This window comes from Leucothrix pacifica (genome assembly GCF_003172875.1).
GTDB lineage: Bacteria > Pseudomonadota > Gammaproteobacteria > Thiotrichales > Thiotrichaceae > Leucothrix > Leucothrix pacifica.
Window position 1 is genome coordinate 1 of record NZ_QGKM01000046.1, and the last position, 56,705, is coordinate 56,705.

The window sequence follows — 56,705 nt, forward strand, 5'->3', positions numbered from 1 at the left end:
TTTACCACGACTTGGGCACTTTGATGCCGCAGGCCGGGAGTATTCACCTCTTTTCGGTCTGATTAACCACTCTGATTTAAGGTTGGGATGCGTTCATATCATTCTCCTAGAGGGTGTTATGTTCTATCAAATCATACCACAGGGATATCTGATATATTAGTTAAAGGCCGCTAGGGTATATCGCTTGTTGGTGTTAGGCAATGGTTAGCATTGGTTGTGGGGTGAAATTTGAATGTTATGCATCATCATAATCTTCGAATAATTGGCGAAAATACCTTTCCGGCGAGTCGAGGAATGATTTAGTCAGCTGGTAATGACTACTCTCTTTATAGTCGATTTGCTTAATTTCCCCATCATCGAAACTGATAACTTTCGCACCGGGATAGCTCAACAGAATAGGGGAATGTGTCGCTATCAAAAACTGTGCATGGCCTGGAGCTTCAAGCTGGTTAATAATACTCATAAACGCTAGTTGTCGTTGGGGTGATAATGCTGCCTCTGGCTCATCTAAGATATAGAAGCCGTGCTCAAACCTGTTTTCAAATAACGCCAGAAAGGACTCACCGTGTGATTGTTTGTGGAGTGATTTGCCTCCGTAAGCGCGAAGATTTGATACCTCCTCAATATACGTTGCGAAATTAAAAAAACTTTCCGCTCTCAGGAAAAAGCCTTCTGTAGTGCGCGGCAGCCATGACAAGCGTAGCGCTTTGGCCAACTCGGATCGATCTTCAAATGACTCTCGATAGTGATCACGGTTGCCCCCTTCGGGATCGAAACCACAACATTCTGCTACTGCTTCTAATAAGGTTGATTTACCACTGCCGTTTTCCCCGACTAGCATTGTGACTTTGGAGTCCAGAGCGATGTTTATTCCTTTGTCATAGGCAGGAATATTGAAAGGAAAGCGGGATCTGTCGAAGTTTTCTTCGAGACTGGTGATGCTGTGGAGGAAGGGAGCGCCTAATTTGGGCATGGTATTGGCTCTTTGGAGTTAGTTGGTTTCATCGGTGCTTTATTATTGTGGTATCACTATTCGATAAAGTATAGCTTCATATGTTATATTTGATACCAACGTGTTGATCTCAATTTTGGAGAGTTTAGTCATGGCTTTTACCTTACGCCTTAATGAAGAAGAGGAACATAATCTTCAGGCAATTATGAAACAGGAAGGATATAAAACGGCAAGTGAAGCTGTTCGTCGTTGTGTGAATGAGCACTTACCTCTCAAATCATACAAGGATGAGTATTTACGCATTAAAGAATCCTACACTAGCTTACTAAAAGCGTTGGAGCAGAAAAAACAAGCTGAGGATGAATTAGAGGCACAAATCACGCAAAGACTTGCACAGCTTGATAATGGTGAGATTGAAATATTAGATGGCCCGACAGCCTTGCAGAGTTTAAGAAAACGGTCATTGGATAGAGCGCAATAATGCGTTATGTCCTACACCCTGAAGCATACGAAGATATTGAAAATACCGTTGATTTTTATGATGGTAGGGTTGCCGGTCTAGGTGCTCAATTTATTGATCAGCTTGAATCTGATCTTCTGAAAGTTGCCGATGCGCCTGAGCAATTTTTCTGTGCTTATCCGAAAACTAAAGTATATCGTTATCCGATGAAGCGTTTTCCTTACTCGATTTTCTATCGGATAGATGCTAGTTATGTCACGGTAATTACTGTGGTGCATCAGGCGAGAGAGCCGTTGCAGTGGTTGGATAGATTGGACCCTTCACAAAAATAGGCTCTGTTACTGGTTTACTTGGGTGCTTCCTCTTACTATGAACAACAATAAATCCACCATAATCTTCGACGGCATCTGCAACTTCTGCAATAGCTCCGTCAACTTTATAATCGCCCGAGATCCCGAAGGCAAATTCAGCTTCGCACCTATGCAAGGTGAAACGGCCCAAGCCTTAATGAAACAACACGGAATCGATAACCCCAACCTAGATACATTCCTGCTAATCAAAGACGGCAAACTCTACCAACGTACAGATGCCGCGCTTGAAATCACCAAAGACCTGACAGGGTTCTGGAAGTTATTTCGAGTATTTGTAATTGTACCAGCTCCGATTCGAGATGTTTTTTATCGGGTATTTGCAAAGTATCGTTACCGGCTTTTTGGTAAAAAGGATGTGTGCATGGTTCCGACTCCGGAAGTGCGTGAGCGGTTTTTGGGTTGAGCTAATTTAAGCGCAAATCCCTCACAGCAAAGGGCTAAAGTGTCGTATTCAAAATAGCAGATGCACAGTTATTGAGACTGAAATGGAGACACGATGCAAAACACGAATTCTGGAAGAATTTTAATCAAACGATAGAAATTTATGACTACAAAACTAATCACTAATGCCAAAGTCCTCGTAACCATGGACGCTGACCGCCTAGAAATCCCCGACGGTGCAATCCTAATCCGCGACAATGTGATCGAAGCTGTAGACACCACCGCAGAATTAGAAAAATACTGCACAGAGCAGGGAATCACCCCAGATGAAACCATCGATGCAACCGGCACCGTCATCATCCCCGGTTTAATCAACTGCCATCACCACCTCTACCAAACTCTGACCCGTACTGTCGGTACAGCCCAAGGTTTATCCTTATTCGACTGGCTAAAAACACTCTACAAAATCTGGGGAAAAATGGACGGTGAAGCGGTGTATGTCAGCGCCAAAGTTGGTCTGTCGGAGCTATTATTATCCGGCGCCACCACGGTCGCTGATCACCTGTATTTATTCCCCAACGGTGCAAAGCTGGATGATGAAATCCGTGCTGCGCAAGAGCTGGGCGTGCGTTTCCATCCCACGCGTGGCAGCATGAGTTTGGGTGAGAGTCAAGGTGGTCTGCCACCAGATTCAGTATGTCAGGATGAAGAGAGTATTCTGGAAGATTGTATTCGCGTCATTGAGGAGTTTCACGATGCTGAGATGCACTCAATGTTACGCATAGGCTTGGCACCGTGTTCGCCGTTTAGCGTGACGGGTGAGTTGATGAAAAAGACGGCTGATCTGGCGCGTAAATACCCCAAAGTAAACCTGCATACGCACCTTGCTGAAACCATCGACGAAGATCGTTTTTGCATGGAGAAATTTGGCATGCGTCCGTTGGAATATATGGAGAGCGTGGGATGGCTGGGAGATGATGTATGGTTTGCGCACATGGTGCACCCGTCGAGTGATGAGATTGTGCAGATGGCAGAGACCCGCACCGGTATTTGTCATTGTCCGAGCAGTAATATGATACTGGCGTCAGGTATTGCACCGGTACGTGAGATGGTGGATGCGGGCATGAAGGTCGCTTTGGGTGTGGATGGTTCTGCCAGTAATGATGGTAATCACATGCTGGGTGAAGCACGTCAGGCGATGTTATTGCAGCGCGTTGGCTGGCCTGGATTTGAAGCGTGGGCGGATCGTTTTTCGGCGCGTGAGGCGTTGGAGCTGGCGACGTTGGGTGGTGCGCGAGTGCTGCGTCGTGAAGATGATATTGGTAGTCTGGAAGTTGGTAAGTCTGCGGACTTGGTGGCGTTCCGCATTGATGGATTAACTCATGCGGGCGGGCAGAGTGATCTGGTTGCGTCCTTAATGACTTGTGCACCGGGCACGGCTTGGTTGTCGATTATTAATGGGCAGGTGGTGGTGCGTGAGGGTGAATTACCGCACGTTGATTTACCGCCGCTCATTAAACGGCACAATGAGATTGCAGCAGGGATGTTGGCTTCTGATTCCGATAAACCGATGAATTAACCACTCTGAAGGCAAAATTACACCAATGACTGAGCTAATTTAGAATAAAAAAACGCCCCAAATAAGGGGCGCGAAGGGGAGAGATGTTGCTGTAGGAGTGAGTGTATTGTGCTTAGAAATCATGTAGGAAATAAGGAAGAAACATGGAGAAAGTATGGAGATGCGCTTAATTAGATAGAGTTGCGGATCAAGCATTGACTCATCTGTCCATTATCAAGACACTGGTGTTAAAACTAGGTAGGAGAATGGAGTATGTCAAAAGACCCGTTGTTACAGCCGTTCCAGCTCAAGCATTTGACGCTGAAAAACCGAATCATGACGACCAGTCATGAGCCAGCGTATCCCGAAGATGGCATGCCGAAAGAGCGTTATATTGCCTATCACGCTGAGCGCGCCAAAGCCGGTGTTGCACTGGCAATGACTGCAGGTTCTGCTGCGGTTAGTAAAGACAGTCCTCCTGTATTCAATAATATTCTGGCCTACACCGACGAAGTTGTGCCTTGGACGCAGCGCCTGACTGATAGTCTGCATGAGTATGATTGTGCCGCGATGATCCAACTCACGCATCTGGGACGCCGCACCACATGGGATAAGGGTGATTGGCTGCCGTCTGTCTCTTCTTCCAAACACCGCGAACCGGCGCACAAAGCCTTTCCAAAACTCATTGAAGATTGGGATATCGCGCGGATTATCAACGACTTTGCAGATGCTGCCGAGCGCATGAAAGCTGGTGGTATGGATGGGATTGAGCTGCAAGTTTATGGCCATTTGCTGGATCAATTCTGGTCGCCATTATCCAATGATCTGGTTGGACCTTACGGTGCGGATACACTGGAAAACCGTCTGCGTTTCCCGATGGATGTGCTCGAAGCTGTTCGCAAGCGCGTTGGGGATGAGTTCATCGTAGGAGTACGCTATACAGCAGATGAGGCGCAAAAAGGCGGCATTACCGAAGCCGAGGGTGTCGATATTTCCAAGCGTTTGGCAGCTTGTGGCATGGTCGATTTTCTCAACGTTGTAAAGGGGCGAATTCATACCGACCCTGCTATGACGGATCTGATTCCGATACAAGGCATGGCCAATGCGCCGCATCTGGACTTTGCCGGTAAGGTTAAACAAGCCACTGATTTACCCGTGTTTCATGCAGCCAAAATTCCGGACTTGGCAACCGCACGACATGCCATATCAAGCGGCCTGTTGGATATGGTCGGTATGACACGAGCACACATGGCTGACCCGCATATCGTGCGCAAGCTGGAAGCAGGGCAGGAACATGAAATCCGTCCTTGTGTGGGCGCAACGTATTGTTTGGATCGCATTTATCGTGGCGCGGAAGCACTGTGTATTCACAATGCAGCAACGGGGCGTGAATTAACCATGCCGCATGATATACCGGCGGCAGATACGAAGAAAAATATAGTGATTGTTGGGGCCGGGCCAGCAGGTTTGGAAGCGGCCAGAGTAGCGGCAGAGCGTGGGCATAAGGTCACCGTATTTGAAGCTGCACCGGATGCCGGTGGACAGGTTCGTTTAACCGCACAATCACCTCGTCGACGCGAAATGATCTCCATTATCGACTGGCGTTTGGAGCAGTGTGCCAAGCACAATGTAGAGATCAAATACAATCATTGGGCAGAGGTGGAGGATGTGACGGCATTAAACCCGGATGTAGTAATCATTGCCACTGGTGGTTTACCAAATACGGAGCTATTTGAAACCAAGCGCGGCGAGCAAGCGCATGTGATTACCGCCTGGGACTTGATTGGCCGAGATGTGAAGCCCGCCGAGCATATATTGATCTACGATGAGTCGGGTGACCATCCCGCATTACAGGCAGCAGAGATTGCGGCGAATGCTGGTGCTAAGGTGGAGGTTATGACGCCGGATCGCTCCTTATCACCGGATATTATGGCGATGAATCTGGTGCCATATATGCGCGCGCTGCAAGATAAAGATGTCACTTTTACAGTGACGCGTCGTTTGCTGGATGTTGCGCGTGATGGCAGTAAGTTGGTTGCCACCATCGGCACTGATTACAGTGATCACAGCTATCAGGCGGAATATGATCAGGTGGTGGTTAATTACGGTACGTTGCCGTTGGACGATCTGTATTTTGAGTTGAAACCGCTGTCATCAAATGAAGGCGCGGTAGATCAGGATGCTTTGGTTAAAGGTAAACCGCAGACAATGAGGCCAAACGAATCGGGTGGATTCCAACTGTTTCGAATTGGTGATGCAGTGTCTGCACGTAACACGCACGCAGCGATTTATGATGCCTTGCGGTTGGTGAAGGAGATTTAACCATGCGTAGTATAAATACAGCGTCGTAGTTCACTCCAGAACGTCGGAAATCTTAAACACAAGTTCAGGGTTAGGGGAGTATTTGATGTTTCCAATCTGAGTCAGTGATGTTTGTCATGGAGTGACCGCTCGTAGGTTTCTCGTTGACATTAGACTAGGAATGATAAACAGTTAATTAACTAATAAGTTAAATAGTTAATTATGAGCATAGATACTCCCCGCTTTATCACACCACCAGAACCTGATCCCGCACTTCACGGCTCAATCCATTTTTCTCCGCTCAAATCACTGTGGATGTCATCCATGTATCTGATTGCCATTATTGGTGGCGTACTTACATTTAGTGCGGATGCCTTGTTGGTTTTCCTCGTCACCTCAGCGATTATACTGTGCTTGGGTCACTCACTTGGCATGCACCGTCGACTCATCCATAACAGCTACGAATGTCCGAAGTGGTTGGAATATAGCTTTGTTTACCTCGGTGTGCTTGTCGGACTTGCTGGTCCAATCGGCATGATGAGAACGCATGATCTGCGTGATTGGGCGCAGCGTCAAAAGCATTGTCATGATTATTTTGCGCACCAACAGCCAATGATGACGGATTGGTTTTGGCAGGTGCACTGCGATATTAAACTTAAGTTTTCACCCGAGTTCACGTCAGAGGAGCATATCAGGGATGACAAAATGTACGCCTTTATGGAGAAGTACTGGATGTGGCAGCAGCTGCCTTTAGCGATTCTGTTAGGTTATTTTGGTGGTATCAGTTGGATTGTTTGGGGTGTCTGTATGCGGGTTGCAGTTAGCGTGACCGGACATTGGTTAGTGGGATATTTTGCGCATAATCAGGGTGAAAAACACTGGCATGTAGAAGGAGCCGCCGTGCAAGGCTATAACATCAAACATATTGGTCTACTGACCATGGGCGAATGCTGGCACAACAATCACCATGCTTTTCCGGGGTCTGCCAAACTTGGACTTCATGCGAATGAAGTGGATCCGGGATGGTGGGTATTGCGAGTCTTGGAAAAAGTGGGCTTGGTATGGAATATCAAACTACCAAAATACTTAGCTGAACGACCGGAGTTGAGAGTAGTACCAAAGCAAACCGATATTGCCGGTTCAGTGCCAAAGCACATCGGCTCCACTGACTCAGTACTGGCATCAAACTACAGGAGTAGCAACAATGGATAATATTAATCTGGTTTTCGAAGCTCTTTCCTCAACGCCGAGACGCAAAATTCTCAGTTATTTATCCGCAACACCACTGACTGCCGGAGAAATTTCTGAACGCTTTGAAATGAGTAAACCGGCCTTGTCGAAGCACCTGAAAATACTGCAAACCGCTAATCTCATTACGGGTGAAAAGAAAGGGCAGTATATGCATTACAGTCTCAATCGTGACAATTTGGTCAGTAACTTGCAGGATTTTGCAGCGAACTTCTGTCCGGTTGGTTCCGGGCTTAAGAAAGAAAGCAAACAGATTGCAGACAAGGATTAGGAGGCGGTATGTCAGATCAAGCATCAGTGCCAGATCAAAAACCGGCAAACCAAGAATCGATACCAGACCAAAAATCACCCAAAGCAATAAGGCCTTCCCTATTTATTTTGTTTTGCATCATTATCGTGGTATCGATTGCCATGCATTTGATACTACGCTCCGATATTTCGGGAGCGGCTATTTTGTATGTGGGAATTCCATCGGTGATTGCCGTTTTACTGCTGCCGTTTACCGCGACGATGTCGAAACAGGGTTGGAAATCTTCTTTCGCTCGACTATCCATGTATTCCCTGATTATTATGCTAGCCAGTTCGGCAATATTGTTTGAAGGGTTCCTATGTGTCGTGATGTTTATGCCGATTTATTTTGGCGTCATCTTTATCGTTTTTCTGATCAAGTTGGCCTACGAACACAATAAATCAAAAAGCCGCCTGCATCTTCATGTATTACCACTATTATTGTTTGTGGCTGCACTGGAAGGAATTTCACCAGAACTAAGTTTCAACCGCTACAACGCTGTCAGCGCAACCAAAGTAGTCAATGCTAGTATCCCTGAAGTTAAGCACAATCTGATTCAACCGGTGGAACTGAATCAGGAGCGCCATTGGTTTTTATCGTTGTTTCCGATGCCATATCAAATGGATGCAAAGGCGCTCGAAGAAGGCGATATCCATACCATTCACTACCGTTATCACCGCTGGTTTGTGACGAACACACACGAAGGTTATACCAAGCTCAAGGTGGCCGAGGTGTCTGACCGGAGCATTCGTTTAGAGGTGTTGGATGACACGAGTTACCTTGCAACTTATTTGAACGCCTTGGGTACTGAGATTTCTATGCATCCGCTTGATGGAGGCAGCACAGAGGTGACGCTTACTATCAAGTACGAGCGTTTACTTGATCCGGCGTGGTATTTTGATCCGATGCAGAAGTATGCGACGAAGTTGGTTGGGGAGTATTTGATTGGTGTGATGATGGAAGGTCATTAAGTGAGAACAATTAATATGCGGAGCTCAGCGCAAACTAGCGTACTGGTCAGCGAAACACCTGAAATGTATTTAATATATTGAACATCTTCTTGCTTACCAGAGGTTTTTATCCTTGTAATATTAACGGCAGGCGTTAAAATTGCAAGAATGATTAAAAGACCTCTCGCACACAATAAAATTGAAAAAGCGCTTAAGCGACAGCCTGCGGTTGCAATGATTGGGCCGCGTCAAGTTGGAAAAACAACACTGGCTAAGTCAATTGCTCAGGATAGACCTTCAATCTACCTAGACCTTGAACGGGCCGAAGACCGTGCAAAATTAAGTAGCCCAAGAACTTACTTAAAAAGCCATCAAGATAAGTTAGTTGTATTAGATGAAATACACCGAGTCCCTGAGTTATTCAACGAGCTGAGAGGGATCATTGATGAAGGAAGAGAAAGTGGGCATGGGAATGGTCGCTTTTTAATTCTTGGTTCAGCCTCTATGGATTTGATGCAACAATCAGAAACGCTGGCTGGTCGAATTGCTTATATTGATCTGCCGCCTTTACTGTATACCGATACACAAGATATTGGCCTCAATACCTTATGGCTTCGAGGGGGCTACCCAAGGAGTCTTCTAGCTGCAGATGACGAAGATAGTTTCGATAACCGGCTAGACTTCATTCGCTCATACCTAGACCGTGATGTCCCCATGTTTGCACCACGTATGTCTGCAACGTCCGTGGGTAATTTATGGACTATGCTAGCTCATGGGCAAGGGGGGCTGCTTAACTCATCAAAACTAGCTGGAAACCTCGGTGTTTCAAGTCCTGCCATCAGCCGTTACTTAGATCTTTTAACTGACCTATTGCTTGTTAGGCGCCTGCCTCCTTATTTTACCAATACCAAAAAAAGGTTAGTTAAAGCGCCTAAAACATATGTGCGGGATAGTGGTTTGGTTCATGCGCTCTTAGGTATCGAGTCGCGGGACGAACTGCTAGGACATCCCGTTGTAGGAAGTAGCTGGGAAGGTTTTGTTATTGAAAATATACTCAGTGCTGCCCCTCGTCGAACACAAGCCAGTTTTTATCGTTCCAGTGCAGGGGCTGAAATCGATCTGGTTTTAAACATGGGGGCCAAACATGGTGTTTGGGCAATTGAAATAAAGCTTTCAGAAGCTCCAAGCACTAGTAAAGGCTTACACTCTGCAATGATCGATATTCAACCTGACAAAACATTTATTGTTTATTCTGGTAATGATCGTTACCCAAAGACAGACAGTATTGAGGTCATTCCTTTGTCTGACTTGTTGGATGAATTACTCGCCTTACATTGATTATGGGCGAGAATCTGGGGTAGTTAATCGGAAATCTGTCAATAACGTAAATAGCTTCCCTTTAATCCTTGTAATTAATAGTAGTCAAGGCAAATCCTTCATCAATCCAGCCAGTAATACCACCAGCCATGATTTTCACCGGACGACCAAGTTTCGCTAATCTAACCGCTGCTTTAGCTGCACCATTACAGTGTGGCCCAGCGCAGTAAACCACAAACAGCATGTCTTCATCCCATGCCTTCAGCTTTGAGGCGACGATTTTCCCATGTGGCAGATGCACCGCGCCCGGCACGTGACCAGCGTTATAAAGCGCTTTGTTTCTCACATCCAGCAATACAAATCCTTTGTCCTCTTGCTGCAAAGCGTCGTGGGTATCCCAGCAGTCTGTTTCAAACTCGAATTGCTTCTCAAAATGGGTTAGGGCATCACTTGAATTAGCGGCAGGTACTGCGGTTACGTTATTAGTCATGTCGGATTACTTGTTTGTTTTCCTGAAGATGAGTCTATTGTGTTGCAAAGCGTCAGGCGCTAACATTGGCAGAAATGACAATATACGTTTAAATAATGACAAATGCTCAAGACTCCAAAACCGTTGTTGTATTGATTTACGAACAGCTCTGCATGTTTGAATTCTCCTGCGTTGCTGAAGTGTTTGGCTTGCCACGTCCGGAAATGGGGAGTAATTGGTATCAATTCAAAACTGTCTCGATAGATGGAAAACCGGTTAACACGCAATATCATGGACAAATTAGCCCTGATATTTCATTAAGTGCGCTTGAAAAGGCAGATCTGATTATTATCCCCGGTTGGTCAGGAATCGACGATGATGTACCGGCTGAGGTCATAGATAAGTTGTGCCAATTACATGCGGCGGGTACGCGATTGACGTCCATCTGTTCTGGGGTAAAAGTGTTGGCATCGACAGGTCTGCTTAATAAAAAATCAGCAACCACGCACTGGCGCTACATCGATACCCTTAAGAAAAAACATCCGGAAATCGATGTGAAAACGGATGTACTTTATATCGATCATGAGTCTTTGCTGACATCAGCGGGAAGTGCAGCAGGGCTCGATTTATGTCTGCATATTGTGCGAAAAGATTTTGGTAGTGATATCGCCAATCAGGTTGCCCGACGTTTGGTGATACCGCCACTGAGGGAAGGTAGTCAGGCACAATTTGTACAGCAGCCAGTGCCGTCGAATGATCGGGGAATGATTTCACCGGTGCTGGATTTAATGCACAGTCAGCTGGATCAGCCACACCCGACGGCTAAGCTGGCGGCGACGATGAATCTGAGTGAGCGTACGTTTTTGAGGCGCTTCAAAGAGGCAACCGGTACCACGCCTGGCGAATGGTTGAGTGAGGCGCGGGTGCAACGTGCTAAGACATTGCTGGAAAGTACTGATCTGAGTGTTGAACGGGTGGCGGCGCAGGTTGGCTTTGGTACGGCAATGACCTTGCGGCATCATTTTAGAAAGCGGCTACATATATCTCCGGTGTCTTATCGGAAACAGTTTTCTACCCAAGATATGGGGGTGACCCAAAGAAGGTTGTAATTTGAGTCAGTTCTTAATCCATAATCTGAGCGAGTTGGCTAAAGAGCTTAACGGCTCTGATCCTTATCAGGCATCACCTGGCGCAACCAATCACTCATTTCAGAATAGAGCGGCATCGAAGTCGCTAATACATTGCGATGTCCTGCGCCCGGTACCGTCAGCCATTTTCGGTTACGGCTCCCTAGCGCGTCATACAAATCTTGCCCTTGCTGAATCGATACAAAGTTGTCCTGATTACCATGCACCAGCAAGGTTGGTAGCTTGACGTGCTGGGCGACCTGCCGGGGACGAATTGAACGAATGGTTGGGCGTTGTTGCAAGTTGCGTTCGATATCCAGTAACGACAGCAGTGCCGGAAAGACCGGCTTCCATGGTTCAGGGATCTGAGACTCCAGCACGCCTTCTAAACTCGCAAAGCTACTCACTACCATCATGGCATCCCAATCAGATGAAGCTTCACCGGCAGCATTCACGGCAAATGCACCACCCATCGACATTCCCCATAGCGCAGCAGGCTCGTCGGGCAGGCCAAACTCATTGCGGATATCTTCCAGTACTTTAGCGGGTAGTTGACGCTCGAAATCGCTGCTGCCAAAACTCATGGATTGCAGTGGGCTATCGCCGTGGGCGGGTAAGTCAGGTAATACGCAACGAAAGCCAGCAGCAACGAAACGTTCGGCGACAGGAAGTAGGTCCTCCTTACGACCTTTACGGCCATGCAGCAGCACAATAATCCCCTGAGTGCGCCCATACGCAGGCAGCTTTGCGCCTTTTTCTGATAATTGTTGGCGAAGCTTTTTTCCACGTCTTGAAGCGCCCGCGAGTCCATCAGGTTCTACCAATAAACAAGGCACTTGGCCGTCAAGACAGTTATGGCTGATGATACTTAAGCCGTAGTCGGCAGGGTTGTTGATTCGTTTCATGTGGTACTCCTGAAGTGCCCGACGCGGTGGTGAGAAGATGGCAGCATTGATTTGATGTGCAATCAGCAGTAATGCAATGGAGCAAACTGTGAGCAGGGCAGCCAGTGTTCCAACGGTACGTCGGTTAGTGTTTTTCATTATTAGTCATTTTTTAATCATTACAGTGTAATCTGATTTTTAGTATAGGGAGAGGATTTGCAGATAATGTGCAGAAGGCGCGTTATTTTTGTGGATTAGTCTTTAATAAGTAATATTGAGATTATTTAAGATGCATGAAGTCATATAGAAACAACTAAATAGCTAATAATTGATTTATATTAATGTTTTGTTTCTTATTTTAACCTAATAAGTTGTTTACATTTTGCACATTTCAGGTATTCTCATGGCTTACTTACGTTTTCCAGAGACAGAGTTGTGGAATTTGTGTTGTTAGCGCGTACAAGGGAGCGTATCCATCAAGGATGATGAGATCAGCATGATTAGGTGCTGAATCCCCAAGCCGCATAAGCTGCCCTCTTATGCGGCTTTTTTTCTTGAAAGCTATCTCTTGCAAAATAGCTTGTTTATGGAGGTATTAAACGGCTTCAAAGGCCTGTGTGAGGTCAGCGATAATATCATCGATATGTTCAATACCAACACAAAGGCGCAACATCTCTGGCGATACACCTGCACTTTTTTGCTCCTCTTCAGACATCTGGCGATGAGTTGTTGAGGCAGGGTGGCAAGCCAATGTTTTGGTATCACCAATATTCACTAAACGCTTCACAAGTTTCAGGGAATCATAAAAACGTACGCCTGCTTCATAGCCACCTTTAATACCAAAAGTTAGTAATGACGAAGGCTTACCATCCAGATATTTCTGCGCGAGGTCATAATATTTATCACCTTCCAAACCTGCATAATTGACCCACTCCACCTCGTCGTGATTTTTCAGGAAAGTGGCCACAGCCAAAGCATTGTCACAGTGACGCTCCATACGAAGAGGCAGTGTCTCAATGCCCTGCAATAGCATAAATGCGCTCATTGGCGACAAGGCAGCACCGGTATTTCTGAGTGGCACGGTACGTGCGCGGGCAATAAAGGCAGCCGGGCCAAAGGCTTCGTTATACACAACGCCGTGATAAGCAGGTTCTGGCTCACTGAAAATCGGAAAGCGATCGGTGTGCTCAGTCCATGGGAATTTACCAGAATCAACGATGATGCCACCGAGTGTGGTACCGTGGCCGCCCATGTATTTGGTTAGTGAGTGAACCACGATGTCTGCGCCATGTTCGATTGGGCGTAATAACGCAGGCGTTGCCACCGTGTTATCGACAATTAATGGTACACCATGACGATGTGCCGCCTCAGCGATAGGCGCGATATCAACAATGTTACCGGCAGGGTTACCGATTGTTTCACAGTAAACCGCTTTGGTATTTTCATCGATGAGTTTTTCAATATCAGCCGCACTATCGCTATCAGCAAAGCGCACTTCGATGCCTTGCTTTGGCAACATATGCGCTAGTAATGTGTAGGAGCCACCGTACAGTTGAGGGGTACTGATAATGTTATCACCCGCCTCCGCAAGGGTGAGCAATGCATAGTTAATCGCTGCCGAGCCTGCTGATGTTGCCAGTGCCGCGATACCACCTTCCATGGCAGCAACACGCTTTTCAAGTACATCCCAGGTTGGATTCATAATGCGTGTATAAATATTTCCGGGAACGGCTAAATCAAACAGGTCAGCACCGTGCTGAGCATCGTCGAACTCATAAGCTACGGTTTGATAAATCGGTACCGCACAGGATTTTGTTACCGGATCTGTTTCATAACCTTCATGGGTACAGATAGTTTCAATTTTCATCGTTTCTCCTCGCTCTGAGTATTGAATTGGGTTGGGATTGGTTAGCATTAGTATAACGCCTGATAACAGTGGATTCAGCTTATCGGGGGGATGCTGACTGTTTAATTATTAAAACAAATGACTATCATCAAGATATTGTTCTGTCTCTGTTAGCTTGCCACTGGCGATGATTTTGCCAGAATCCATTACCACCAGATTATCCGCTAGCCGCCTGACTTCTGCAGGGGAGTGCGTGACATAGAGAACTGGTATGGCTAATTCCTGATGCAGTCGTTCCAGAAACGGCAAAATCTCACGTTTGCGTTTCATATCAAGTGCGGATAATGGCTCATCCATGAGCAGTAACTGTGGGCACACAGCCAAAGCACGTGCGATTGAGACACGCTGACGCTCGCCACCGGATAGTCGATCAGGCTTGCGATGAAGTAAGTTTTCGATACCTAACAGGTCGATCACTTGCTCCAATTGATCGTTGTTTTGACTTTGACCACAGCGCTTTTGACCGTACTGTAAGTTTTTTAAAGCCGACAAATGCGGAAATAAACTGGCTTCCTGAAACACATAGCCGATGGGGCGTTGATGAGTGGGCAGGCGAGTTGATTGACTGCTGTCTTCCCATACCGATTGATCCACTTGAAAAAAAGCGATTTGGGGTTTTTCCAGCCCGGCAATGCAGCGCAATAAGGTACTTTTTCCACAGCCGGAATGGCCAAAAATAGCCGTCACACCACGCCCTGAAAAACTGCCGTCTACATCCAGTGAAAACTCATCTCGTTGCAGCTGAAAGTGGAATTTTATACTGTCTTTTTCAGTGCTGGCAGTAGCTTCGGCTCGCTCAGACATGTTGCACTCGTAGCGGCGTTTTAATCACGGTATACATCACCAGGAGCACCAAAAATGAAAAGCCTAACAAGAGGGCGGCCAGCCAATGTGCCTGTGTGTATTCCAGCGCTTCAACATGATTATACAATTGCACGGAGACCAGTCGCGTCTTATCCGGGATGTTGCCACCAATCATCAAAACAACGCCGAATTCGCCTACGGTGTGCGCAAAGCCAAGAATGCCTGCAGTAAAAAAGCCGGGCTTTGCCAGTGGAATAGTGACCGAGAAAAAGCTGTCTATTGGACTAGCTCGCAAGGTGGCGGCAACCTCCAATGGGCGTGGGCCGATGGCTTCAAAAGCATTCTGCAACGGCTGTACCACAAAGGGCAGCGAGTAAATGCAGGAGGCGAACACTAGTCCGGTGAATGTAAATGGCAGCGTGCCAAGTCCGATAGCATCTGTAAAACGACCCAGTGCACCTTCCGGTCCCATCAGCACCAATAAATAAAAGCCCAGCACGGTAGGTGGTAAAACCAAGGGCACTGCGATCAATGCACTCAGTAAGGGCTTCCAGCGAGACTGTGTATTACTCAGCCACCAAGCGACCGGCGTACCCAATATCAGCAAAATAAGCGTCGTGAGTGAGGCGACTTTGAAGGTCAGCCAGAGTGCGGAGTAATCAGCGGAGGTAAGCATAATCACAAGACTGATCAGATTCAGCTAGCTGCACTGATGTTGGCAGATCATATCCAAATGAGCGGATCAGAGCGTGAGTGCTTTTACGCTGTAAAAACTGACTAAATTCGGTCGCTGCATCTTTATGCTTAGCTCGTTTGAGTATCACTGCGTATTGGTCGATAGGCTCATGATAATCACGGGGGATAAGCCATTGTGAACCTTTAAGGGATTCTGGATGATGCTGAACCTGCGACAGTGCCACAAAGCCTAAATCGGCATTGCCCGTTCGCACGAATTGATAAGTCTGAGAGATATTTTCACCTTTAACAACTCGCGGTTTAAGGTGTTGTTCAATGCCCAAAGCACTTATCACTTGCTCGGCAGCTTTGCCATACGGTGCTAACTTGGCATCTGCCAAAGCAATATAACGAAACTTATCAGACTTCAGTACATCACCAGAAGTATCGACAAGCTCCTGCTTTCCTGACCACAGCACCAGACGCCCCTGCGCATAAATGAATTCACTTCCGGAGACGGCAAGTTCTTTTTCTAATAAACGTGTCACCTTGTCTTGATCTGCCGACAAAAATAAATCGAAGGGTGCGCCATGTCTGATCTGCGCCATCAACTTGCCGGAAGAGCCGAATGACAGCGTGACTTTGTGACCGGTCGATTCAGTAAATTGCTGACTAATCGCCTGCATCGGTTTGATGAAATTTGACGCTACAGCGACCAACAGATCATCTGCAAATGCTGGAGTGCTGCTAATCCCCAGTAAGATGCTCAGCACGATTGATCTGAGCAATTTGCGTGGGCTTAGTGCAGCCATTGCCTGTGGAACAGGGTTATTCATTTCAAAACATAACGACTGGTAAATAGTTTTCATAAGGTAATCTGACCAGAACGTTTTTCCATAAAATCACGCATGTCTTGTTCGACCTCACGGAATAACTGAATCGCGCGTTCTCCGGTATCAGTCAGGCTTGCGCCACCTCCGCCTTTACCGCCCGTAGAGCTAGTCACTAGTGGTTGGGTGCTGTGAGTGTTCATTGAATTAACGAGCTGCCAAGCCTGCCGGTAAGACATTTTCATGGAGCGTGCTGCGCCACTGATGGAGCCGTGCTCTTGAATGCGTTCCAGCAAAATAACGCGACCTGTGCCAAGAAATGTGCCTTCTTCGTTGGCAATCCAGAAGCGACCACGTAGGTGGTATGGCTGAGTAGCTTGAGTGGTTGAGGTAGTTTGTGTGCTCATAGCGTTATTCATATCAAAACATAACGCTATGAGCAAGTTATCAAAGGAGGTAGGCCGTGATAATTTAAGCGATCTGCCTGAGTAATCTGCGCATCTTTTTCAGACTATCCTGACCGTCCGTAGTGCCGTTGGGTTCATAGCAAAGACGTTGGTAAAGCAGGGAGAATGACAATATATCATCAGCCTTATCCGGCACTTTTTGACTGGCCAGCAGCGCGAACTCCGTCGCGGTTTGTTTGGGCTCACGCTTGATGCCGCGTTTTTCTAACTGCTTACAAAACTTACGATACAAGCGATGTTCATAGGCTTCGTAACTACGCTTTTTCATTAACCCCAGCATGACAAACCACAAGAGGAAAATGCCTAAAAACAGCAAACCAACCAAGGCGGCTAAGGGGACTGATGAGAGTTTATCCAGAATCATTTTCAATAAGTTCGCCTGTGATGCTTTGTCATAACCTAAAATCCAGCGTTTCCAACCATACTGAATCGCATCCATCTTGGCGCGAATGCCATCCAGCCATTTGAACTGTCGCACTGAAAACAGCTGATCTTCCAGAAAACTACCTTCGTACTCGACGGCAGCCTCTAAGCCACCTTCTACCCGGCTTGGCGCGACTCTGGCTGTCGGATCAATTCGCACCCAGCCTTTGCCTGCCAACCAGACTTCGGTCCAGGCATGCGCATCGTATTGGCGTATCGACACAAAATCACCGGACTCACTCCATTCTCCGCCTAAGTAACCCACTACAATTCGGGCGGGTATACCGGCTGCCCGCATCAGAAATACAAAGCTGCCGGAGTAGTGAGAGCAAAAGCCACGCAATGATTCAAATAAGAATTTATCGATGGTGTCACTGTCGCCTAACAATGGCGGACGCAGTGTGTAGTAGTAATTTTCCTGATGGTAGTGATCCAGTACTTTGTCGATATAAGCCTGATCGCTACCTGCTTCAGCACGCCATTGTTTGGCTAGTTCGCGGCTTTTTGGATTGCCTGTTTCTGGTAGTTGTAAGGCGACTTTACGGCTGTAATCGGTCAGCTCGACATCGCGAATTGCATCGGGGTAACTGATGGCCTTCATCAATAATGAGCTTTGAATGTCTCCCCGCGACATCACGCGATAATCACCTAACTGCAGTATCTTCCCGGAAGCACGGGTGGTGGGTGTCAGGGTAAATAACCAGGGTTGTCCGGTCTTCTCATATATCGCTTCATATTCCATGGGATCACCGCGAAGTTCTATATTGTCAGACTCCCACGGCTGCTTGAAAGATAGCTCGGACTTGAGGTCTTCCGTGTCGTATTCATGCTCCAGTTGTGACCAGGTCACGCCATCAAAATGATTCAGCACCAAGCCGCGCCAGTACAGCTCGTCAGCAGCGGGTGTTTTGTCAGTAAAGCTAACACGAAACGCCAACTCATCAGATTTACTCAAGTTCGCAATATCACCCGGCGCCATAGTGTCACCGACGCCGGTTTTAGCATGGCTTTCAAAGCTGGGAATCACCCACAGAGGCGAAAAGCGAGGCATCAAGACAAACACCAGCGCCATTAAGGGCAGACATTGCAATAGCATTAGTGCTGCCGTGCTAAGGCTGGAGCGTGTGGCATATTGACTAAGTTGTTGTGCCGGGGATTGCTGATTGGCGATAAGTGCGCCGGTCAGGATAATCAGCGAGATCACGCCGTAAGCGCCTGCCAAGATCGACTGGCTAAATAAGAAACTAATCGCCACCAAAAAGTAGCCGATAAAGACCACGACCAAAGCATCTCGTTGCTTCACGACTTCAAGTGATTTAAAGGCAAAGCCCAGCAATAGAAGCGATACCATGGTATCTAGCGACAGCAAAGTCATATCGCTGGCTAATACACCCGCCACGCCTAACGTAATCACAAATAAGCGGACTAATAATTTCGGCTGGGCACTGTGCCCCTTGATCACTCTGATGCGCCAATAGGTCGCTGCCAGCATCACCGGGACTAACCAGACAGGCAGATTAAAGGCAAAGGGTAGCATCACGATTAACTGTGCTGCCAGCAACCATACCATGCCACGATAGGTCACTTGACGGGAGATCTGATAATCGTTATCAAGCATGTGCCGCACCTTCGGCAGGTAAGCCGTATAAGGCCAATGCCGTCAAACACCGCACTTTATGCCCTTCACCGCTGGAGGGTTCGATCACTTTACCGGGAATGCGCAGGCCAAATTGTCGTTGTTCATTATTAAATTGCAGCACCATTGCCGACAGGTGTGACAGGCGTGGTTCGATGCCTGCGATATTGAGTTTCTCCCAATCCAACCATGCTTCATGGCTTTCATAATCCACAAAAGATTTAGTGTAGAGATCACCTGTTTTCGCAAATTGTCCCCAATGAATATGGCGCGGTGAATCACCTGCCTGATATTGGCGAACGCCAGCAAAATCATTGGAGCCACCGGAAATTTCAACACCTTCATCGGTCTCGTCACCGGCCTCACGTTTATCAATCTGATTACTGTTTTCGATAGGTTCGGGATACACAATCGCATCCATATCCACCGCCGCATACGACCATGCCGTGGTTAAGCCGGTGGGGTAGCGCGTAAAGATATCGAGTCGTGGCGGGCTGAAGCGGCCACGGTCTTTGGTGCTGTGGGATAACTTGATGCGAGTGGATTGCTGTTCCTGCAAGTTCAGCTCAACGAGGTCTTCGTTTTTCCAACCAAAATAGATGGCACTTTTGCGCTGGTTTACTGGTCGCGAGACTTCCAGCTCCAGAACCATTTTTTCACCGGCAAAGCAGGGCTCGGCGCCCACGGCTTTAATCGTGAGTCCGGCGATATTTTTATAGGTGTATAAAATATTGATTACCAGTAAAGCGATGAGCCAGAAGCACACCACATACACCAGTGAATTTTGGAAATTAATGCCAAGCAAAAATAACAGAATGATGATCGCTATCAGGCCCACACTGATTTTGCTGGGCACGATAAAAATAGTTTTTTGTGAGAGTGTTTGTTCGCGAACTCTGGGGAACCGATTGGCGACAAAGTCCTTAACGCTAAACACGCACTCCCCCGATAACATCAACCGTATTGAGAATATGTCTGGCTAGCTGATCACCTTGTGTTTCACGACGCCCGACCAAACGGTGGCCGGCTACAGCAACAAAAACAGCCTGCACATCTTCCGGCAGAACATGATCGCGGCCCTGAATTAACGCCCAGCTTTGAGCGCTTCTTATGAGTGCTAGTGCTCCACGAGGCGATAGCCCCAATAAACACAGATCACGCTCACGTGTTTGCGCGATCAGGCGTTGCACATAGTCCAGCAAGGCGTCGGTCATTTTGATTTTGGGGACTTGGTGCTGCAATGCGATTAACTGTTCCTGAGTGATACAGGTTTGCATCGCGGCCAGTGAACCACGTCCGTGCTTGCCTTGTAATAATTTACGCTCAACCTCTGGAGTGGGGTAGCCGAGTGAGACCCGCAGCAAAAAACGATCCAGTTGTGACTCAGGCAGCGGGAATGTACCGGATTGGCTTTGCGGGTTTTGCGTGGCGATGACAAAGAACGGATCTGGCAGGTGATGTGATTCACCATCAATACTAACCTGTCGCTCTTCCATCGCTTCCAGCAGCGCGCTTTGCGCACGCGGTGTGGCACGGTTTAATTCATCCGCCAGAAAAATTTCACTAAAAATAGGACCGGGACGAAAATTAAACTCACTGGTTTTGCCATCAAATACCGTCGCGCCCACCACGTCCGCGGGTAATAAATCACTGGTGAATTGCACCCGTTTGTAATCAAGACCAAACACATTGGCCAAGCCGTGCGCCAAGGTGGTTTTACCCATGCCCGGTAAATCTTCCAGTAGTAAATGGCCACCAGCGAACAGTGCCGTTAAGGCGAGTCTGACCTGGTTGGGTTTACCTAAAATAACATGATTTAACTGCGCAGAAGCGTTGTGGATGAGCTGTTGGGCGGTTTGGGTCACTGTGTTGTCTCGGGGTAGTTGTTATTTTTATGATCAAGCTAACCTTAGAGCAGTTATTGAGCGAATTCAATTGTTACCCGCGCAGCGGTCTATTGCCGTTTTTTCCGGAAAAATATGCGCTGGAGCGTTGCTGATATCTCGTCGATCCATTGTGCGAATGGACGGTCTTATCGGAGGTGTACCAGTAATGAAATTACCGTAAACAGGTCTCAGGGGTCTTATTGTTATGCACTGCGCATTTTTACAATCCATTACAGATTTACCTTTTGACTTTGCCGGATTGGCGGTCTAATAATCCTTGCTGCCAACAAGAATATGGAAACCCACGCATGAGCCGTTCATCTTACTTACAACCCGATACCATCGCATTGCACACTGGCTATCAGCCGGAAAGTGATCATGGTTCCCGAGCCGTTCCAATTTATCAAACCACCTCTTATGTGTTTGATAATGTTGATGAAGCCTCTTCACTGTTTAACGTGGAGCAGGGTGGGCATATTTATAGCCGCATTACCAATCCAACTGTCGCCGTGCTGGAACAGCGAATTGCAGCCTTAGAAGGTGGTAGTGGTGCGATTTGTACGGCATCGGGCATGAGTGCCCTATACACCACCTTTATAACCTTGTGTTCGGCGGGTGATCACATCGTTTCCTCTGCGCAGATTTATGGTTCAACCGCGACCTTATTGCGTCACACACTCAAACGCCTTGGTATTGATTGCACCTTTGTGGCGATTAATGATCAGGATGCAGTGAAGGCAGCGATTCAGGACAACACTAAAATGGTGTTCTGCGAATCCATCGGTAATCCCGGCTTGGAAGTCGCTGACTTAGATGCTATCTGTGAAAGGGCTCATGCAAATGGCTTACCGGTTGTCATCGATGCAACCTTTGCTACCCCTAGCCTTTGCCGACCCATTGAGCACGGTGTGAATGTGGTAGTTCACTCTGCCACCAAATGGATGGGCGGACACGGTGTTGCTGTCGGTGGTGTGATTGTCGATGGTGGTAATTTTGACTGGAAGGAAAGTGGCCGTTTTCCTGAACTGACTGAGCCTTATGCACCGTTTCACGGTATGAAATTTTGGGAAGAGTTTGGCCCTTCAGCACTTGCCATGCGTATGCGCGCTGAGTCCATGCGTGACTTGGGTGCAGCGATGAGTCCGCACAATGCCTTCTTGTTGTTGCAAGGGATCGAAACCTTAGAGTTACGCATGAAGCAGCATGTGATCAATGCTCACGAACTGATGAATTGGTTGAATGAAAACGATGCGGTGTCGTGGGTGAATCACCCTGATCTTGAGACGAATGAAACGCACGAAGTGGCAAAACGTCTGTTCCCGAATGGAGCTGGTTCAATGCTGTGCTTTGGGGTGAAAGGTGGGCGCGCAGCCGGTGCGGCCTTTATTGATGCACTGCAATTGGGTTCTAATTTGGCCAATGTCGGTGATTCCCGCACACTGGTGTTGCACCCTGGTAGCACCACGCATTCACGACTGGACGCGGAGCAAATGAAAGCCGCTGGCATTAGTGAAGACATGATTCGTGTATCGGTGGGTATCGAGTCGATTAAAGATATTAAAGCTGACTTCGCCGCAGGCCTAAAAGCAGCGCAACGTGTGGCGGAGGCAAGCTAATGGAATTACAAGTAAATGGCGTTAAAAGCTACGCAGCCACTGGTGGAAAAGAATTTGATAGCAGTCTGCCGACGGTCTTATTTTTACACGGCAGCGGCATGGATCATCGGGCGTGGGCATTGCAAACGCGTTGGTTTGCCTTCCATGGTTTCTCCGTATTAGCACCTGATTTTCCGGGGCATAGTTTGTCAGCCGGTGAGCCACTGGAAAGCATCGAAGCGATGGGCGAATGGTTGGTTGATTTTTTAGCCGCTGCTGGCGTGAAAAAAGCACATGTGGTGGGCCACTCACAAGGCTTCCTATCTGCACTGGAGTTGGCAAAGAATGTGCCTGAAAAAGTGATGTCATTATCAGGAATTGGCACGGCTGCTGCGATTCCGGTGAATCCGGCTTTAATTGAAACCGCGCAAGCCTCGGCTGCCAAAGCCGCTGATCTTATGTTGCAGTGGGGCTTTGGGCCGGGTGCGCAATATGGTGTGAGTGCGGTTCCGGGGATGCAGCCTATCGCAATTGGTCGTCAGATTATGTCGGGGAATCCTTTAGCAACCGACTTAATAGCTTGCTCTAACTATGAGAGTGGTAGCGCGGTTGCTGAGGCGCTGGATATTCCAACGTGCTTGGTTCTGGCAGGAAAAGATCGCATGACACCATTAAAAGCGGGTAAAGCACTGGCTGGACTGATGAATGCGCAGGTGACTGTTTTGCCTATACATGGGCATATGTTGCCGGTGGAGGCACCGAAAGAGTGTTTGCAAGCCTTAAGAGACTTCATTAGTAGTCGGGGATAATTGAATTATGGAAATCAAAAAAGTAGCAGTGATCGGTGCTGGAACCATGGGTGCGGGTATCGCAGGACAAGTCGCCAATGCAGGTGTTGAGGTGTGGTTGTTAGACCTTCCCACTGACAACGGCACGGATGCAGAGGGCAATCCGCTGAGTGTGAACGCTGTTGCGGAGCGAGGACTTGAGCGCCTGCGTGACCCTGATTCACCGGGCCTGATGAGTGAGGAAGCTGAGTCACGGATTCACTTAGGCAACACCCGCGATGATTTCCATCAGCTAGCGGGTTGCGACTGGGTGGCTGAGGCCATCGTTGAGCGCTTAGATATTAAGAAAGACCTGTATAAGCGCTTGGATGAAACCTGTCATGATCAGGCGATTATCACCTCGAATACCTCAACCATTCCCATTAAATTATTGGTTGAGGATATGCCGGAGGCGTTCCAAAAGCGCTTTGCCATCACACACTTCTTTAACCCTGTGCGCTTTATGCGCCTGTTGGAATTAGTCAGGGGTGAGCATACTGATCCGGCAGTGATTGATGTGCTGGATGCGTTCTGTGAGGAGCGTTTGGGTAAAGGCGTGGTGAACTGCGCGGATACACCGGGATTCCTCGGTAATCGCGTTGGTGTTTACGCCATTCAATGTGCGCTGCATGCGGCGTTGGATTTGGGATTAAAACCGGCTGAGGCAGATGCTTTATTTGGTCGTCCGATGGGCATTCCGAAGACAGGTGTGTTTGGTTTGTACGACCTGATCGGTATCGACTTGATGTCTGATGTGGTTCAGAGTTTGGTGAATATCCTGCCTGATGGCGATTCGTTCCATGCAGAAGCGGGCGTTGTGCCATTAATGAGCGAGATGATCGCCAATGGTCAAACCGGAAACAAGCAGGGCAAAGGTTTTTATCGCACAGATGAAGCGACCAATACGCGTTATGTGCTGGATTTTGATAGCGGTGAATACATCGAATCTCCGCGCTTGAATCTACCATTGGCAGAGCGTGCAGAAGCCGAAGGTTTGCATGTCCTACTGGAAGATGATGGATTATACGGACAGTTCGCGTGGCGTGTGTTGTCGCGTACGCTGACCTATGCCGCCTCGTTGATTCCGGAAGTGGGCGATGATCCGGTACCGGTCGATGATGCCATGAAGCTCGGTTATAACTGGATTCAGGGGCCGTTTGAAATGATCGATGCCATTGGTGTGGATGCGTTTATTGCGCGTTTGGATGCCGATGGTATTGCGGTGCCTGACTTCCTGCGTCAGGCAGCGGGTTCAAGTTTCTATCGGGTGAGTAGCACAGCTTCGGATGAGGTGTCTGCTGGTGCATCTACTGATTCAGCTGATGTCGCTGCTTCCGCTGAGTTACAAGCCCTGCAAGCGGGCAAAATATGGAAGACGATTAGTCATCCGGAAGGCGTGGTTCGCTTTACTGAAAAACGCCAAACCATGAAGCCAGAAAACAGCAACGCGGTTGCCAGTTGGTACAATATTGATGACGTGGCCTTGGTTGAATTTCACAGTAAAGCCAATGCGCTGGATGCCGACTCAATGGCGTTACTGGAAGATGCCATTAGCAATGTGTCCTCACAAAATCTACGCGGTTTGATCATTCATAATGATGCACAGCATTTCTCTTGCGGTGTAAATCTCAATGGCGTACGCGAGTTTTTCCGTAATGAAGATATGGATGGTCTGGATCAGTTTTTGGATCATTTCCAGCGAACCGTTCACAGTATGGCAACGGCAGACTTCCCTGTCGTCGCAGCGCCATCTGGCATGTCTTTGGGTGGTGGTTTTGAAGTGGTGTTGCATGCCAAGCAAGTGATTTGTCATTCAAACTCTGTCATGGGCTTGGTGGAATCACTGGTCGGCGTAGTGCCGGGGGGCGGTGGTTGCAAAGAGACCTTATACCGCTGGGTTGATCAGCTTGGTTGCGGCGATGACATCACTAAGGCTTCGTGGAAAGCGTTTATGAGCTTGGGTTATGGCCGTACCGCCAGTTCGCCAATTCTTGCCAAGAAGTTAGCGATGCTACGGGATAATGACCGCTTTGAAATGAATCGTGATCGTTTGTACAACAAGGCGTTTGCGGCAATTGATCAGGCGACGGCAGGCGGTGATTCGTCAAATGGTGATTCAGCAAGTGGCAGTACTCACACAGCAGGTGATCAGCAAGCATTTAATCGTCCAGCCTTAGTCATGCCGGGTGAAACGGTATTCCATGACATGGTGCAATGGCTGAAGGATGGGCACGCGAAAGGCATGTTCACACCGCACGATATTGTGGTGGGTTCTGAAATGGCGCGGATTGTGACTGGTGGTGAAGTAGCCGCTGGCACGCTGTGTACCGAGCAGGATTTGTTTGATGCGGAGCGTAGTTCATTCCTGAGGTTGGTTGCTACGGCTGGGACGCGTGAGCGGATTAATACCATGTTGGATGCGGGGAAGCCGGTTCGTAACTAGGCTGCTACGGTCGATGCGCCAGATACTATGGGTGCTGTCCAAGATTACGTCATTAGTGCTCGTGAACCGCTCCATCACCAGAGTCACTATTGTTCCAAACATTGTTTCATTAATGGAACAAACTATGGAACAATAGAGGCATGCTAAGTACACGACAATCACAAATACTTGACTTATTTATCGATGAGCCGGACGAGGCGCTCAGCGCTGGCGACCTTCTTCCTCAGTTTGACATTGGAAGAACTAGCCTGTTCCGGGATCTTACAGCACTAACCGAGGCTGGCTTGATCGAGGCAAGTGAAGGCAGTACACGTTCACGTACATACCGCCTACATCCAAATTCAGATGAGTACATTCGATGGGATTTGTCTCGCCCACCGCAGCAACGCTATGAAGTCAATTACCGTCCTGAGCTATTGATCAACTACCAACCAAACAAGAGCTACTTTCTGACTGAAGAACAACGGGAAGTAATGGCCGAGGCAGGATCAATTTCGGAAGATCAAACACTTGAACAAGGCAGCAAAAACTATAACCGTCTCATTGCAAGCCTATTAATTGACTTGGCCCATGCATCCTCCAATCTGGAAAACGTTCCGATCTCATGGCTGGATACCAAAACGCTTATCGAGTTTGGAGAACGCCCTGATGGCTTGAACGAAACCGAACTCAGAATCGTGTTGAATCACAAAAAGGCGATTACTCATCTTACTGAAAATGCTCGTGAAATGAGTATTGATCCAAAGGATTTATTTGATCTGCATACTCTGATCGCAGATGGATTGATTCCTGAGAGCGCCGCTATTGGCCGCCTGAGACAGCGAGTTGTCCGGTTCTCAGACAGTCGTTATCTGCCACCTGATAATCCTCACTTATTGCGAGATGCGTTTGAGCTTTTTTGCGAAAAGGCAGACGCCATTAAAAATCCATATGAGCAAGCATTTTTTGCCATGTCTTTTTTACCGTACCTTCAGCCTTTTCAGGATGGTAACAAACGCACCTCCCGCTTGACGATGAACATCCCTCTGCTCAAGCATCAGCTGGCACCTTTTTCATTTTCAGACATCAAAAAACGAGATTATATGTTTGGTTTGCTGGCTTTTTATGAACGAGGTCAGCATCGATTTTTGGCGAATGCATTCGTTAAGTCTTACCAAAAAACAGCTCCTCGATATGCCGAGTTACTTGACTACGTTCAACAGGGCGGTGCTTTGGGGTCATTAACCTGAGCATATTGTTCCAAGGTTTGTTCCATCAGTGAAACAAACTTTGGAACAATTGCCAGGCTCACTCAATAACAGCTCAATTTGCTGGCTCAACGTGCATCGACTTCAATTGGTATCTAGCCATGATAAAACCCTTAATAGAGCCAATTTGTCGTGAGTTATTACGATGCTATGGTTGAATTCACTCGCTAGCGTTACTTACCCTTGTTCAAATCAGATAATTCTTCGCTATTCCAAATTTTTCGCTTAAAACGTGGATTTTTAGAAGACATATCAATTTTGTAAGGATTTTTTTCTGGTTGTGAAGGCAAGTCCAGAATGCTTGCTAGCTCTTGCCCGAGCCACTTTTCAACTTTAAGTACCACAAGCTTCTTACGCAAACGCCCCTGTTCATCACGGTTCAGGATCGTTGGTAAGGTGTTTAAAGTCAAAATCTCACCGATTGCAGGGTGCGCCATACGCTCACGACCTTCATCACTCGCATAGAAATGTGAAACTGCAAACACCATACGTTCAGGCTTTATTTTTTGTAAGAACTGACAAGATTTAACTACCGTACCACCCGTACGAACCATGTCGTCGAACAATACAATACTGCAACCATCCAGCCCTTCAAATGTATGCTCACTTTCACTATGCAGTGTGATATCCACTTTGCGTTCGTTGGTACGTTCTTTGTCTAGCATAATGAATTTAGCTTTAGACAAACCTAGCGTGTCGTACATCTCTTTTACAAAGTCACGTGCGCCTTTATCCGGTGCGCACAACACAAGACCTTCACCTTCTGGCCCGTAATTTAAAATATCGCTATTTAATAAGTAATGCGCGTAAATTTGATAAGGGATCAAATTATGGAAGTCACCTTCAAAAATATCTGAGAAAATACGCTGTACAGAGTAAGAGTGGTTATGAATCGTTAACACGGTATCAACGCCAGCAAGTTTTAATAATTCCGCATAGAGTTTTGCGGTAAATGCCTGGCCGTCAAACTTCTTAATGTCATTAATATCACGCTCAAAATGAGTCTCACCCAGGTCTGCATGTGGGCCACGATCCTGTGCGCTGTAAAACAGATCAGGCTCAACTAGTACAACACGCATCGCACCATTTTCTTTCGCTGTTCTTGCGATAAGCAAATTAGACATCGCGAGTTCTTGTCGGGTCTTAGTATGACTACTGGTACTGACAATAATGACGGTTTTACCATCTAGCGTTTGACCGATTGACTCCATATTCAACTCATCGGAAATGAAGCGAGGGCAAAACTCTGTGTTCATAAATGTTTTCATGCTGATTAAATCAGCAATATCTTCATGCTGCCCCATGGCATAGGCAATGTCGATGGCAAACGGGTTATCAGACGTGTTACTTACAACGACAGTATTACTAGCCGAGAAACTCATGGGAAATCCTTGTTTGAAGCAGTTTTTTGAAAAGAGGGGAGAATTCAGAGGTGCATTTTAATGTTTAAGCAACCTAAGCGCTACAAATCCTACCATGAAAAATCAACACAAGAAGCCAGTGACGCACTGACTCTGCTAAAGAACAAAAACTTCACCGCACACGCCACCATCATCAGTATGACGGGCGGTGATCGACGATATTCCGCCAAATTATTACGGTAGTTTTCTATAGATGGATGACTGTACTAACATAGTCACCATGACAGATCATTCAGACTCTTACACATATCGGGCGCGGTTGCAGCAGAAACTGAAGCAACAGGCGATTACACAGGATGACACCGGCTGTTGGATTTGGCAGGGGCAGCTAGCCAATAGTGGCCACGGCAAACTAAAAATTCAGGTGGAAGGCGTGGTGAAAGTGGTGAGTGCTGAACACGCCAGTCACATTGCCTTTTTAGGTGAGGTGCCCACGCGACATTTGGTGAAGCAGGGCTGCGGGAACCGGCTTTGTGTGAATCCGGAGCATTTGGAGTTGCTGGAGATTTGAGTGGCAAACCCGACCTCTGATACCCAAGACCCCAAATGAAATGATTGATATATTCATCAAAATAGTTATATTGGTCTAAAATGATTAATATATTCATCATATGCTAAACGACATCAGCCAACAACCTGCACCGCCCTCCAAGCGCGTGGCATTACGCAGCAGCTCACTTAGCTCATCCAATTGGATCGCACCACGATCGGTACACTGTTGTACCATATCGACCTCAGGATACGATGGCATTGAGGATTTAATCGTCAGCTGGCATATCACGCGCTACCCGAAACCCATAACTCTGACTGCGGTCTGTGAGGCCGGCACTACTTCGGTAAGACGGGCGAATATTGAGTCCAGACCCGTCCCATGCACCACCACGACGGGTAATGAGGCCATTAGAAGCGCAGCCTTCCCGCCACTCAGAGCTCTCATCCGGTGCTGAAATATAATTGTTGTGCCAACAATCAGCAACCCACTCCCAGGCATTTCCGGACATATCCTGCAGATTGAAGTCATTGGCCGGGAACTGACCCACTGCTGCAGTATGCTCAAATGTATCTAACCCTCCCTGACCTTTAAAGTTGGCACGATTGTGATCAGCCTGACTGCCCCAAGAGTATGCTGTGGCACTGCCACCACGTGCGGCATACTCCCACTCTGCTTCGGTAGGTAAGCGATAGTTACTGTCTTTAGTTTGATTTAGCCACTTAATGTAGGCGAGAGCATCCGGACGGTTGAGACACACAACTGGGTGGTTTTCATCTTGCTCAAAGCCGGGCGACCGCCAGTTGGCTGATTTATCCATAATCCAGCGAGGCGAAGGTGACTCAGGGTCCTGAATAACACAACCATGTGATTCGGCTTTGGTCTGATAACCAGTAGCGTCCACAAACCGGAGGAACTGGCCCACGGTGACCTCATGTTGAGCAAGTTCAAAGGGCTTCACTGTTACCGGGTGAGCGGGGTACTCATTGTCACGACAGCCACCCGCCGCATTATCCCAGCCATCACTGCAGCCCATCATAAACTGGCCGCCCGGTATTGGAAGCATATTGGGGTAGTCGCCCGGCCCTTGATCACCACTGATGATCTGATACTGCTTACCAAACTGAGACAGATCGATACGGGTTCCGGTGGGCGATAATGCAATACGCTCTGATTGCTGTTGTTGGCTTAAAAAGAAATGGGATGCAAAAAAAGCGAATAACCCGGTCATCAGGCCAAACAACCCCACTAAGCCAACACGCAACCAACGCGTCCAGCCGGTATTGGCTCGCCGGTGAATCTCTGCACTGGCACGACGGTATTCGACACGGGCCTCTTCTGGCGATATGGTATTGAGAGCACGCATCGGGGGTGTTGATCGCTCGACTGCTTCGATTTCTCTGCTGAGTAAGTATTCCTTGATTTCCCGAGCTTCCCGATGCGTTTTATTGTCAGGATCCATGGGGATTTCCCCGTGAAGTACTTTTTCCCACTGCTCATTGTCATCACGGGGTATCAGTGTTTGTTTAGTGTCTTTATTACTCATAAGCCAACGGTTGTTTTATGCCTAGCAAAGTTCATCACGCAATTGTTTAAGGCGGCTGCGCAGTATCGAGATTTGTTTTGTTACAGCGCTGACAGTTCTGCCTGTAATTTGGGCAATATCGGCACGACTTAGTCATTTGAAGATGAAAAGAGTGATGCAACGAGCGCCAACACGCCGGATACTCAGCAGGCAGATACCGCGAAAGCCGCTCAATCAAGCAAGCCGGAAGGTAAATTGACTTGGTCAAAGGTGTTGCAGGATCAGATTAAAGTGGTGCGGGAGCAATTGGCATTGTCGCCATTACCCGCCGATGCATTGACGGTGCAATTCAAGCGTAATCCGAAAGGGGTTCAGGATGTGCTGGATGCCTTGGTTGCACTGGGTATGGTGACTGAGGAAAGTGGCGAGTATCGCTTGGTGTGATGCAATAAATCTTTCTCTCGCAAGTGTGCCACTTTTGACTTACAATTGTGGCACGCCTATAAAAAAGGAGAGCACCATGGAAGCAATAGCACTTTCTGTCGGTAAGCAAGGAAGAATAGTTATCCCTGCTAATTTAAGACAACAGCTAGCGATTACAGCGGGATCTCATTTAATAGCTTGGGTCGAAAACGGCCGTTTGATATTAGAAACAAAAAATCAACTTTGGCAGACGATACATGCCGCCTCTAATCATATTCCGCAAGATACTGATTTAGCCCAAGAGTTAATTGATGAGCGAAGAATTGCAGCAGCCAAGGAAAATCAATGAGTGCTAAGTCGTATTTACTCGACGCCTCAGCATTGCTGGCAGCTATTCATAACGAACTTGGTGGTGAACTCGTTCAACAGATAATCGAAGAGTCAGCTGTCAGTAGTGTTAATTGGTCGGAAGTCTTACAAAAACTGAATAGGGCCGGTGCAGACACACAAGCAATAACTGCGGCGTTAAAGGCGTTAGGGTTAGAGATTATTGTTTTTAATGAGGATGATGCAACTATCGCAGCAAGCTTGTGGCCTGAGACTAAATCACTTGGTTTGTCACTGGCAGACAGAGCCTGTTTGGCGACGGGAAGGCGTCTTAAGCTAACGGTGGTTACGGCTGATAAAGTTTGGCAATCATTGGACGCTGAGCAAAAGATAAAACTCATTAGATAGCTTTACCTTTTTCAAGCGGTAGATATTCTTCAGGACTCCTACAGCAGCTCATAATCAAGCTTCACCGCAACACTAGATCCAACAAGCCCAACACGAGAAGCTAACACTAACCAATATTTACAGCGTGTTAGAAAAGCTCCGCCAACACGCCGGATACTCAGCAGGCAGATACCGCGAAAGCCGCTCAATCAAGCAAGCCGGAAGGTAAATTGACTTGGCCAAAGGTGTTGCAGGATCAGCTTATTCCTGCCAATCAGCTCTACCATTACGCGCAAAGTGCAGGGCGACTCAGCCGGCAGACATTTCTGCATGTACTAGACTAAATATCAGAACCCATGCAGTATAAGGTCTAAAGTCAAAAGAAGAGTTCTCCTATGCCTGCTCAACAAAATATTCACATCTCCACCGAAGAATACCTCCGAGCAGAAAGAGAATCTGACACCAAAAGTGAGTATTTGAACGGCGATATTTTCGCTATGGCAGGAGCCAGTCGGGCGCACAACCAAATCACTTCAAACCTTGTCGTTTCATTAGCCGGTAAATTGTTAGAACGTCCTTGCAGCGTATATGTCAGCGACATGAAAGTCCGAACGAAAACACGTGAGACAAATAAATACAGCTATCCCGATGTTGTTGTCACTTGTGGCGATGAATCATTTGAAGATGACAAGAGTGATGTATTGCTTAATCCACTGATTATCATCGAAGTGTTGTCAGAATCTACTGAAGCTTACGATCGTGGTTTGAAGTTTTTTCACTACCAGTTAATACCTTCTTTGCGCGACTATTTGCTGGTTACTCAGGACTATTGTCGTGTGGAGCACTATCAGCGTCGCGATGATAATCAGTGGGTTTATTCTGAGTATCACAACCTTGACGATGAAGTGAAGATTGCTACTTTAGATTGTAGTGTGAGCACTGCTGAGATTTATCGTCGGGTTGGACTATAGCCTTCGTCTTTTCATGCACATTACATATGATGCAATTAGGTTTGTTATTCGCGTCAAAATACCGCAATAAATGACGCGAATAATTGATATAATCGCGTCATGAACTCTATTTGGCAACATGCCGACTGGCCCAACTTCCGATATGCTGATCAGCTTATTCCTGCTAATCAGCTCTACCATTACGCGCAAAGTGCAGGGCGACTTAGCAACCAGTTACAGGGGATTCCTGACGATCAGCGTTTGGATGCGTGTGTTGACCTTAACTCACCTTTGGTTTGTCACCATTCACCCATTTGATGATGGTAACGGACGCATCGCTCGCGCATTAGCCGACCACGCGCTGGCACAAGACACACGTCAACCCGTTCTGCATAGCTTATCGACTGCCATTGAGCAGAATAAACAGGCCTATTACGACCAGTTGGAGCAAACACCAAGCGGTGATGAATGAACGACAGCGGATGGTGGTGTCGGATTTGTTTAGTAATGGTGTCGATGGCGACCCGCGTTCGGTGAATCGAAATAAGTACGTGAAAAGGGCGAAGTGTTCACCGAGTACGGCACTGAGGGATTTGCAGGATCTGGTGGGTAAATCAGTGCTGGTGCAGTTGCCGGGGGAAGGGCGGAATACGCGATATGGTTTGAATTTGGGCGGTTACTAGTGCAAGAATGATTGCTATATCCATCAAAATCGCTATATTGGCGTAAAAAGACAGATATATTCATCATATGCTAAACGACATCAGCCAAACAATCCGCTCGGCCCGCAAAGCGCGAGGCATGACACAGCAGCAGTTAGCGGAACTCACCCAACTGGATCGCACCACGATCGGCGCGCTTGAGCGCAATGACTATAATGACTTAGGCATCCGTAAGGTTGAGCGCGTTTTGATGGTGCTTGGCAAAACGCTGAATTGTGAAGATGTGGGTATGCCAACACTCGATGATCTGGTGAAACAGAATGGCTAATGCGGATGTTTATGTTGGAAAGCCGCAGGCAAAACAGGTTGGCTTGCTGGAGTCTCAACAAGGCCGCCATGTGTTTAGTTATCGGCATGACGCGTCGGAAGCGTTATCTGTAACCATGCCGTTGCGGGCAGAAAGCTATCAATACGATGGCCTTCATCCAGTGTTCCAAATGAACCTGCCGGAAGGTGCCTTGCGTGAAGCATTGGAGCGAATGACGGCTAAGCAATATGGTAGTGATGACTTAACCTTGCTGACGTTACTGGGGCAGAATCAAATTGGCCGTATCAGTTATGCGCGTTCAGGTGAGAGCTTGCCCAATCAGCAAGGCGAGTCTCTGACGTTGGATGCATTGCTGGGTAATAACGATGCGGATCTGTTTCGGTCTTTATTGCATCGATACGCGATGACCTCGGGCGTGGCTGGCGTACAACCGAAAGTGCTGCTGGATGTTCAGAAGCGTCTGACATTGCCTGTTGAGCACTACATCGTAAAAGGTTGGGGCGATGAGTATCCACATTTGGCGTGTAATGAATACATTTGCATGAGCATCGCCAAGAACGCAGGTTTGACGGTGCCAGAGTTTTATTTGAGTGATAACGCGCAGCTTTTTGTCACGAAACGATTTGACCTTGATGAGAATGACCAACCGCTTGGATTTGAGGACTTTTGCGTACTTCAGGGAAAAACCACCAAGCAAAAATATGACAGCTCTTTAGAGGCTTGCACCAACAGCTTGCGGCAGTTTGTTTCTCCTGAATATCAAGCAGAAGCATTGCGCGATTTTTACAAGCTACTCTATCTGAATGTCCGCATTCGAAACGGTGACGCACATCTTAAAAACCACGGCATTATCTACAAAGACCTGAAGGGGTATCGTGCCGGTGGCTTTCCTGAACAAACGAGAATTGCTGCACCAGTTTTTGATTTGGTCAGTACTGTGCCGTATTTGCCGCAGGACTCGATGGCATTAACACTGACGGGCAGTAAACGCTGGCCGAAGATGAAGGTGCTGGAGCGTTTTGGGATGCAGCATTGTGGGTTGAAGGCTGAGGCCTGTGAAGCGATTTATGATGACGTGGAGCAGGCGATTGTAGCCGTCAAATCAGAGCTAGAGGCGTTGGCGGATAAGTTTTCCGGGTTTGCGCCAATTGCTGAGAAAATGGCTGGGTTGTTTGAGGGTTAATGTTCGATAGAGTAACTGGCTGGGTTGTGTTGGAAACTATTTTCCTTGAACAAACCAATCCAAATAATCTTCCAGCTGACCAGCTAGAAAGTAAGGAAGGTTCAGTAATTGATACTCTTTCCCAGCCAGTGTTTTCACTGTTTCTACATTGAGCGGCCCAGCATACAAACGCACTGCCCAGTGGTGCTCGGCGTGATCTATAAAAGAATGCAATGAGCGCAGTCGTCCCGTAGCCCCAGACTTCACTTCGATAGGAATAGCGTTATTTCTATGTGCCAATATAAAGTCTACCTCAGCGTTGGACTGACGCTTTTCACGCACCCAGAAGTAGGGCGAAAACAGCATTGAGTCATGACTGGCTAGTAGTTCTTGGCCAACTAAATGCTCGATAATTCTGCCACCATACAACGAGTTCAAATCGTTGCTGCCAAAAACTTCTGTCTGAATACCAGAGAAAAAATTCACTAAACCAGTATCCAGCAGTTGTAACTTGGGTGATTTTTTTAAGTTCGGCGTCAATGGTAGTTGAGTACTGGTGACAGGATAAATACGGCGCAGCAGTAATGCCTTTTCAAGCACAAGCATAGCCTCTGAAATATCTTTAGAGCTGTATTTAGATTGTCCAAAACCTGCCATTTTGATGCGATTACCTGCTTCATGGAATGCGCTTTGAATGACATGGCGAATGACCGCAGCTTTAGAATCTTTGCTAGCGTACTTTTCAACATCATCAAGGTAGGCTGTGATCAGGCTTTCATAGATGCTTTTGAGTGGTGCTAAATTTTTTGATTCGGCGTAGCGTTGAACCACCTCAGGCATACCGCCTATGAGTGTGTAGCGATGGAATAATTTGAGTAATTTATCGTGAGCAAATGCAGGTAAAGGGATGCGATGAAGCATTTCCACTGCTTGAGTTTCTTCGGTTGCCACCAGAAATTCTTCAAAGCTTAGTGGGTGCATTCGTAAGTATTCGACTCGACCCACTGGAAAGCTAATATGCCGATCGAGCAGGCTTTCCAATAGTGATCCTGCGGCAATGACGTGTAGGTGGTTTAACGTTTCGTAAAAGTAACGCAGTACCGCGACGGCTTCGGGTGAGCTTTGAATCTCGTCGATAAACAACAAGGTTTGGCTTTTTTGCGGGTCTTTATCTTTTAGGAAACAGATGGCTTCGAATAGCTCTTGTGCTGTATATCCTTGCTCGAATAAGTGGCGGTCTTCCTCAAGTTCGAGGTTTAAGTAAATGTATTGCTCGAAGCTTTCAGCCAATATTGAGACGGCTGTGGTTTTGCCGACTTGTCGTGCACCACGCAGGATTAAAGGCTTGCGGTGGGGCTTTTCAGACCACTTCGTGAGTGAGTGTAGTATGCTTCGGTTAAACATATTTTCCTAAAGTAAGGGTTATTTATAGTTTAAAATAGCACAAAGTAATTGATAAATTCTTATTAAATTTGACTAGAGTAAGAGATATTTTTTTGGTTAGTGATTGAGGCTTGGGCAGCCAATGTAATGCGGGTTATTGTTGTTAATATTTCTGTATGGCCCTTCGCATGCTATTCTTTCTTTAAGTCCGATTACGTGAGGCCAACATGCAACAAGCACCACTTCTACCAATCAGCCCAGAAGACTACCTCCGTGGAGAGCGCGACGGTGATGTGCGCCACGAGTATGTGGATGGCCAAGTTTATGCGATGGCTGGAGCGGGTGAAAATCACAATATTATCGCCCTAAACATCGCTACCGAGCTTCGTAGAGCCGCACGTGGCACCGATTGTCGTGCTTTTATCTCGGATATGAAATTACGCCTTGCAGAACTGAACCGGTTTTATTATCCCGATATTTTGTTGGCTTGTGATCCCGACGATAATAACGCTTATTTCAAAGAACATCCTTGCCTCATCGTTGAAGTGCTTTCACCTTCTACTGAAGCCACTGACCGGCGCGAAAAACTGCATGCCTATCAGCAGATTGCATCGTTAAAAGAGTATGTTTTAGTCTCTCAGGAAGCGCAGCGAATTGAGTTGTACCGGCGCAGTGAGGATCACTGGCAGTATTATTTACTGGATGATCCGGCGGATATTCTACAACTTGAGTGTTTGGATTTGGCGCTTGGTATGGGAGTGGTGTATGAGGATGTGTTTGAACTGCAGGAGCAGTGAGTAAACTAAATTGAAGTGAAGTGACTTTGTGAAGGAGTGGTAACAATGGAAAAGATATTATTTGAAGACCTAAAACAGAGTCTAAAAGAAGCCAAAGCAATCAGAGCAGGGGAGATGAATGCCTCTCGCCGGTTTACAGTTAACTCTATTGATATAAAAGCAGTACCGGCTAAACTGGCTTGTCCCAGAATGAATTTGCTTAGATGATTCAGATCAGTACCCGCTCACTGCAGAACTGGGAGCAAAGCGATGTAACCCAACTGGGCCAGTAGCAAGGTTCCTATTTACTCAAAGATAGTTCTACCATTCTTATCGCTTTGAGCCGGCAATCAAAGCGCTCCTAGATAATATTCCAGTAATCTACTTTCAGCCAATCCTCTCATTGGTTTATAATATGATGCTATTATGATGAAAATATAGGTAAAAGGTTTTATTTTGTATTTGAGAATTGATGCGTTTTTTGTATTCGCAATTGCTCTCGGAGTGGTTGCCTGCGGTGGAGGGTCTGATGGGGGAGGCTCTGACTCTGAAACAACAGAGATTACTCCGCCAACAATAGTTCCACCAGAGGGGGATAACTCTCTGAGTAATGAGCTCACTTTGAGTTTATTGGAGGGTGTATGGCAAGGCTCGCTAACTTCCTTTTTGGAAGGCACAGATACCAAACAGTGTGAATGGGATCTCACATTAAACTTAACATCTAGACAAGTTCAAGGTAGTGGCGAAGTCCTAAATGGTGTTTTTTATGGTGATGTATCCGCAGAGCTGCTTTACGCCTTCGGTGAGGAAAGTGAGCACTGCATTTCGGATAGCTTTGAGCTTGATTGGAGCGCTTTTTGTTACAGTGCTTGGTATAAAAGCTATGTTCCCTCAGCTTTTATAGCTGCTGACTATACTTGTTTGAATGATATGGATCGTTTGGGTGGAGAGAATGTCGATCTGTATAGATCAAGCAAACTCAGCTATTTCCTAAATAAGTCGCGCCTAACATATGATGAAACAACTATCACAATTGGTAGGCGTAATCGTGATGATACGAAAATGATTTTAGAAAGGCAGTGACATAGATTATTCAAACTATCGAAGTGGATACACACATTCACAAAAGTGAGAAGTTGGCGAGATTATGTTCATGGGTTTACCTGAAATGGTTTCAAGCCTTAATGTACGAGAGTAAGTGATCGGGCTTCCATATCATCAAAGAAACTCTGTGAGCTCTGAAAACTAGCATGTAAGATAAATTGTGAAATGTCAGCTCAGGATTAGAATTAATGAAGAAATCGTACCCTAGTATTTTGATGCTACTTATTTCAATAGTCCCGTCTATTTGTGTGAGTGAGCAAACGATTCCTATCGAGGCATCCAAAGTAGAATCGACAGATGAATTAGGTAGTGCCTCGGCTCAGTATTCAATTGGTAAGCAGTATTTTAATGGGGCCGGAGTTGAGCAAAGCTATAAAACAGCCTTAGATTGGTTCATAAAAGCAGCTGCACAAGATCATGCAAACGCTCAAGCCTTTTTGGGTTATATGTACCGGAATGGTTTCGGAGTTGAGCAAAGCTATAAAACTGCCTTAGATTGGTATACAAAAGCGGCTCGGCAAGACAATGCAAACGCTCAATCCTCTTTAGGCTATATGTACAGGAAAGGTCTCGGAGTTGAGCGAAGTTACAAAACTGCTTTAGATTGGTATATGAAAGCGGCTGAGCAAAACTATGCTAAGGCTCAATCCTCTTTAGGTGATATGTATTATAAAGGACTCGGAGTTGAGCAAAGCTACAAAACAGCCTTAGATTGGTATACAAAAGCGGCCGAGCAAAATTATGCAAAAGCTCAATCCTCTTTAGGCTATTTGTACTATGAAGGGCTTGGAGTTGAGCAAAGCTACAAAACTGCCTTAGCTTGGTATACAAAGGCGGCTGAGCAAAATCATGCAAACGCTCAATACTATTTGGGCTTCATGTACAGGGATGGTCTCGGAGTTGAGCAAAGCTACAAGATCGCCTTAGATTGGTATACAAAAGCCGCTGAGCAAAACTATGCATACGCTCAATCCTCTTTAGGCTATTTGTACTATAAAGGACTTGGAGTTGAGCAAAGCTACAAAACTGCCTTAGACTGGTATAAAAAAGCGGCTGAGCAAAACTATGCAAAAACTCAACACTATTTGGGTTTCATGTACCAGGATGGTCTCGGAGTTGAGCAAAATTACAAAACTGCCCTAGATTGGTATACAAAAGCCGCTGAGCAAAACTATGCAAACGCTCAATCCTCTTTAGGCTATATGTACTTTAAAGGACTCGAAGTTGAGCAAAGCTACAAGGTTGCCCTAGGTTGGTATACAAAAGCGGCCGAGCAAAACTATGCAAAAGCTCAGTTCGGTCTAGGCTATATGTATTATAAAGGACTCGGAGTTGGGCAAAGCTACAAAACTGCCCTGGATTGGTACACGAAAGCGGCCGAGCAAAACTATGTAAAAGCTCAGTTAGGCCTAGGCTATATGTACTATAAAGGACTCGGAGTAGGGCAAAGCTACAAAACTGCCCTAGATTGGTATAAGAAAGCGGCTGAGCAAGACAATGCAGATGCTCAATCCCGTTTAGGCGCTATGTACTATAAAGGATTCGGAGTTGAGCAAAGCTACAAAACTGCCATAGATTGGTATGAGAAATCAGCCAAACAAGGTAATAACGAAGCTCAGTTTAGCTTGGGTAATGCATATGAAAGTGGAGAAGGCAGGCCCCCTGACCTTGCGAGAGCATTTGAGTGGTATGAAAAATCTGCCAAACAAGGAAATGCTAGATCTCAGTTGCAGCTTGGCTTTTTTTATAGAAATGGTTACGGTGTATTGAAAAATTTGAAGAAGTCTTTCTATTGGTTTGAAAAATCAGCCGCACAGGGCAATGCAGATGCTGAAACACAAATTGGCATTTCGTACTTAAGCGGTGAAGGCGTTCTCAAAGATTACAAATTAGCCTTGAAGTGGTTTTATAAGGCTGCAAATAAGAATGAAGTGTATGCTCAATTTCTCATCGGAACCATGTACTGTGAAGGGCAAGGCGTCAGAAAAGACCTTCACGAATGTGCCTTATGGGTCAAAAAGTCCTATGAAAATGGTTTATCTGTAGCTGCTGAAACTTGGAATGAATATGAGTTGTGGAATCATATTTGAGAAACTAGGGAATCTCTAAATACTCCTCTATTTGGTAAATTGATCTGGGCCATCAACAGAATGAGCAGGAATTGCCTAATTTTTTGAGGTGTAGCTATTCACCATAAAGCGAGATACGTGACCATTTAAAGTATGTGAAATATCGGTAATGGCTTAGCAATATAGTGTTAGCTCCAAAAAAGATTTTCTATTAAGTTTGTTCGAAGCTCTTAGATGAGTTCCATGGTTTAGTCATTTTGAGTGAATCGGTCTACTGGTAGCTTAGCAAATATTTGTCTGACATTTTAATATAGAATAATAGTTAGCACATAAATAAAACGATACAAATTGAAATATTTCAAGATTATGTAATTAAAAACTTACTACATAAAAATTCTAAGTTGGTACTTAGTTTTCGTTTTTTTAATTCCTGATACATTTTTTGATGAGCAATATTTTTTGGCGTTATAGAACTGAAGAAGATACGGATGATGCTATTTTTGTGAAAACATACAAGCCTAGTGTTTATGGGTTGGGAGATACAATAAAACTCGAAGTAAGCTCAATTTATTTCTACGAAGAATATATTGAAAATAGGATGGTTTGTAAGATTCCGCATCAGACCTTTATTCTTAATAACCTATAATTATGATTTTCCCCAGAAAAAACAATTTCTGGCTCTACATATCTCGTCTGATACTTTCCAAAGAAATAACTCTCGAAAATAGAATTTTTAAGTCTGCACTTGGATAATGGTCTAATTGGTTTTGCATAAAGTTAATAATATTAGGAATATCGCTATCTTTAGGAACAAACACATAGGAGACATCTGATGGCACAAATTTAAGTGACGAAAACTCTCGTGTCTTAGCATGTTTTTCCTCCAGTATGTTTTTTTCCTCAAACTGATCGCGACGAAGGTAGTTGGTTACTTCATCATGAGAGGGAACGAATCTCCACTCGGACTCCTGATAAAAATCTTTCTCTACAGGTACCCCCTCTTGAATCATTTTTCCTACAGTTGGTTTTGAATGAGCTATTAGGTATCTAGAGTCATCAGCAGGAGTATTTTCTTCGGCTTTAGTATTTTTAGTGTGTTTAAAAATTCGTTTCACACAACTGGACAAAGCACTGCCACTAGAAATATAAATAAGAGGATTAAGATTGTTTTTTTCAGCCCATGCTTTGGATAGACCAATACCATATGAACCATAAGAATCAACATGGTCATTAATACGAGCTAATGGGATATCGCAAAAACACACCATTGGAAAAGCCACAAAATCCTTACCTCCTTGCCATTGAATATCTTCAAGGCAATACCTTGGCCAAAATCCATTTTTCATAATATCGAAGAGTATTTCTTCATTTTTTGTGAAGTGAAATAAACTGTTTGAGCGAGGTCGCATAATTCCCCTGTAGAGTTAATTGTATGTTCGGCGGGCGATTATATGGGTTTTCAGGAATAAGTAAGTACATCTAAACTATTGATTCAACATTAATTAAAAATTTCAGTGACTTTAGGTTAAAGTCGAAAAGATTGTTTAAATTAACTTAATGGTTGTTTGGCAGGCATCATAGCACAAATATTGAGTGGTATGTCCGTTTTTAATCGAAAAGCTCAGCCACTAACCCCGACAAGTCAGTTCATTAAGCCCGCCAAAACCAACCCCACCCAAACCAAAGACAAATCCCCCAATCATGCGCTATCATCACCCCTAATAAAACTCAAATAACGGGGAACAAAAATGGTAGAGATATACGAAAAACTTGGCTTGTTTTACTTAGGTAAAGACGTTGATAAAACAACGCAAGAAGCCAGTGACGCCCTGACTCTGCTAAAAAACAAAAACTTCACCACGCACGCCACCATTATCGGTATGACGGGCAGTGGTAAAACCGGTCTGGGGATCGGCATTATCGAGGAGGCGGTGATCGACAATATCCCCTCGATCGTGATCGATCCAAAAGGCGATATGGGTAACTTATTGCTCGCAGACCCTGAGTTTTCTCCGAAGTCATTCGAGCCTTGGATTGCAGACGAAGCCAAAAACAAAGAACAAGATGTGGCGGAGTACGCGGAAAAAACCGCAGCGATGTGGCAAAAAGGCATCGAAAGCCACCATCAAGACAGCGCTCGCGTGGCGAAATTTGCCGCGATGGAAAAGACGATTTACACACCCGGCAGCAGCGCCGGTGTCAGCGTCAATATCCTAAGCTCACTCGATACGCCTCCTGCTGAAGTGCTGGAAGACAGCGACTCCTTTTCCTCGTACATCAACTCCACCGTCAGCAGCTTGCTATCGCTGATCGGCGTTGACGCAGACCCTGTTGAATCAAAAGAATACATCTTGTTGGCGCAGATCATTACCAATGCGTGGATCGCGGGTGATGACATCACCTTGGAAGACTTAATCGGGCGCATTATTGCACCGCCATTTAAGAAAATCGGTGTGTTACCGCTGGACTTGTTCTACACGCAAGCGGATCGCTTTAAATTCGCTACCAAATTCAATTCAATTATCGCCTCGCCAACATTCAAATCTTGGCTGGAAGGTGACAATTTAGATATCCAAAAGCTGCTTTACGATGACAACGGTAAAGCCAAGGTCGCGATCTTCTCAATCTCACATTTAAGTGATGACGAGCGTATGTTCTTCGTTACTTTGCTACTGAATAAGTTTGTGGCTTGGATGCGCAGACAAAGTGGTACCTCGGCGCTCAAGACTTTGCTGTATATGGACGAGATTTACGGCTTCTTCCCACCGACTAAAAACCCACCCAGCAAAGAGCCGATGATGCTGCTGCTTAAACAGGCGCGTGCTTATGGTGTGGGCGTGATTTTGAGTACGCAAAACCCGGTCGATCTGGACTATAAAGGCCTGTCGAATATGGGGACGTGGTTTATCGGTCGCTTGCAAACCACTCAGGACGTGGATCGCGTAATTGATGGTTTAGGTGGTCAAGTTGGCTCTAGCTACGATAAAAGTGAAATTCGTAGCCTGCTGTCGAATATGAAAAAACGCACCTTCTTCCTGAAAAGTGCGCATTTGGATGATATCCGTTTATTCAGCACGCGCTGGGTGATGAGTTATCTGAAAGGCCCATTAAGGCGCGATGAAATATCGGTGCTAATGGACGCCGCGAAAGCGAAAAAAGTGCAGACGGCTGAGGGATTGGAAGCGGCAGCGCCAGTGCAAAAAGTGGCTAAGGCGGAGGGTTTTGAAACCTTTACCGATCTTCATGACAGCATCCCGCAGTTCTATCTGCCGAACCTATCACCATCAAAACAATATGTGCCGATGATTGTGGCGGACTGTTCCGTGGGCTTTTTCAACCAAAGTCGCGGCATTAATGAGGAAGAAAACTACCACTTAAGCTTGGAGCTGGATGCCTCTGATCGCAGTGTTGATTGGGACGCTGCCAGCACGGATGATGAAACTGTCAAAGGCTTTGATCGCTTGCCGAGACGTGCGCCGGAAGGGGCGTTATATGCGGAAACGCCAGAGTTCTTAAATGAAGACAAATCTCTGAAGTCGACCACCAAGTCACTGTCGGACTGGCTATATCACGAGCATGAACTTGAGCTATTCCGCTGTAAAAAGCCTAAATTGGAGTCTCAGCCTTATGAGTCCAGAGGAGATTTTGAGGTGAGGGTGGCGGATGCCTTAAATGATGAAAAAGAGAAGGCGATTGAGAAGCTGCAAGAAAGCTACCGCAAAAAAGAGAAGGTGCTCATCGACCGATTGATGCGTTATCAAATTGCGGTTGAGCGGGAAAAAGCGGATACCACCAGCTCAATGATGAATGCGGGTGTGACATTGCTGGGTGCCTTGTTTGGGACTTCCCGTGCTTCTGTTGGTCGTGCTGGTGCGCGAGTGCTTAAGGCGCGTGGTGATATTGGGCGTGCGGAACAGCGTGTGCAAAAGGTGGAAAACGATATTATTGAGCTGGAAGATGAGCTAGAAGATAAGATCACTAATCTGATGGATGATTTTGATGTGAGTAATGTCGAGATCGAGAAATTTCAGATTGAACCCAGACGTTCTGACGTTCGAATCCATGATGTTGCGGTGGTGTGGAAGCCCGTCTAGCGTGAGGTGAGTCAGCTGGAGATATATGACTAAATCCCTGTTTCAGATACTCTTGGGCATTGCTTAAGATAATTCAGGAGAGGGATTTATGTTTAGGATAATGGCGTTTGTACTGTGCTCGTTACTGGCGAGTGTGTCGATGGCCTACGAGCTGAAGATTCACAAGGTTGATGACAATGTCTACGCGCTGGTTGGTGATTTAAGCCAACGCTCCACAGACAATCTTGGCAATAACTCAACCCATGGCGTCATTGTTACTGACGAAGGCGTGATTCTGATTGACTCAGGTGCGAGTTATCTTGGCGCAAAGCAGATCCATGAAGCCATTCAAACATTCACTCAGCAGTCCATTAAAATCGTCATTAATAGTGGCGGGCAAGATCATCGTTGGTTGGGGAATGACTACTTCCAGCAGCTCGGCGCTACCATTATTTCCTCGCTTGAAGCCAAAGCAGATCACCAAAACAGAGCGGATGAGCAGCTAGCTTTTCTGGAGTCCTTGTTGGGTGATAGTTTAAAAGGCACTAAGCCGTTCTTCGCCACGCAAACGTTTGATACTGAGCTGAAGCTGTCACTGGGCGGTGTCGATTTGGAGTTGTACCACTTTGGCCCCGCGCATACTGCGGGTGATAGTATTATTTGGATGCCATCAACGCGTATTATGTTCACGGGTGATGTCGTTTATAACAACCGCATGTTGGGCATTGGCCCTGCCAGAAATTTTCAGAGCTGGATCGATGTGTTTGAAAAGATGGCGAGCTTTAAACCAGATTATATTATCCCCGGTCATGGTAACCCTTCGGTGTTGGAGACTGCCACGATCAATACCTATCAATACCTCCTGTTTTTGAGAGCCAAAGTTGCTGAGATTTTGGATAACGATGGTGGGATGGTTGATGCGACTAAGATCGATCAGTCGGAGTATGAATATTTAGAAAACTTTGAAACCATTGCCGGGAGAAATGCTCAGGCGGTTTTCGAGCAGATGGAGTTCGACTATTGAGTTTTCATACGCCTGCATAGCTCTATGGCCAAGAGTCGATTAATATGGGGAGGGTCATGAAAATTGATCCTCCTTTTTCGTTATTAGCAGACAGGTAATATGGCTAAGCTCTACTTCTACTACTCCACCATGAACGCAGGAAAATCCACCACCCTACTGCAATCTAGCTTCAACTATCGCGAGCGAGGCATGGATACGTTCCTGCTTACCGCAGCGCTAGATGATCGCTACGGCAAAGGCAAAGTCACCTCCAGAATCGGCCTGTCACAAGAGGCTGAGCTGTTTCACCAAGAAGATAATTTGTTTGAGGTGGTGGCGGATCATCATTTTAATTCATCGGTTAATTGTGTGTTGGTGGATGAGGCGCAGTTTTTAACTAAAGAGCAGGTTTGGCAGCTGTCTGATGTCTGTGATCAGTTGAGTATTCCGGTGTTGTGCTATGGCATTCGCACGGATTTTCAGGGGCAGTTATTTCCTGGTAGCCAGTGGTTGCTGGCGTGGGCGGATATGTTGGAAGAGCTGAAAACGATCTGTCATTGTGGCACTAAGGCGACCATGGTGGTGCGGGTTGATGAAAATGGTGATGCGATTCAGGAAGGCTCGCAGGTTGAGATTGGTGGAAATGATCGATATGTGTCGCTTTGTCGGAGGCATTTTAAAGAGGCTTATTTGCGCTAACTAGCTTTGCCAAAAGTATGATCAGTTTGCTATAGATTTTGGAGTGGCGCGATTAGATGGTTTATTCGCGTCATTTTGTTAATGATTATGGCGCGAATAACTGCCATAATCGAGCCATGAACTATTTATGGCAACAGCCCAAATGGCCCGACTTTGTATACAGTATCAGTAATATTCCGAACGATGCTCTGTATCAATACTCCCAGTCAGTGGGTCGTTTATCGTTAAATCTGGAAAGAACAGCTGAAGATTTACGAGTAGATGCTGTGCTGGATTTGATGGTGAAAGAGGCAGTGACGACTTCAGCGATTGAAGGCGAAACACTAAATCCTGATGACGTTCGTTCGTCTTTGAAAAATCACCTTGGCTTAACCCATCCAACTATTCACATTCGGGATCCTCGGGCGCAGGGTATTTCTGCATTAATGGTGACGAACTATCGTGATTATGAGTCTGATCTTACCGAAGCGGTTTTATTCCAGTGGCATCGGATGGTGCTCCCAAAAGCTTATGATACCTGGGGTAGGCCTCTTAAAGTAGGTGAGTGGCGCACGGAGGGAATTGAGGTTGTTAGTGGCCCGCCACACAAACAAAAAGTCCATTTTGAAGGGCCACCAGCGGAGCGAGTTTCTGAAGAAATGGTGCGCTTTTTCAGTTGGTATAACCGAACTAATCCCATCAATTTATCGGCAGATCAAATACCCATGATTGGCCCGGTACGTGCGGCGATTGCTCATCTTTGGTTCGTCACCATTCACCCATTCGATGACGGGAATGGTCGAATAGCGCGCGCTTTGTGTGACCATGCTTTATCTCAGGATGCACGGTATCCAATGTTGCATAGTTTGTCGGCAGCGATTGATGGCAGACGTAACGAATATTATGAGCAACTTGAGCTCGTACAGTCAGCGGAAATGGATATTAATAGTTGGCTTTTATGGTTTGTCGAAGTTACCTGTGAGTCAGTAAAAATCACAGAGAGGATCATTGATTTTACGCTGAAAAAAGCGAGTTTTATGAAGCGGCACCAAGCCGTCCTCAATGAGCGTCAAACGCAAGTGGTGTTGGGGTTGTTCGATAATGGCGCTGACGGTGATCAGAAGTCAGTTAATAGAAATAAATACGTGAATCAAACGAACTGTGCGCCGCGAACTGCTCTGCGGGATCTTACGGATTTGGTTGATAAAGGTGTGCTGGTTAAATTGCCGGGCTTAGGACGAAATACTCGCTATGGATTAAACCACTAAATTGTCCAACAGCTTATTGGACAATTTAGTCAACTGGTTCTGCCTGAGGCAGGAGAAGATTAAAGCTTCTTACTATATCCACGCGGCGTATAAACCCACTCCTTAGACCCATTCACAATATGCCGTGATTCGCTATTCCCCACCGACACTAGCGTGAACATATCCACATCCTTAGCATCCAGTTGATCCAGTGTGATAATGGTAATTTCCTCATCCTCACGCGTCAGCTGGCGGCCAATCAAAACTGGCGTCGAAGTAGGGCGATACTCCAATAAAATATCCCGTGCCGTATTCAACTGCCAATCGCGCTTGCGTGAGACTGGGTTGTAGAACGACACCACAAAATCACCTTGTCCGGCGCTTTGAATACGCTTTTCAATGGTTTCCCAAGGCGTTAGCAAATTCGATAATGAGATGGTGCAGAAGTCATGGCCCAGCAAGGCTCCGACGCGACTGGCTCCGGCCTGCATCGCGCTAATGCCGGGAACCACTTCAATCTCTACATCTAACCACTCCGGATGCTGTTCTTTACCGCTAAGTTGTTGATCCAGTAGTTCGAATACCAAGGTCGCCATGGCGTAAATACCGATGTCTCCACTTGAAATAAGCGCCGTCGTTTTGCCGCTGGCTGCGAGGTCTAATGCCAAACGCGCGCGGCCGATTTCTTCACCTAATGGCAGGTCGTGGTGGGTTTTTCCCTCACAGATTTGCCCGAGTAAGTCGAGGTATAGGCCATAGGCTACCAAGTCGGAGCTGACCTGAATGGCGCTGGCTGCTTTTGGGGCTAATAACTGAAGGTCGCCGGGGCCGGTGCCCACTACAAATAATTTGCTCATAAGGTGTGTCTGTCTGGGTTCAATGTGGGTGCGATTGTACGGGAAGTCAGAGTGTCGCCCAAGAATCGTTTGCGGATAGGGTAACGATAAAGTTTATGTTTTGTGTATATGAAGTATACAGGGTACAATTTATAGTGGTTTGGTGTTGACGCTTTGTGGTTGAAAATCTACTATAATTCCGATTTTAACGTTATAATTGAAATATCATTTCCGTTTTTAGCGTTATAAGTGTAACTCATAAAAACTTTTCTTGGAGCAGAGCATGTTTATTCAGCGATTGTTAGCCGATGAAATTATCGAAAAGTTATCATATGAGCGCTCAAAAATAGTTGTTATTTATGGCGCTCGGCAAGTCGGTAAAACGACCCTCGTTGAGCATATACTGGACAAGACAGACTACAAAACGCTGCGCGTTGATGGGGATGAGGCGATTTACAATGATGTTTTATCCAGCCAAGACAGTACCAAATTAGGTTATCTCGTTCAGGGTTATGACCTGATATTTATAGATGAAGCTCAACGTATCAAGAATATTGGTATCAATTTAAAAATTCTGCATGAGAAATTCAAACATCTGAAAATTATTGTGACTGGTTCGTCTTCGCTCGATTTAGCCAATCAGATCAAAGAGCCGCTGACAGGAAGAACCCATACGTACCGGTTGTATCCGATATCGTGGATGGAGTTAGCAGAAAGGCACAACCCATTTGAATTACAAACGAAGCTGGAAGAACGCCTCATTTATGGTCATTATCCCGAGGTTTTCCAGCTGGAAGGGCAAGTGGATAAGGTTGAGTATCTGAGACATCTTAGCAGTGATTATTTATATCGGGATGTACTGGAGCTTGAGAATATTCGCCATAGTCACAAGCTCCGTGATCTTCTAAAGCTGTTGGCATTTCAGGTGGGATCGGAGGTTTCCTATAGTGAGATAGGCACGCAGTTAGGCTTGTCTCGTCATACGGTTGCGGATTATATCGACCTACTAGAAAAGTCGTTTGTGCTGATTACGTTGCGAGGGTTTAGTCGTAACTTGCGCAAAGAAATTTCAAAAAAACCAAAGATTTACTTTTATGATTTGGGTATTCGCAACAGCCTGATTGACAATTTTGCTTGGTTAAATAGTCGAAATGATATTGGCGCATTATGGGAAAATTTTCTGATCATGGAGCGCCTGAAACGAAACGAGTACAGCAAGCACTATTGCTCCAGCTATTTTTGGCGGACCTATACCGGGGCTGAGCTGGACTATATTGAGGAGTTCAACGGCGAACTTTGGGGTTACGAATTCAAATGGTCTAAGAATAAGCCGAATGCTCCTAAGGCGTGGGTTGATAATTATGACGGGCAGTATGAGTGTGTGAATAAGAATAATTTCTTGCCGTTTGTCTTACAACACATGGCTCATACCACAGGAAGCACCGACCATGACCACTAGCAACGAACGCTTGCAACAGCAATTAGCCTTTCTCACCGAAGCCGATAAACTAAAGTCCGTACTACGCGCGACAACATTGTGTGATGGCTCACGTCGCGAGAACTCAGGTGAACACTCCTGGCACATCGCCTTGTACGCCATGACGTTAGCAGAGCACAGTAACCGCCCGATTAATATCTCGCGCGTGATCAAGATGCTGCTGATTCATGACATTGTGGAAATCGATGCGGGCGATGTGCCGGTACATGCAAAACATGATGTTGCCGAGCAGGAAGCCAAAGAGCAAGTAGCGGCAGATCGTTTGTTTGGTCTACTGCCGGATGATCAACGTGATGAATTCCGTGCGATTTGGGATGAGTTTGAAGCGGCTGAATCGGATGATGCGATTTTTGCCAAATCTATTGATCGCGTGCAGCCGGTAATTTCTAATCTGGAAACCAATGGTGGTACATGGCCAGAGTTCAATGTTACGCCGGAGCAGTTGGAATCGCGGGTTGGGGTTAAAGTGACGCGTGGTGCGCCGGCGGTTTGGGAGGTTTTGCAGTCTCGGATTCGGGCTTGGTTTGGGCCTCATAAAGTTTGAGTACTAACAACACTCCTTTTTCACGGGTTATCTCATGGTTGGTCACGTCTGGTCACGTCTGGTTTTTAGTGTTTGCTATGAAAGGTAGATAGTATATCGACATGTTTTTGGTTACCTGTTGCTGGTGAGATATGAGCGTACAATTCTTTAGATGGCTTCTAAGTATGGTTTTATTGGTTTCTGCTGCTTGCCAAGCTGAGCCAAATGACGACTTATCTGTGCTTCTGGAAAAAATTTCCTCTGAAATGTCGATTAAAAACCAGAAAAGGGATGATCTCGATTTACAGACCAACGCGGCTTACATGGCCAAGTTTGGTCATGAAATAGAGCCATTTTTTGATAGTGATGCTATTAATATTGTTGTTCATCTTAAATCAAGAATTGGCAATTTAGATTGTTCCGATGTCGCTTTAAATGATCTGGAAACATTGCATATCATTTTCAAGAATTTCAAATACTTGGATGACATGTGTTTATCTGAGTTTGATTTGGAACGAGATATAGATTTTTTGTCATTGTATTCTAGTGATGCCTCACTCGTTGCACTACTTGAAAAGTATGATTCCATGAAAGGAATCTTGCCAATCTCAGAGAGGGAGCTATACGATATGGCTTTTATTTACTGTGGCAAACAAGTTTTGAATTTTCTCGAGCAAAGAGATGTGACAGAAGGAGTTGTATTTGATCAAGCTGACTTTGAGCTTAGGGAGTCGTCTGAATTACATTCTTGCATTTAGTGATCCGGAAGTAGGTATGCCTTTGCCCTTTGTATGTCACCTTACTCTGATACGGTGATGCTTGTGTTCCTAAAAAAGCCTGCTACCGAAAAAATCAATCAGAAAAATCTAACGAACCCCTCACATTTTTGATAGATTGCCCACCTCTAACCAAACCGCCTAACGTACGACACCATCTATGCACTCAAACAACTTTCAGCCCGAGCAATATGAATCCCTGTGGCAGCAAAAAACTGTCGAAACACGTTCGTTGTTTGGTGACTTAGCCATTCCAGAGCCAGAAATTCACGCATCACCCAACAGTGGTTTTCGCATGCGTGCTGAATTTAAAGTCTGGCATGAGGGCGACGAGTGGAACTACGGCATGTTTGAAAAAGGCACCAGCCATACGCCTTACAAAGTCACAGAATTCCCGATTGCCAGTGCTGCGATCCAAGCCCTAATGCCACGTTTGAGAGAGGCGATGCATGGTTCTGACCAACTCAGTCGCCGACTCTTTCAAATAGACTTTTTAAACACGCTACATGGCGACATGTTAGTCACCTTGCTGTATCACAAAAAGTTTACCGATGAATGGCTAGAGAAAGCACAACAACTTGCTTCACAGCTCGATATCAAAATTATCGGACGTGCCCGCAAGCAAAAGATTTGTACCCATGATGACTGGGTGTTGGAGGCTTTGGAAGTGCAAAACGAAACCTTCTACTACCAGCAAAAAGAAGGCAGCTTCACTCAACCCAATGCCTACATCAATCAGGGAATGCTCAACTGGGCCTGTGAACAAGCCGGCCAAAACAACGATGATTTACTGGAGCTTTACTGCGGCAACGGGAATTTCACATTACCGCTGTCCCGTCGGTTTAATAAAGTACTCGCTACAGAAATTAGTAAAACTTCAATCAATAGCGCGCTGTTTAACTGCGATAAAAATGACATTAACAATATCGAATTTGTGCGCATGTCGAGTGAGGACTTTACGGATGCACTTAATGGTGTACGGGCATTTCGCCGCTTGAAAGGTGTGGAGCTGGATGACTATGACATCAATACAGTATTGGTTGATCCGCCACGTTCAGGGCTTGATGATGGCACGCTTGAACTAATCAGCCGGTACTCACGAATTGTGTATATTTCGTGTAACCCTGAGACGCTGGTAAACAACTTAAAGGCACTTGAGGCTGAGTTTAAAATAGAGAAATTGGCTTTCTTCGACCAGTTTCCTTATACGCACCATGTTGAGACTGGCGTGGTGCTGACGAAGCGGTGATTTTTTAGAGCAGGACGACAAAGCACTGACTCACTTAAGGACAAGATAGTATCGTCTGAAGTTTAGCGTGCTTCAAAGCGCAAATGCTGCATGCAAATTGACAGGTAATGATTGAGCGAGTTAAGGCTTAGCTCATCAAGCATGAGGCGATGCCGGATAACTCCGTGCAATCGCACAAGTCGCCCGCGCTGTTTTCTGCTTAACCAGCACTAATTCGGCTGTCTCACCCGTGATCTGCTGTGCAGCATATAGCGCTGCAGATTCCGCCACACCATTCACCCCAACCACGCTAAACACATAATCCGAGCGTGTACTCAGAAGCTCATCAACTGTATTCAGCGCTGCAGCATCGTAAGTATTAAACGGCTTATCAAGGTGTTGTGACAGTGTAATCAAGCCCGCTTCATCAGCCTTAATATCGATACTGTTGATGTCCTGAATCTGCGCCATTTCCAAACCTGCTTGCGCCAGACAATTGGATAATAATTCTGCGAGATGATCTGCCGGACAACCTCTCTCACAGCCCATACCCACGCTATAAACCGGTTTTAAATAAGGCTTGGCTGTGGTCATTACCAACCGCGCTCCCAGAATATCAGCCACCTCAGCCGCCCAGTCATTAGCACCACCTTCATGTCCGGAGAGTAGAGGAATCACAAATTGCCCCAATTCATCCAACACCAACACGGCGGGGTCGCTGTGTTTGTCTTGCAGCACTGGCGCGAGTGTGCGCACGGCGATACCGGTAGCGCAGATCAAAATGAGGCGTTCACCCAAGCAAAAAGCATCCTGCACACTGGCGGAAAAAGGCTTTGGTTTGTGCCAGTGTTCGCTGTCGTCGATTGCTGCGTGAAGGCGCTCGCCTAAGATTTTACCTGCGTCAGTCAGGGAAATAATCCGAACCATATTAGCCACGATCCCGCTGTTCACGAATCACCACAAATACTGAAAAATATGGCCCTTTAGTGTGTTCCAGTGTCGTCACATCACGCACAATTTTTTCCTGCTCACGACTAATATATTCCAGATAATGTGCATCGGCAGTGCGCTTGGTTTCTTCCAGAATATCCAATAAACGCGGGCGGGAACTGCCAGCTTTCATAATTACCACGGTGTCGTGATTCAATAGCGTGTCGCGAATATGCGCATCACTATGGCGGCCACTAATCACGGCAAATGATTCTTTGAGCAGCGTTAATGGCTTTAATAATGCCGCTGATGAGGAGTGTACAGAGGAAATTCCCGGCACGACCTGACAGGTGTAATCGTCTTCGAGCCGATCCAGTAAGTACGCAAACGAGCCAAAAAATAACGGATCACCTTCACAGAGAAACACCACATTTTGCCCCTTATCCAAAGCATCGCGAATCTCTACGGCAGCAGCGTCATACGCTTCATTGGCCAAGGTGCGGTCTTTTGACATCGGCATCGGCACAGCAATTTCAGCCGGTGCTTTAGGTGCTGACTCAATGCTTTGCGACGCGATTTGTCGCGCTTGTGAGCGGCCACCGTCGATACCGATATAGCTAATCACATCTGCTTCATGGATCAGGCGGTGCGCCTTGAGCGTCATTAACTCCGGATCACCGGGGCCGACACCGACGCCGTAAAATATGCCACGGGATTGTTGTGTCATGATGTGTTTACCACTGTTTTGGTGAATTTGAATAGCGTGACTGTCAGGCTAGGGCGGTAGAGTAATTGCCCCGCAAGCTGACCGCCTTTACTGATGGCGACTTGCAGTGTTTCTACATCGCACCGATTGGGCGTGCGGTCAGACATGCTCTGTGCAAATTGGATGAGCTGCACTCGGCTAGTTTCCATGACTGCACTGGCGACGATCACGCCATTTAGCGGCAAGTCCTCCCATAGCGATTCCAGCAGATTTGGCAATTCACCATCACTACCGCCAATGAATATTTTATTTGCTGCGGGCAAGTCCGAGAGCACTTCTGGCGCACGTCCATTGACCGGCTTGAGATTATCGACCACACCAAATCGTTGTTGATTCTGCTGCAAACAATCGAAGCGTATAGCGTGGTGTTCGATGGCATGAACCGTTCCTAATGGATTCCACAGTGCCCATTCCACGGCAACGCCACCACAGCCTGCACCAATGTCCCAGCCGATATCGCCGGGTGCTGGTTGCAGTAATGAGAGGATTGCCAGCCGCACTTCGCGCTTGGTGATTAGGCCGCGACCGGCTTCGCTATCGGTAATGAAATGTTGGTCGGGGATGCCGGGGAAACTAGGTAAATATTTTGATTGGCCGATAACTTTGATAATGGTGACTTGGAGCGGGTCAAAGCTCAAAGTTTGCTTGGCTTGGCGTGTTAATTCTGATTTCATTTCAGCGGATTCAGCGGATTCAGCGGATTCAGCGGAGTCGCCATCGCCACTCTCATCGCTTGAGTGGTTTGATGCTTGAAATTTGGAGTCGACACATGATGCGTTGCATGCACTTAACTCCGAAGCCGTAAACTCACGCACCAGCTGATCCTGATACCCCAACCGCTCACAAACCCACAGTCGTGATTCACCAAAACCAGCCTCATCACAGAGCGCCGCCAATGTCTGCGGTGTACTGTGCTGATCGGTCAAAATCACCAAATACTGTTGCTGTGCCAGATGACGACGCAGTGTCAAAACCGGCCGCCCGTGAAGGCTAATCACCTTGGCATCTTGCAGTGATAAACCAATCGCGTGGCAAGCCGCTTGAATGCTGGATACCGCCGGATAAAATCGCAATTTCTCCGAGGTAAATTGCTTAGACAGCCAACGACCAATACCGTAATAGAGCGGATCTCCTGAAGCGAGTATCACCACTTGCTCCGCACCCGATTCATCAATCATCGCTTTGAGCTGATTAAGCTTTGGCAAAACCTCCATCCGCTGATTCAATGCTTGGGATGCTTGGGATGCTTGGGATGCTTGGGATGCTTGGGATGCTTGGGATGCTTGGGATGCTTGGGATGCTTGGGATGCTTGGGATGCTTGTGGTTGCTGCGACTTTGCCGCCTCCAATAACGGCTTAACAATTTCCAACTGTCGCTCAGAGCCAATCACTAACTCTGCACTCAATAGAGCTGCACGCGCCTCATCCGAGAGCTGTTCCGTCTCCGTTACACCCAAACCAACCACATGAATCAACGGCTGGTTAGCCTCGGAATCACTAGACCTGTTCGATAATTGGCTAATCTCATTATCCACAACAATTAATACCACTCGCCCTTCAAACACCGCAGCAAAGCATTGCAAGTCGCAGCCGACACCGCACTGCCACCCATTCGCCCCAGCAGCGTAATACACTCAATTCCTAGTTGCTCATGCACATCCCAAAGCGCCTGTTTAGACTCCGCCGCGCCCACAAACCCCACGGGCATCCCAATAATTAATGCCGGTTTTGGCGCACCTTGCTCAATCATTTCCAACAAACGAAACAGCGCCGTCGGCGCATTACCAATAATCACCACGCTACCCGTCAGTTTCTCCTGCCAATAGTGCAGGGCGGCCATGGATCGCGTCTCGCCACTGTCTTTAGCGCGCGCAACCGTTCTGGGATCATTGAGATAGCACAGCGGTGGTTGCGCAATCATGCGCTTGGTCACGCCTTGTTTCACCATCTCCACATCACACAAAATCGGCGCATTCGCTGCCAGTGCCGCCAAACCACTTTCACAAGCATTGGCACTAAAACGCACTTGCTCAGCCACTTCAGGAATGCCGACGCTATGCACAATCCGCATGACCACTTGCTGTTGTTCACGGCTCAGTCCATCAAGATTAGTCAGCTCTCGGATCTGCCGGAAGCTTTCTTGTTCGATGCTCTGCGGAGAAATAATGTAGTCAAAAGGCATGTCGTGCTCATTCAGGGAGGTGGGCGTTGATTATAACGTAATGCGTGGTTAGCACTATCAGTGAGATTGAGGTGTATGGGGTTATTTGGATAACAAATCATTCCACTAAATTTACGGGTGAGTTGTCAGAAAAAAGCTCAACCTTGCTGCAACACAGACCCAACTAGCTCAGAAATACTATCGAATGTACTGCCTAGCACAGCCGCCGGTGGTCTCTCCAGCAACAGCACCGGAATTTGCAATTGTCTGACAGCGAGCAGCTTAGCAGGCAAGTTACCACCACTGTGTTTGCTAACAAGTACTTCAATTCGGTGCGATTCCAGCAACGCGATTTCATCATCTAACGCGAACGGCCCGATACCCTGAGTCCAGTCAACCCAGTCCGGCACTAAGTGCTGCGGAATAACCGCTGTACGATGCAGAAAACGCTGGTTTTCCTGACGATGCATAATCAGCGCAGCCAGCATGGATTCGGTCAATTGCCCCTGCGTTAAAAACACCGATGAATACGGGCGCAGCTGGCGTAATAATTGCCCCCAATCTGCGAAGGATTGCCAGTGATCATCAGGTGTTGGCAGCCAATCAGCGCGTCGAAATCGCCAATAATGCGTACCGGTTTGTTGTGAAACGCGCTCGGCAGTTTGCGTCATGGTCTGTGCAAAGGGGTGGGTCGCATTGATAATATCGGTGATGCCTTGTTCGCGCACAAACTGAGCCAGCCCGCCACGCTTGGAAAAGCCACCACTGACCACTTCACACGGCAAATCAGGCTGTCGCACAATGCCTGCGAGGCTGTAGATAACCGTCACGCCTTGCTCGTGCAGGGCGCGTGCAATGGCTTTGGCTTCGTGTGTGCCGCCGAGGAGTAAAATTTTCATGATAAATCTGAGTGATGTAGTACGTAAAAGCTTA

Annotated in this window: 59 protein-coding genes; 37 read left to right on the forward strand and 22 right to left on the reverse strand. The window is 46.6% G+C overall.

All coding sequences use genetic code 11. The features are described 5' to 3' along the window. Window positions 1-235: 235 nt before the first annotated feature. Window positions 236-973, reverse strand: a complete 738-nt coding sequence (locus DKW60_RS14945; protein ID WP_109838466.1) for an AAA family ATPase — start codon at window positions 971-973, stop codon at window positions 236-238. 130 nt (window positions 974-1,103) lie between these two features. On the opposite strand from DKW60_RS14945, the gene DKW60_RS14950 reads away from it, so the two are divergent. The 9 genes from DKW60_RS14950 to DKW60_RS14995 all read left to right on the forward strand — a co-directional run bounded on the left by DKW60_RS14950 (window position 1,104) and on the right by DKW60_RS14995 (window position 9,848). Beyond that, window positions 1,104-1,433 carry a hypothetical protein gene (locus DKW60_RS14950; RefSeq protein ID WP_109838467.1) on the forward strand — a complete coding sequence of 110 codons (330 nt, stop codon included), beginning with the start codon at window positions 1,104-1,106 and terminating at the stop codon, window positions 1,431-1,433. Next, on the forward strand, window positions 1,433-1,744 hold the full coding sequence (locus tag DKW60_RS14955) for a type II toxin-antitoxin system RelE/ParE family toxin (RefSeq protein ID WP_109838468.1): 312 nt from the start codon (window positions 1,433-1,435) through the stop codon (window positions 1,742-1,744). The genes DKW60_RS14950 and DKW60_RS14955 overlap by 1 nt, the downstream gene beginning before the upstream one ends. A 37-nt stretch (window positions 1,745-1,781) precedes the next feature. Beyond that, on the forward strand, window positions 1,782-2,186 hold the full coding sequence (locus DKW60_RS14960) for a thiol-disulfide oxidoreductase DCC family protein (protein ID WP_109838469.1): 405 nt from the start codon (window positions 1,782-1,784) through the stop codon (window positions 2,184-2,186). Window positions 2,187-2,327: 141 nt separating this feature from the next. Then, window positions 2,328-3,743, forward strand: a complete 1,416-nt coding sequence (locus tag DKW60_RS14965; protein WP_109838470.1) for an 8-oxoguanine deaminase — start codon at window positions 2,328-2,330, stop codon at window positions 3,741-3,743. Between the two features lie 252 nt (window positions 3,744-3,995). Further along, the gene (locus DKW60_RS14970; protein ID WP_109838471.1) at window positions 3,996-6,044 is read left to right on the forward strand and encodes an NADH:flavin oxidoreductase; all 2,049 of its coding nucleotides are present in this window, start codon (window positions 3,996-3,998) and stop codon (window positions 6,042-6,044) included. Window positions 6,045-6,245: 201 nt separating this feature from the next. Next, complete coding sequence (locus DKW60_RS14975; protein ID WP_181389722.1) at window positions 6,246-7,235, forward strand: acyl-CoA desaturase; 990 nt, start codon at window positions 6,246-6,248, stop codon at window positions 7,233-7,235. Continuing rightward, window positions 7,228-7,542 carry a metalloregulator ArsR/SmtB family transcription factor gene (locus DKW60_RS14980; RefSeq protein WP_109838472.1) on the forward strand — a complete coding sequence of 105 codons (315 nt, stop codon included), beginning with the start codon at window positions 7,228-7,230 and terminating at the stop codon, window positions 7,540-7,542. Before DKW60_RS14975 ends, DKW60_RS14980 begins: the two co-directional genes overlap by 8 nt. Before the next feature lie 8 nt (window positions 7,543-7,550). After that, entirely contained in the window at window positions 7,551-8,531 is a 981-nt protein-coding gene (locus tag DKW60_RS14990) for a hypothetical protein (RefSeq protein WP_146203494.1), read from the forward strand. Window positions 8,532-8,678: 147 nt separating this feature from the next. Next, a complete protein-coding gene (locus DKW60_RS14995) occupies window positions 8,679-9,848 on the forward strand; it encodes an ATP-binding protein (protein WP_109838475.1) in 1,170 nt (389 codons plus the stop codon). Window positions 9,849-9,909: 61 nt separating this feature from the next. On the opposite strand, the gene DKW60_RS15000 is transcribed toward DKW60_RS14995, so the two are convergent. After that, window positions 9,910-10,317, reverse strand: coding sequence for a rhodanese-like domain-containing protein (locus DKW60_RS15000; protein ID WP_109838476.1), 408 nt, complete (start codon window positions 10,315-10,317; stop codon window positions 9,910-9,912). A 95-nt stretch (window positions 10,318-10,412) separates the two neighbouring features. On the opposite strand from DKW60_RS15000, the gene ftrA reads away from it, so the two are divergent. Next, on the forward strand, window positions 10,413-11,405 hold the full coding sequence (gene ftrA / locus DKW60_RS15005; protein WP_109838477.1) for a transcriptional regulator FtrA: 993 nt from the start codon (window positions 10,413-10,415) through the stop codon (window positions 11,403-11,405). 47 nt (window positions 11,406-11,452) lie between these two features. Here the strand turns inward: ftrA and DKW60_RS15010 are convergent, their stop codons facing one another. The 9 genes from DKW60_RS15010 to DKW60_RS15050 all read right to left on the reverse strand — a co-directional run bounded on the left by DKW60_RS15010 (window position 11,453) and on the right by DKW60_RS15050 (window position 20,913). After that, the gene (locus DKW60_RS15010) at window positions 11,453-12,466 is read right to left on the reverse strand and encodes an alpha/beta hydrolase family protein (RefSeq protein WP_109838478.1); all 1,014 of its coding nucleotides are present in this window, start codon (window positions 12,464-12,466) and stop codon (window positions 11,453-11,455) included. 436 nt (window positions 12,467-12,902) lie between these two features. Next, window positions 12,903-14,174: an O-acetylhomoserine aminocarboxypropyltransferase/cysteine synthase family protein gene (locus tag DKW60_RS15015; protein ID WP_109838479.1), complete on the reverse strand. Its 1,272-nt coding sequence runs from the start codon at window positions 14,172-14,174 to the stop codon at window positions 12,903-12,905. Window positions 14,175-14,282: 108 nt separating this feature from the next. After that, window positions 14,283-15,017 (reverse strand): molybdenum ABC transporter ATP-binding protein, encoded by a 735-nt coding sequence (modC, locus tag DKW60_RS15020; RefSeq protein ID WP_109838480.1) that lies wholly within the window; start codon window positions 15,015-15,017, stop codon window positions 14,283-14,285. Further along, window positions 15,010-15,693 (reverse strand): molybdate ABC transporter permease subunit, encoded by a 684-nt coding sequence (modB, locus tag DKW60_RS15025; RefSeq protein ID WP_219988773.1) that lies wholly within the window; start codon window positions 15,691-15,693, stop codon window positions 15,010-15,012. Before modB ends, modC begins: the two co-directional genes overlap by 8 nt. Then, the gene (gene modA / locus DKW60_RS15030; RefSeq protein WP_219988774.1) at window positions 15,677-16,561 is read right to left on the reverse strand and encodes a molybdate ABC transporter substrate-binding protein; all 885 of its coding nucleotides are present in this window, start codon (window positions 16,559-16,561) and stop codon (window positions 15,677-15,679) included. Before modA ends, modB begins: the two co-directional genes overlap by 17 nt. Then, window positions 16,558-16,929 carry a winged helix-turn-helix domain-containing protein gene (locus DKW60_RS15035; protein WP_109838481.1) on the reverse strand — a complete coding sequence of 124 codons (372 nt, stop codon included), beginning with the start codon at window positions 16,927-16,929 and terminating at the stop codon, window positions 16,558-16,560. The genes modA and DKW60_RS15035 overlap by 4 nt, the downstream gene beginning before the upstream one ends. Window positions 16,930-16,993: 64 nt before the next feature. Next, the gene (locus DKW60_RS15040; protein ID WP_109838482.1) at window positions 16,994-19,030 is read right to left on the reverse strand and encodes a transglutaminase TgpA family protein; all 2,037 of its coding nucleotides are present in this window, start codon (window positions 19,028-19,030) and stop codon (window positions 16,994-16,996) included. Then, window positions 19,023-19,985: a DUF58 domain-containing protein gene (locus DKW60_RS15045; RefSeq protein WP_181389723.1), complete on the reverse strand. Its 963-nt coding sequence runs from the start codon at window positions 19,983-19,985 to the stop codon at window positions 19,023-19,025. Before DKW60_RS15045 ends, DKW60_RS15040 begins: the two co-directional genes overlap by 8 nt. Then, window positions 19,978-20,913, reverse strand: coding sequence for an AAA family ATPase (locus DKW60_RS15050; protein WP_109838484.1), 936 nt, complete (start codon window positions 20,911-20,913; stop codon window positions 19,978-19,980). The genes DKW60_RS15045 and DKW60_RS15050 overlap by 8 nt, the downstream gene beginning before the upstream one ends. Before the next feature lie 329 nt (window positions 20,914-21,242). Here DKW60_RS15050 and DKW60_RS15055 point away from each other — a divergent pair, with 329 nt between their 5' ends. The 4 genes from DKW60_RS15055 (at window position 21,243) to DKW60_RS15070 (ending at window position 27,028) form a co-directional block, all read left to right on the forward strand. Further along, window positions 21,243-22,550, forward strand: coding sequence for an O-acetylhomoserine aminocarboxypropyltransferase/cysteine synthase family protein (locus DKW60_RS15055; RefSeq protein ID WP_109838485.1), 1,308 nt, complete (start codon window positions 21,243-21,245; stop codon window positions 22,548-22,550). After that, window positions 22,550-23,338: an alpha/beta fold hydrolase gene (locus tag DKW60_RS15060; RefSeq protein ID WP_109838486.1), complete on the forward strand. Its 789-nt coding sequence runs from the start codon at window positions 22,550-22,552 to the stop codon at window positions 23,336-23,338. The genes DKW60_RS15055 and DKW60_RS15060 overlap by 1 nt, the downstream gene beginning before the upstream one ends. A gap of 7 nt (window positions 23,339-23,345) precedes the next feature. Continuing rightward, a complete protein-coding gene (locus tag DKW60_RS15065; RefSeq protein ID WP_219988775.1) occupies window positions 23,346-25,799 on the forward strand; it encodes a 3-hydroxyacyl-CoA dehydrogenase/enoyl-CoA hydratase family protein in 2,454 nt (817 codons plus the stop codon). Between the two features lie 140 nt (window positions 25,800-25,939). Continuing rightward, entirely contained in the window at window positions 25,940-27,028 is a 1,089-nt protein-coding gene (locus DKW60_RS15070; protein ID WP_109838488.1) for a Fic family protein, read from the forward strand. Between the two features lie 191 nt (window positions 27,029-27,219). On the opposite strand, the gene DKW60_RS15075 is transcribed toward DKW60_RS15070, so the two are convergent. After that, window positions 27,220-28,428, reverse strand: coding sequence for a phosphoribosyltransferase family protein (locus DKW60_RS15075; protein WP_109838489.1), 1,209 nt, complete (start codon window positions 28,426-28,428; stop codon window positions 27,220-27,222). Window positions 28,429-28,488: 60 nt separating this feature from the next. Between DKW60_RS15075 and DKW60_RS23710 the strand changes: the two genes are divergently transcribed. Together DKW60_RS23710 and DKW60_RS15080 are read left to right on the forward strand one after the other, a co-directional pair. Continuing rightward, a complete protein-coding gene (locus tag DKW60_RS23710; RefSeq protein WP_181389724.1) occupies window positions 28,489-28,650 on the forward strand; it encodes a hypothetical protein in 162 nt (53 codons plus the stop codon). A 37-nt stretch (window positions 28,651-28,687) separates the two neighbouring features. Beyond that, window positions 28,688-28,978, forward strand: coding sequence for an HNH endonuclease family protein (locus DKW60_RS15080; protein WP_146203495.1), 291 nt, complete (start codon window positions 28,688-28,690; stop codon window positions 28,976-28,978). Between the two features lie 96 nt (window positions 28,979-29,074). Here the strand turns inward: DKW60_RS15080 and DKW60_RS23715 are convergent, their stop codons facing one another. Both DKW60_RS23715 and DKW60_RS15085 read right to left on the reverse strand, forming a co-directional pair. Next, window positions 29,075-29,218: a hypothetical protein gene (locus DKW60_RS23715; protein ID WP_181389725.1), complete on the reverse strand. Its 144-nt coding sequence runs from the start codon at window positions 29,216-29,218 to the stop codon at window positions 29,075-29,077. A 7-nt stretch (window positions 29,219-29,225) separates the two neighbouring features. Further along, window positions 29,226-30,503, reverse strand: coding sequence for a formylglycine-generating enzyme family protein (locus tag DKW60_RS15085; RefSeq protein ID WP_109838491.1), 1,278 nt, complete (start codon window positions 30,501-30,503; stop codon window positions 29,226-29,228). Between the two features lie 234 nt (window positions 30,504-30,737). Between DKW60_RS15085 and DKW60_RS15090 the strand changes: the two genes are divergently transcribed. From DKW60_RS15090 to DKW60_RS15125, 9 genes are all read left to right on the forward strand, one after another. Next, window positions 30,738-30,926, forward strand: a complete 189-nt coding sequence (locus tag DKW60_RS15090) for a hypothetical protein (RefSeq protein ID WP_109838492.1) — start codon at window positions 30,738-30,740, stop codon at window positions 30,924-30,926. Window positions 30,927-31,002: 76 nt separating this feature from the next. Beyond that, window positions 31,003-31,254 carry an AbrB/MazE/SpoVT family DNA-binding domain-containing protein gene (locus DKW60_RS15095; protein ID WP_109838493.1) on the forward strand — a complete coding sequence of 84 codons (252 nt, stop codon included), beginning with the start codon at window positions 31,003-31,005 and terminating at the stop codon, window positions 31,252-31,254. Then, window positions 31,251-31,640: a type II toxin-antitoxin system VapC family toxin gene (locus DKW60_RS15100; protein WP_109838494.1), complete on the forward strand. Its 390-nt coding sequence runs from the start codon at window positions 31,251-31,253 to the stop codon at window positions 31,638-31,640. Before DKW60_RS15095 ends, DKW60_RS15100 begins: the two co-directional genes overlap by 4 nt. Before the next feature lie 374 nt (window positions 31,641-32,014). Then, a complete protein-coding gene (locus tag DKW60_RS15105; protein ID WP_109838495.1) occupies window positions 32,015-32,590 on the forward strand; it encodes a Uma2 family endonuclease in 576 nt (191 codons plus the stop codon). A 99-nt stretch (window positions 32,591-32,689) separates the two neighbouring features. Further along, window positions 32,690-32,887 (forward strand): DUF4172 domain-containing protein, encoded by a 198-nt coding sequence (locus tag DKW60_RS24705; protein WP_219988776.1) that lies wholly within the window; start codon window positions 32,690-32,692, stop codon window positions 32,885-32,887. Beyond that, window positions 32,835-33,041, forward strand: a complete 207-nt coding sequence (locus DKW60_RS24710; protein WP_425451351.1) for a Fic family protein — start codon at window positions 32,835-32,837, stop codon at window positions 33,039-33,041. The genes DKW60_RS24705 and DKW60_RS24710 overlap by 53 nt, the downstream gene beginning before the upstream one ends. Further along, a complete protein-coding gene (locus DKW60_RS15115; protein WP_109838497.1) occupies window positions 33,034-33,252 on the forward strand; it encodes a hypothetical protein in 219 nt (72 codons plus the stop codon). Before DKW60_RS24710 ends, DKW60_RS15115 begins: the two co-directional genes overlap by 8 nt. Window positions 33,253-33,319: 67 nt before the next feature. Continuing rightward, on the forward strand, window positions 33,320-33,559 hold the full coding sequence (locus tag DKW60_RS15120) for a helix-turn-helix transcriptional regulator (RefSeq protein WP_109838498.1): 240 nt from the start codon (window positions 33,320-33,322) through the stop codon (window positions 33,557-33,559). After that, on the forward strand, window positions 33,552-34,742 hold the full coding sequence (locus DKW60_RS15125) for a type II toxin-antitoxin system HipA family toxin (protein ID WP_109838499.1): 1,191 nt from the start codon (window positions 33,552-33,554) through the stop codon (window positions 34,740-34,742). Before DKW60_RS15120 ends, DKW60_RS15125 begins: the two co-directional genes overlap by 8 nt. A 36-nt stretch (window positions 34,743-34,778) precedes the next feature. On the opposite strand, the gene DKW60_RS15130 is transcribed toward DKW60_RS15125, so the two are convergent. Continuing rightward, window positions 34,779-36,125, reverse strand: coding sequence for an ATP-binding protein (locus tag DKW60_RS15130; RefSeq protein ID WP_109838500.1), 1,347 nt, complete (start codon window positions 36,123-36,125; stop codon window positions 34,779-34,781). Window positions 36,126-36,331: 206 nt separating this feature from the next. On the opposite strand from DKW60_RS15130, the gene DKW60_RS15135 reads away from it, so the two are divergent. The 4 genes from DKW60_RS15135 (at window position 36,332) to DKW60_RS15150 (ending at window position 40,074) form a co-directional block, all read left to right on the forward strand. Continuing rightward, window positions 36,332-36,901: a Uma2 family endonuclease gene (locus DKW60_RS15135; RefSeq protein WP_109838501.1), complete on the forward strand. Its 570-nt coding sequence runs from the start codon at window positions 36,332-36,334 to the stop codon at window positions 36,899-36,901. Between the two features lie 45 nt (window positions 36,902-36,946). Further along, the gene (locus DKW60_RS24070) at window positions 36,947-37,108 is read left to right on the forward strand and encodes a hypothetical protein (protein WP_219988778.1); all 162 of its coding nucleotides are present in this window, start codon (window positions 36,947-36,949) and stop codon (window positions 37,106-37,108) included. 228 nt (window positions 37,109-37,336) lie between these two features. Further along, the gene (locus DKW60_RS15145) at window positions 37,337-37,963 is read left to right on the forward strand and encodes a hypothetical protein (protein WP_109838502.1); all 627 of its coding nucleotides are present in this window, start codon (window positions 37,337-37,339) and stop codon (window positions 37,961-37,963) included. Window positions 37,964-38,172: 209 nt separating this feature from the next. Beyond that, complete coding sequence (locus DKW60_RS15150; protein WP_109838503.1) at window positions 38,173-40,074, forward strand: tetratricopeptide repeat protein; 1,902 nt, start codon at window positions 38,173-38,175, stop codon at window positions 40,072-40,074. Between the two features lie 659 nt (window positions 40,075-40,733). Here the strand turns inward: DKW60_RS15150 and DKW60_RS15160 are convergent. Beyond that, a complete protein-coding gene (locus DKW60_RS15160) occupies window positions 40,734-41,462 on the reverse strand; it encodes an abortive infection system antitoxin AbiGi family protein (RefSeq protein WP_109838505.1) in 729 nt (242 codons plus the stop codon). A gap of 339 nt (window positions 41,463-41,801) precedes the next feature. Between DKW60_RS15160 and DKW60_RS15165 the strand changes: the two genes are divergently transcribed. The 4 genes from DKW60_RS15165 to DKW60_RS15180 all read left to right on the forward strand — a co-directional run bounded on the left by DKW60_RS15165 (window position 41,802) and on the right by DKW60_RS15180 (window position 47,075). Further along, on the forward strand, window positions 41,802-44,147 hold the full coding sequence (locus tag DKW60_RS15165; RefSeq protein ID WP_109838506.1) for an ATP-binding protein: 2,346 nt from the start codon (window positions 41,802-41,804) through the stop codon (window positions 44,145-44,147). Between the two features lie 88 nt (window positions 44,148-44,235). Continuing rightward, complete coding sequence (locus DKW60_RS15170; RefSeq protein WP_109838507.1) at window positions 44,236-45,150, forward strand: MBL fold metallo-hydrolase; 915 nt, start codon at window positions 44,236-44,238, stop codon at window positions 45,148-45,150. A 99-nt stretch (window positions 45,151-45,249) separates the two neighbouring features. Next, window positions 45,250-45,828, forward strand: a complete 579-nt coding sequence (locus tag DKW60_RS15175; protein WP_109838508.1) for a thymidine kinase — start codon at window positions 45,250-45,252, stop codon at window positions 45,826-45,828. Window positions 45,829-45,884: 56 nt separating this feature from the next. Next, the gene (locus DKW60_RS15180; RefSeq protein WP_109838509.1) at window positions 45,885-47,075 is read left to right on the forward strand and encodes a Fic family protein; all 1,191 of its coding nucleotides are present in this window, start codon (window positions 45,885-45,887) and stop codon (window positions 47,073-47,075) included. 59 nt (window positions 47,076-47,134) lie between these two features. Here the strand turns inward: DKW60_RS15180 and cobJ are convergent, their stop codons facing one another. Continuing rightward, window positions 47,135-47,911: a precorrin-3B C(17)-methyltransferase gene (gene cobJ / locus DKW60_RS15185; RefSeq protein ID WP_109838510.1), complete on the reverse strand. Its 777-nt coding sequence runs from the start codon at window positions 47,909-47,911 to the stop codon at window positions 47,135-47,137. 262 nt (window positions 47,912-48,173) lie between these two features. Here cobJ and DKW60_RS15190 point away from each other — a divergent pair, with 262 nt between their 5' ends. From DKW60_RS15190 to trmA, 4 genes are all read left to right on the forward strand, one after another. After that, entirely contained in the window at window positions 48,174-49,349 is a 1,176-nt protein-coding gene (locus DKW60_RS15190; protein WP_109838511.1) for an ATP-binding protein, read from the forward strand. After that, window positions 49,339-49,932, forward strand: coding sequence for an HD domain-containing protein (locus DKW60_RS15195; protein ID WP_109838512.1), 594 nt, complete (start codon window positions 49,339-49,341; stop codon window positions 49,930-49,932). Before DKW60_RS15190 ends, DKW60_RS15195 begins: the two co-directional genes overlap by 11 nt. A 131-nt stretch (window positions 49,933-50,063) precedes the next feature. Continuing rightward, window positions 50,064-50,669 (forward strand): hypothetical protein, encoded by a 606-nt coding sequence (locus DKW60_RS15200; protein WP_181389726.1) that lies wholly within the window; start codon window positions 50,064-50,066, stop codon window positions 50,667-50,669. Between the two features lie 178 nt (window positions 50,670-50,847). Continuing rightward, complete coding sequence (gene trmA, locus DKW60_RS15205) at window positions 50,848-51,936, forward strand: tRNA (uridine(54)-C5)-methyltransferase TrmA (protein ID WP_109838514.1); 1,089 nt, start codon at window positions 50,848-50,850, stop codon at window positions 51,934-51,936. A 135-nt stretch (window positions 51,937-52,071) separates the two neighbouring features. Here the strand turns inward: trmA and DKW60_RS15210 are convergent, their stop codons facing one another. The 5 genes from DKW60_RS15210 to DKW60_RS15235 form a co-directional block, all read right to left on the reverse strand. Beyond that, the gene (locus DKW60_RS15210) at window positions 52,072-52,842 is read right to left on the reverse strand and encodes a cobalt-precorrin 5A hydrolase (RefSeq protein WP_109838515.1); all 771 of its coding nucleotides are present in this window, start codon (window positions 52,840-52,842) and stop codon (window positions 52,072-52,074) included. Between the two features lies 1 nt (window position 52,843). Beyond that, the gene (gene cobI / locus DKW60_RS15215; protein ID WP_109838516.1) at window positions 52,844-53,572 is read right to left on the reverse strand and encodes a precorrin-2 C(20)-methyltransferase; all 729 of its coding nucleotides are present in this window, start codon (window positions 53,570-53,572) and stop codon (window positions 52,844-52,846) included. Next, window positions 53,569-55,194: a precorrin-6y C5,15-methyltransferase (decarboxylating) subunit CbiE gene (gene cbiE, locus DKW60_RS24075; protein WP_219988780.1), complete on the reverse strand. Its 1,626-nt coding sequence runs from the start codon at window positions 55,192-55,194 to the stop codon at window positions 53,569-53,571. The genes cobI and cbiE overlap by 4 nt, the downstream gene beginning before the upstream one ends. Next, the gene (locus DKW60_RS15230; protein ID WP_109838517.1) at window positions 55,152-55,793 is read right to left on the reverse strand and encodes a precorrin-8X methylmutase; all 642 of its coding nucleotides are present in this window, start codon (window positions 55,791-55,793) and stop codon (window positions 55,152-55,154) included. The genes cbiE and DKW60_RS15230 overlap by 43 nt, the downstream gene beginning before the upstream one ends. Window positions 55,794-55,930: 137 nt before the next feature. Further along, window positions 55,931-56,671: a precorrin-6A/cobalt-precorrin-6A reductase gene (locus DKW60_RS15235; RefSeq protein WP_109838518.1), complete on the reverse strand. Its 741-nt coding sequence runs from the start codon at window positions 56,669-56,671 to the stop codon at window positions 55,931-55,933. Window positions 56,672-56,705: the final 34 nt, after the last annotated feature.

What these genes read in the sequence shown, in the direction of transcription:
- DKW60_RS14945 (WP_109838466.1), bottom strand. Translation starts at nt 973, where the DNA reads ATGCCCAAATTAGGCGCTCCCTTCCTCCACAGCATCACCAGTCTCGAA.
- DKW60_RS14950 (WP_109838467.1), top strand. Translation starts at nt 1,104, where the DNA reads ATGGCTTTTACCTTACGCCTTAATGAAGAAGAGGAACATAATCTTCAG.
- DKW60_RS14955 (WP_109838468.1), top strand. Translation starts at nt 1,433, where the DNA reads ATGCGTTATGTCCTACACCCTGAAGCATACGAAGATATTGAAAATACC.
- DKW60_RS14960 (WP_109838469.1), top strand. Translation starts at nt 1,782, where the DNA reads ATGAACAACAATAAATCCACCATAATCTTCGACGGCATCTGCAACTTC.
- DKW60_RS14965 (WP_109838470.1), top strand. Translation starts at nt 2,328, where the DNA reads ATGACTACAAAACTAATCACTAATGCCAAAGTCCTCGTAACCATGGAC.
- DKW60_RS14970 (WP_109838471.1), top strand. Translation starts at nt 3,996, where the DNA reads ATGTCAAAAGACCCGTTGTTACAGCCGTTCCAGCTCAAGCATTTGACG.
- DKW60_RS14975 (WP_181389722.1), top strand. Translation starts at nt 6,246, where the DNA reads ATGAGCATAGATACTCCCCGCTTTATCACACCACCAGAACCTGATCCC.
- DKW60_RS14980 (WP_109838472.1), top strand. Translation starts at nt 7,228, where the DNA reads ATGGATAATATTAATCTGGTTTTCGAAGCTCTTTCCTCAACGCCGAGA.
- DKW60_RS14990 (WP_146203494.1), top strand. Translation starts at nt 7,551, where the DNA reads ATGTCAGATCAAGCATCAGTGCCAGATCAAAAACCGGCAAACCAAGAA.
- DKW60_RS14995 (WP_109838475.1), top strand. Translation starts at nt 8,679, where the DNA reads ATGATTAAAAGACCTCTCGCACACAATAAAATTGAAAAAGCGCTTAAG.
- DKW60_RS15000 (WP_109838476.1), bottom strand. Translation starts at nt 10,317, where the DNA reads ATGACTAATAACGTAACCGCAGTACCTGCCGCTAATTCAAGTGATGCC.
- ftrA (WP_109838477.1), top strand. Translation starts at nt 10,413, where the DNA reads ATGACAAATGCTCAAGACTCCAAAACCGTTGTTGTATTGATTTACGAA.
- DKW60_RS15010 (WP_109838478.1), bottom strand. Translation starts at nt 12,466, where the DNA reads ATGAAAAACACTAACCGACGTACCGTTGGAACACTGGCTGCCCTGCTC.
- DKW60_RS15015 (WP_109838479.1), bottom strand. Translation starts at nt 14,174, where the DNA reads ATGAAAATTGAAACTATCTGTACCCATGAAGGTTATGAAACAGATCCG.
- modC (WP_109838480.1), bottom strand. Translation starts at nt 15,017, where the DNA reads ATGTCTGAGCGAGCCGAAGCTACTGCCAGCACTGAAAAAGACAGTATA.
- modB (WP_219988773.1), bottom strand. Translation starts at nt 15,693, where the DNA reads ATGCTTACCTCCGCTGATTACTCCGCACTCTGGCTGACCTTCAAAGTC.
- modA (WP_219988774.1), bottom strand. Translation starts at nt 16,561, where the DNA reads ATGAAAACTATTTACCAGTCGTTATGTTTTGAAATGAATAACCCTGTT.
- DKW60_RS15035 (WP_109838481.1), bottom strand. Translation starts at nt 16,929, where the DNA reads ATGAGCACACAAACTACCTCAACCACTCAAGCTACTCAGCCATACCAC.
- DKW60_RS15040 (WP_109838482.1), bottom strand. Translation starts at nt 19,030, where the DNA reads ATGCTTGATAACGATTATCAGATCTCCCGTCAAGTGACCTATCGTGGC.
- DKW60_RS15055 (WP_109838485.1), top strand. Translation starts at nt 21,243, where the DNA reads ATGAGCCGTTCATCTTACTTACAACCCGATACCATCGCATTGCACACT.
- DKW60_RS15060 (WP_109838486.1), top strand. Translation starts at nt 22,550, where the DNA reads ATGGAATTACAAGTAAATGGCGTTAAAAGCTACGCAGCCACTGGTGGA.
- DKW60_RS15065 (WP_219988775.1), top strand. Translation starts at nt 23,346, where the DNA reads ATGGAAATCAAAAAAGTAGCAGTGATCGGTGCTGGAACCATGGGTGCG.
- DKW60_RS15070 (WP_109838488.1), top strand. Translation starts at nt 25,940, where the DNA reads ATGCTAAGTACACGACAATCACAAATACTTGACTTATTTATCGATGAG.
- DKW60_RS15075 (WP_109838489.1), bottom strand. Translation starts at nt 28,428, where the DNA reads ATGAGTTTCTCGGCTAGTAATACTGTCGTTGTAAGTAACACGTCTGAT.
- DKW60_RS23710 (WP_181389724.1), top strand. Translation starts at nt 28,489, where the DNA reads ATGTTTAAGCAACCTAAGCGCTACAAATCCTACCATGAAAAATCAACA.
- DKW60_RS15080 (WP_146203495.1), top strand. Translation starts at nt 28,688, where the DNA reads ATGACAGATCATTCAGACTCTTACACATATCGGGCGCGGTTGCAGCAG.
- DKW60_RS23715 (WP_181389725.1), bottom strand. Translation starts at nt 29,218, where the DNA reads ATGCCATCGTATCCTGAGGTCGATATGGTACAACAGTGTACCGATCGT.
- DKW60_RS15085 (WP_109838491.1), bottom strand. Translation starts at nt 30,503, where the DNA reads ATGAGTAATAAAGACACTAAACAAACACTGATACCCCGTGATGACAAT.
- DKW60_RS15095 (WP_109838493.1), top strand. Translation starts at nt 31,003, where the DNA reads ATGGAAGCAATAGCACTTTCTGTCGGTAAGCAAGGAAGAATAGTTATC.
- DKW60_RS15100 (WP_109838494.1), top strand. Translation starts at nt 31,251, where the DNA reads ATGAGTGCTAAGTCGTATTTACTCGACGCCTCAGCATTGCTGGCAGCT.
- DKW60_RS15105 (WP_109838495.1), top strand. Translation starts at nt 32,015, where the DNA reads ATGCCTGCTCAACAAAATATTCACATCTCCACCGAAGAATACCTCCGA.
- DKW60_RS24705 (WP_219988776.1), top strand. Translation starts at nt 32,690, where the DNA reads ATGAACTCTATTTGGCAACATGCCGACTGGCCCAACTTCCGATATGCT.
- DKW60_RS24710 (WP_425451351.1), top strand. Translation starts at nt 32,835, where the DNA reads ATGCGTGTGTTGACCTTAACTCACCTTTGGTTTGTCACCATTCACCCA.
- DKW60_RS15115 (WP_109838497.1), top strand. Translation starts at nt 33,034, where the DNA reads ATGAATGAACGACAGCGGATGGTGGTGTCGGATTTGTTTAGTAATGGT.
- DKW60_RS15120 (WP_109838498.1), top strand. Translation starts at nt 33,320, where the DNA reads ATGCTAAACGACATCAGCCAAACAATCCGCTCGGCCCGCAAAGCGCGA.
- DKW60_RS15125 (WP_109838499.1), top strand. Translation starts at nt 33,552, where the DNA reads ATGGCTAATGCGGATGTTTATGTTGGAAAGCCGCAGGCAAAACAGGTT.
- DKW60_RS15130 (WP_109838500.1), bottom strand. Translation starts at nt 36,125, where the DNA reads ATGTTTAACCGAAGCATACTACACTCACTCACGAAGTGGTCTGAAAAG.
- DKW60_RS15135 (WP_109838501.1), top strand. Translation starts at nt 36,332, where the DNA reads ATGCAACAAGCACCACTTCTACCAATCAGCCCAGAAGACTACCTCCGT.
- DKW60_RS24070 (WP_219988778.1), top strand. Translation starts at nt 36,947, where the DNA reads ATGGAAAAGATATTATTTGAAGACCTAAAACAGAGTCTAAAAGAAGCC.
- DKW60_RS15150 (WP_109838503.1), top strand. Translation starts at nt 38,173, where the DNA reads ATGAAGAAATCGTACCCTAGTATTTTGATGCTACTTATTTCAATAGTC.
- DKW60_RS15160 (WP_109838505.1), bottom strand. Translation starts at nt 41,462, where the DNA reads ATGCGACCTCGCTCAAACAGTTTATTTCACTTCACAAAAAATGAAGAA.
- DKW60_RS15165 (WP_109838506.1), top strand. Translation starts at nt 41,802, where the DNA reads ATGGTAGAGATATACGAAAAACTTGGCTTGTTTTACTTAGGTAAAGAC.
- DKW60_RS15170 (WP_109838507.1), top strand. Translation starts at nt 44,236, where the DNA reads ATGTTTAGGATAATGGCGTTTGTACTGTGCTCGTTACTGGCGAGTGTG.
- DKW60_RS15175 (WP_109838508.1), top strand. Translation starts at nt 45,250, where the DNA reads ATGGCTAAGCTCTACTTCTACTACTCCACCATGAACGCAGGAAAATCC.
- DKW60_RS15180 (WP_109838509.1), top strand. Translation starts at nt 45,885, where the DNA reads ATGGTTTATTCGCGTCATTTTGTTAATGATTATGGCGCGAATAACTGC.
- cobJ (WP_109838510.1), bottom strand. Translation starts at nt 47,911, where the DNA reads ATGAGCAAATTATTTGTAGTGGGCACCGGCCCCGGCGACCTTCAGTTA.
- DKW60_RS15190 (WP_109838511.1), top strand. Translation starts at nt 48,174, where the DNA reads ATGTTTATTCAGCGATTGTTAGCCGATGAAATTATCGAAAAGTTATCA.
- DKW60_RS15195 (WP_109838512.1), top strand. Translation starts at nt 49,339, where the DNA reads ATGACCACTAGCAACGAACGCTTGCAACAGCAATTAGCCTTTCTCACC.
- DKW60_RS15200 (WP_181389726.1), top strand. Translation starts at nt 50,064, where the DNA reads ATGAGCGTACAATTCTTTAGATGGCTTCTAAGTATGGTTTTATTGGTT.
- trmA (WP_109838514.1), top strand. Translation starts at nt 50,848, where the DNA reads ATGCACTCAAACAACTTTCAGCCCGAGCAATATGAATCCCTGTGGCAG.
- DKW60_RS15210 (WP_109838515.1), bottom strand. Translation starts at nt 52,842, where the DNA reads ATGGTTCGGATTATTTCCCTGACTGACGCAGGTAAAATCTTAGGCGAG.
- cobI (WP_109838516.1), bottom strand. Translation starts at nt 53,572, where the DNA reads ATGACACAACAATCCCGTGGCATATTTTACGGCGTCGGTGTCGGCCCC.
- DKW60_RS15230 (WP_109838517.1), bottom strand. Translation starts at nt 55,793, where the DNA reads ATGCCTTTTGACTACATTATTTCTCCGCAGAGCATCGAACAAGAAAGC.
- DKW60_RS15235 (WP_109838518.1), bottom strand. Translation starts at nt 56,671, where the DNA reads ATGAAAATTTTACTCCTCGGCGGCACACACGAAGCCAAAGCCATTGCA.